The 56,093-nt window shown below is 72.8% G+C and carries 53 protein-coding genes, 3 tRNA genes and 1 pseudogene (1 of these 57 cut by a window edge); 27 read left to right on the top strand and 30 right to left on the bottom strand.

The window, feature by feature from the left end; translation table 11 throughout:
• Positions 1-120, bottom strand: the start of a protein-coding gene (locus DDW44_RS09365; protein ID WP_017948057.1) for an HAD-IIA family hydrolase. Its footprint begins 660 nt before the window's first position; the window shows 120 of its 780 coding nt (coding positions 1-120); its start codon is at positions 118-120; its stop codon lies beyond the left edge, outside the window.
• A gap of 265 nt (positions 121-385) precedes the next feature.
• Here DDW44_RS09365 and DDW44_RS09360 point away from each other — a divergent pair, with 265 nt between their 5' ends.
• The 3 genes from DDW44_RS09360 (at position 386) to DDW44_RS09350 (ending at position 2,950) form a co-directional block, all read left to right on the top strand.
• On the top strand, positions 386-1,132 hold the full coding sequence (locus DDW44_RS09360; RefSeq protein ID WP_108906137.1) for a hypothetical protein: 747 nt from the start codon (positions 386-388) through the stop codon (positions 1,130-1,132).
• Positions 1,133-1,137: 5 nt separating this feature from the next.
• The gene (locus DDW44_RS09355; RefSeq protein ID WP_108906136.1) at positions 1,138-1,809 is read left to right on the top strand and encodes a class F sortase; all 672 of its coding nucleotides are present in this window, start codon (positions 1,138-1,140) and stop codon (positions 1,807-1,809) included.
• Between the two features lie 139 nt (positions 1,810-1,948).
• Positions 1,949-2,950: a glycoside hydrolase family 6 protein gene (locus tag DDW44_RS09350; protein WP_167455484.1), complete on the top strand. Its 1,002-nt coding sequence runs from the start codon at positions 1,949-1,951 to the stop codon at positions 2,948-2,950.
• Positions 2,951-3,237: 287 nt separating this feature from the next.
• Here DDW44_RS09350 and glxA read toward each other — a convergent pair whose 3' ends face one another.
• Together glxA and DDW44_RS09340 are read right to left on the bottom strand one after the other, a co-directional pair.
• A complete protein-coding gene (gene glxA, locus DDW44_RS09345; RefSeq protein WP_108906134.1) occupies positions 3,238-5,190 on the bottom strand; it encodes a radical copper oxidase GlxA in 1,953 nt (650 codons plus the stop codon).
• Positions 5,187-7,130: a glycosyltransferase family 2 protein gene (locus DDW44_RS09340; protein ID WP_108906133.1), complete on the bottom strand. Its 1,944-nt coding sequence runs from the start codon at positions 7,128-7,130 to the stop codon at positions 5,187-5,189. The genes glxA and DDW44_RS09340 overlap by 4 nt, the downstream gene beginning before the upstream one ends.
• Before the next feature lie 693 nt (positions 7,131-7,823).
• On the opposite strand from DDW44_RS09340, the gene DDW44_RS09330 reads away from it, so the two are divergent.
• Together DDW44_RS09330 and DDW44_RS09325 are read left to right on the top strand one after the other, a co-directional pair.
• Positions 7,824-8,375: a helix-turn-helix domain-containing protein gene (locus tag DDW44_RS09330; RefSeq protein ID WP_108906131.1), complete on the top strand. Its 552-nt coding sequence runs from the start codon at positions 7,824-7,826 to the stop codon at positions 8,373-8,375.
• Positions 8,376-8,624: 249 nt separating this feature from the next.
• Positions 8,625-8,897, top strand: coding sequence for a hypothetical protein (locus tag DDW44_RS09325; protein WP_108908781.1), 273 nt, complete (start codon positions 8,625-8,627; stop codon positions 8,895-8,897).
• Between the two features lie 87 nt (positions 8,898-8,984).
• On the opposite strand, the gene DDW44_RS09320 is transcribed toward DDW44_RS09325, so the two are convergent.
• Positions 8,985-9,305, bottom strand: a complete 321-nt coding sequence (locus DDW44_RS09320) for a hypothetical protein (RefSeq protein ID WP_027731411.1) — start codon at positions 9,303-9,305, stop codon at positions 8,985-8,987.
• A 495-nt stretch (positions 9,306-9,800) separates the two neighbouring features.
• Positions 9,801-10,061 (bottom strand): hypothetical protein, encoded by a 261-nt coding sequence (locus tag DDW44_RS09315; protein ID WP_108908780.1) that lies wholly within the window; start codon positions 10,059-10,061, stop codon positions 9,801-9,803.
• Positions 10,062-10,413: 352 nt separating this feature from the next.
• Here DDW44_RS09315 and DDW44_RS09310 point away from each other — a divergent pair, with 352 nt between their 5' ends.
• The 8 genes from DDW44_RS09310 (at position 10,414) to DDW44_RS09275 (ending at position 14,824) form a co-directional block, all read left to right on the top strand.
• Positions 10,414-10,623: a hypothetical protein gene (locus DDW44_RS09310; RefSeq protein WP_027731409.1), complete on the top strand. Its 210-nt coding sequence runs from the start codon at positions 10,414-10,416 to the stop codon at positions 10,621-10,623.
• Between the two features lie 29 nt (positions 10,624-10,652).
• Positions 10,653-10,868: a hypothetical protein gene (locus tag DDW44_RS09305; protein ID WP_017949831.1), complete on the top strand. Its 216-nt coding sequence runs from the start codon at positions 10,653-10,655 to the stop codon at positions 10,866-10,868.
• A gap of 30 nt (positions 10,869-10,898) precedes the next feature.
• Positions 10,899-11,114 carry a hypothetical protein gene (locus tag DDW44_RS09300; protein WP_017949830.1) on the top strand — a complete coding sequence of 72 codons (216 nt, stop codon included), beginning with the start codon at positions 10,899-10,901 and terminating at the stop codon, positions 11,112-11,114.
• Positions 11,115-11,181: 67 nt separating this feature from the next.
• A complete protein-coding gene (locus DDW44_RS09295) occupies positions 11,182-13,032 on the top strand; it encodes a M50 family metallopeptidase (protein WP_108906130.1) in 1,851 nt (616 codons plus the stop codon).
• 50 nt (positions 13,033-13,082) lie between these two features.
• Entirely contained in the window at positions 13,083-13,769 is a 687-nt protein-coding gene (locus DDW44_RS09290) for a hypothetical protein (RefSeq protein WP_017949828.1), read from the top strand.
• A 172-nt stretch (positions 13,770-13,941) separates the two neighbouring features.
• Positions 13,942-14,235, top strand: coding sequence for a helix-turn-helix domain-containing protein (locus DDW44_RS09285; RefSeq protein ID WP_037735373.1), 294 nt, complete (start codon positions 13,942-13,944; stop codon positions 14,233-14,235).
• The gene (locus DDW44_RS09280; RefSeq protein WP_108906129.1) at positions 14,235-14,579 is read left to right on the top strand and encodes an IS3 family transposase; all 345 of its coding nucleotides are present in this window, start codon (positions 14,235-14,237) and stop codon (positions 14,577-14,579) included. Before DDW44_RS09285 ends, DDW44_RS09280 begins: the two co-directional genes overlap by 1 nt.
• Entirely contained in the window at positions 14,576-14,824 is a 249-nt protein-coding gene (locus DDW44_RS09275) for a hypothetical protein (RefSeq protein WP_108906128.1), read from the top strand. The genes DDW44_RS09280 and DDW44_RS09275 overlap by 4 nt, the downstream gene beginning before the upstream one ends.
• Before the next feature lie 380 nt (positions 14,825-15,204).
• On the opposite strand, the gene DDW44_RS09265 is transcribed toward DDW44_RS09275, so the two are convergent.
• Positions 15,205-15,281 (bottom strand) — tRNA-Lys (locus DDW44_RS09265).
• Between the two features lie 587 nt (positions 15,282-15,868).
• On the opposite strand from DDW44_RS09265, the gene DDW44_RS09255 reads away from it, so the two are divergent.
• The 3 genes from DDW44_RS09255 to DDW44_RS09245 all read left to right on the top strand — a co-directional run bounded on the left by DDW44_RS09255 (position 15,869) and on the right by DDW44_RS09245 (position 20,113).
• Complete coding sequence (locus tag DDW44_RS09255; RefSeq protein ID WP_108906127.1) at positions 15,869-17,227, top strand: peptidoglycan-binding protein; 1,359 nt, start codon at positions 15,869-15,871, stop codon at positions 17,225-17,227.
• A complete protein-coding gene (locus tag DDW44_RS09250) occupies positions 17,224-19,401 on the top strand; it encodes an SPFH domain-containing protein (protein WP_208647949.1) in 2,178 nt (725 codons plus the stop codon). The genes DDW44_RS09255 and DDW44_RS09250 overlap by 4 nt, the downstream gene beginning before the upstream one ends.
• A 121-nt stretch (positions 19,402-19,522) precedes the next feature.
• On the top strand, positions 19,523-20,113 hold the full coding sequence (locus DDW44_RS09245; RefSeq protein WP_026165571.1) for a lytic polysaccharide monooxygenase auxiliary activity family 9 protein: 591 nt from the start codon (positions 19,523-19,525) through the stop codon (positions 20,111-20,113).
• A gap of 293 nt (positions 20,114-20,406) precedes the next feature.
• On the opposite strand, the gene DDW44_RS09240 is transcribed toward DDW44_RS09245, so the two are convergent.
• From DDW44_RS09240 to ehuB, 6 genes are all read right to left on the bottom strand, one after another.
• Positions 20,407-20,483, bottom strand: a tRNA-Lys gene (locus DDW44_RS09240).
• Positions 20,484-20,627: 144 nt separating this feature from the next.
• A complete protein-coding gene (locus DDW44_RS09235; RefSeq protein WP_018890154.1) occupies positions 20,628-21,386 on the bottom strand; it encodes an IclR family transcriptional regulator in 759 nt (252 codons plus the stop codon).
• Between the two features lie 166 nt (positions 21,387-21,552).
• Complete coding sequence (locus tag DDW44_RS09230; RefSeq protein ID WP_017949820.1) at positions 21,553-22,320, bottom strand: amino acid ABC transporter ATP-binding protein; 768 nt, start codon at positions 22,318-22,320, stop codon at positions 21,553-21,555.
• Complete coding sequence (gene ehuD / locus DDW44_RS09225) at positions 22,310-22,960, bottom strand: ectoine/hydroxyectoine ABC transporter permease subunit EhuD (protein ID WP_017949819.1); 651 nt, start codon at positions 22,958-22,960, stop codon at positions 22,310-22,312. Before ehuD ends, DDW44_RS09230 begins: the two co-directional genes overlap by 11 nt.
• Complete coding sequence (gene ehuC / locus DDW44_RS09220) at positions 22,957-23,616, bottom strand: ectoine/hydroxyectoine ABC transporter permease subunit EhuC (protein ID WP_108906126.1); 660 nt, start codon at positions 23,614-23,616, stop codon at positions 22,957-22,959. The genes ehuD and ehuC overlap by 4 nt, the downstream gene beginning before the upstream one ends.
• The gene (gene ehuB, locus DDW44_RS09215) at positions 23,613-24,506 is read right to left on the bottom strand and encodes an ectoine/hydroxyectoine ABC transporter substrate-binding protein EhuB (RefSeq protein ID WP_167455483.1); all 894 of its coding nucleotides are present in this window, start codon (positions 24,504-24,506) and stop codon (positions 23,613-23,615) included. The genes ehuC and ehuB overlap by 4 nt, the downstream gene beginning before the upstream one ends.
• A gap of 42 nt (positions 24,507-24,548) precedes the next feature.
• On the opposite strand from ehuB, the gene DDW44_RS09210 reads away from it, so the two are divergent.
• Positions 24,549-25,040 carry a DUF3830 family protein gene (locus DDW44_RS09210; RefSeq protein WP_108906125.1) on the top strand — a complete coding sequence of 164 codons (492 nt, stop codon included), beginning with the start codon at positions 24,549-24,551 and terminating at the stop codon, positions 25,038-25,040.
• A gap of 137 nt (positions 25,041-25,177) precedes the next feature.
• Here DDW44_RS09210 and DDW44_RS09205 read toward each other — a convergent pair whose 3' ends face one another.
• On the bottom strand, positions 25,178-26,593 hold the full coding sequence (locus tag DDW44_RS09205) for an amidase (RefSeq protein ID WP_017949815.1): 1,416 nt from the start codon (positions 26,591-26,593) through the stop codon (positions 25,178-25,180).
• Positions 26,583-27,536, bottom strand: a complete 954-nt coding sequence (locus tag DDW44_RS09200) for a D-2-hydroxyacid dehydrogenase (protein WP_108906124.1) — start codon at positions 27,534-27,536, stop codon at positions 26,583-26,585. Before DDW44_RS09200 ends, DDW44_RS09205 begins: the two co-directional genes overlap by 11 nt.
• 99 nt (positions 27,537-27,635) lie before the next feature.
• Between DDW44_RS09200 and DDW44_RS09195 the strand changes: the two genes are divergently transcribed.
• Genes DDW44_RS09195 through DDW44_RS09185 form a run of 3 tightly spaced genes read left to right on the top strand, consistent with a single transcriptional unit; the run spans position 27,636 to position 30,415 of the window.
• The gene (locus DDW44_RS09195; protein ID WP_108906123.1) at positions 27,636-28,484 is read left to right on the top strand and encodes a maleate cis-trans isomerase family protein; all 849 of its coding nucleotides are present in this window, start codon (positions 27,636-27,638) and stop codon (positions 28,482-28,484) included.
• Positions 28,481-29,248, top strand: coding sequence for a maleate cis-trans isomerase family protein (locus DDW44_RS09190; RefSeq protein ID WP_167455572.1), 768 nt, complete (start codon positions 28,481-28,483; stop codon positions 29,246-29,248). Before DDW44_RS09195 ends, DDW44_RS09190 begins: the two co-directional genes overlap by 4 nt.
• A 60-nt stretch (positions 29,249-29,308) precedes the next feature.
• Positions 29,309-30,415, top strand: a complete 1,107-nt coding sequence (locus DDW44_RS09185; protein WP_108906121.1) for an LLM class flavin-dependent oxidoreductase — start codon at positions 29,309-29,311, stop codon at positions 30,413-30,415.
• 25 nt (positions 30,416-30,440) lie between these two features.
• On the opposite strand, the gene DDW44_RS09180 is transcribed toward DDW44_RS09185, so the two are convergent.
• Entirely contained in the window at positions 30,441-32,306 is a 1,866-nt protein-coding gene (locus DDW44_RS09180) for a putative bifunctional diguanylate cyclase/phosphodiesterase (RefSeq protein WP_108906120.1), read from the bottom strand.
• Between the two features lie 315 nt (positions 32,307-32,621).
• On the opposite strand from DDW44_RS09180, the gene DDW44_RS09175 reads away from it, so the two are divergent.
• On the top strand, positions 32,622-33,878 hold the full coding sequence (locus tag DDW44_RS09175; protein WP_026281708.1) for a M6 family metalloprotease domain-containing protein: 1,257 nt from the start codon (positions 32,622-32,624) through the stop codon (positions 33,876-33,878).
• 165 nt (positions 33,879-34,043) lie between these two features.
• Here the strand turns inward: DDW44_RS09175 and DDW44_RS09170 are convergent.
• The 6 genes from DDW44_RS09170 to DDW44_RS09145 form a co-directional block, all read right to left on the bottom strand.
• A tRNA-Lys gene (locus DDW44_RS09170) sits at positions 34,044-34,117 on the bottom strand.
• On the bottom strand, positions 34,108-34,776 hold the full coding sequence (locus DDW44_RS09165; RefSeq protein WP_108906119.1) for a bifunctional DNA primase/polymerase: 669 nt from the start codon (positions 34,774-34,776) through the stop codon (positions 34,108-34,110). Before DDW44_RS09165 ends, DDW44_RS09170 begins: the two co-directional genes overlap by 10 nt.
• Before the next feature lie 452 nt (positions 34,777-35,228).
• Complete coding sequence (locus tag DDW44_RS09160; RefSeq protein WP_017949808.1) at positions 35,229-35,588, bottom strand: hypothetical protein; 360 nt, start codon at positions 35,586-35,588, stop codon at positions 35,229-35,231.
• A gap of 176 nt (positions 35,589-35,764) precedes the next feature.
• A complete protein-coding gene (locus tag DDW44_RS09155) occupies positions 35,765-37,111 on the bottom strand; it encodes an AAA domain-containing protein (protein WP_017949807.1) in 1,347 nt (448 codons plus the stop codon).
• Positions 37,108-38,697, bottom strand: coding sequence for a hypothetical protein (locus DDW44_RS09150; protein ID WP_017949806.1), 1,590 nt, complete (start codon positions 38,695-38,697; stop codon positions 37,108-37,110). The genes DDW44_RS09155 and DDW44_RS09150 overlap by 4 nt, the downstream gene beginning before the upstream one ends.
• Entirely contained in the window at positions 38,688-39,839 is a 1,152-nt protein-coding gene (locus DDW44_RS09145; RefSeq protein WP_108906118.1) for a hypothetical protein, read from the bottom strand. The genes DDW44_RS09150 and DDW44_RS09145 overlap by 10 nt, the downstream gene beginning before the upstream one ends.
• 403 nt (positions 39,840-40,242) lie before the next feature.
• On the opposite strand from DDW44_RS09145, the gene DDW44_RS09140 reads away from it, so the two are divergent.
• Positions 40,243-40,863 carry a histidine phosphatase family protein gene (locus tag DDW44_RS09140; protein ID WP_108906117.1) on the top strand — a complete coding sequence of 207 codons (621 nt, stop codon included), beginning with the start codon at positions 40,243-40,245 and terminating at the stop codon, positions 40,861-40,863.
• A gap of 7 nt (positions 40,864-40,870) precedes the next feature.
• Here DDW44_RS09140 and DDW44_RS09135 read toward each other — a convergent pair whose 3' ends face one another.
• Positions 40,871-42,313: an NsdA family TPR-like regulatory protein gene (locus DDW44_RS09135; protein WP_108906116.1), complete on the bottom strand. Its 1,443-nt coding sequence runs from the start codon at positions 42,311-42,313 to the stop codon at positions 40,871-40,873.
• Between the two features lie 273 nt (positions 42,314-42,586).
• On the opposite strand from DDW44_RS09135, the gene DDW44_RS09130 reads away from it, so the two are divergent.
• Both DDW44_RS09130 and DDW44_RS09125 read left to right on the top strand, forming a co-directional pair.
• Positions 42,587-43,087 (top strand): hypothetical protein, encoded by a 501-nt coding sequence (locus DDW44_RS09130; RefSeq protein WP_018890139.1) that lies wholly within the window; start codon positions 42,587-42,589, stop codon positions 43,085-43,087.
• Positions 43,088-43,210: 123 nt separating this feature from the next.
• Positions 43,211-44,077 (top strand): spermidine synthase, encoded by an 867-nt coding sequence (locus tag DDW44_RS09125; RefSeq protein ID WP_017949801.1) that lies wholly within the window; start codon positions 43,211-43,213, stop codon positions 44,075-44,077.
• Between the two features lie 111 nt (positions 44,078-44,188).
• On the opposite strand, the gene DDW44_RS09120 is transcribed toward DDW44_RS09125, so the two are convergent.
• Complete coding sequence (locus tag DDW44_RS09120) at positions 44,189-44,755, bottom strand: hypothetical protein (protein ID WP_018890137.1); 567 nt, start codon at positions 44,753-44,755, stop codon at positions 44,189-44,191.
• Between the two features lie 67 nt (positions 44,756-44,822).
• On the opposite strand from DDW44_RS09120, the gene DDW44_RS09115 reads away from it, so the two are divergent.
• Positions 44,823-45,512 carry a response regulator transcription factor gene (locus DDW44_RS09115; protein WP_108906115.1) on the top strand — a complete coding sequence of 230 codons (690 nt, stop codon included), beginning with the start codon at positions 44,823-44,825 and terminating at the stop codon, positions 45,510-45,512.
• Positions 45,509-46,918 carry a sensor histidine kinase gene (locus DDW44_RS09110; RefSeq protein ID WP_108906114.1) on the top strand — a complete coding sequence of 470 codons (1,410 nt, stop codon included), beginning with the start codon at positions 45,509-45,511 and terminating at the stop codon, positions 46,916-46,918. Before DDW44_RS09115 ends, DDW44_RS09110 begins: the two co-directional genes overlap by 4 nt.
• A gap of 516 nt (positions 46,919-47,434) precedes the next feature.
• On the opposite strand, the gene DDW44_RS09105 is transcribed toward DDW44_RS09110, so the two are convergent.
• Genes DDW44_RS09105 through DDW44_RS09090 form a run of 4 tightly spaced genes read right to left on the bottom strand, consistent with a single transcriptional unit; the run spans position 47,435 to position 52,166 of the window.
• On the bottom strand, positions 47,435-48,841 hold the full coding sequence (locus tag DDW44_RS09105; protein WP_108906113.1) for a GH1 family beta-glucosidase: 1,407 nt from the start codon (positions 48,839-48,841) through the stop codon (positions 47,435-47,437).
• 47 nt (positions 48,842-48,888) lie between these two features.
• Positions 48,889-49,785: a carbohydrate ABC transporter permease gene (locus DDW44_RS09100; protein WP_108906112.1), complete on the bottom strand. Its 897-nt coding sequence runs from the start codon at positions 49,783-49,785 to the stop codon at positions 48,889-48,891.
• 9 nt (positions 49,786-49,794) lie between these two features.
• Positions 49,795-50,844 (bottom strand): carbohydrate ABC transporter permease, encoded by a 1,050-nt coding sequence (locus DDW44_RS09095; RefSeq protein WP_167455482.1) that lies wholly within the window; start codon positions 50,842-50,844, stop codon positions 49,795-49,797.
• Positions 50,845-50,852: 8 nt separating this feature from the next.
• Complete coding sequence (locus tag DDW44_RS09090) at positions 50,853-52,166, bottom strand: ABC transporter substrate-binding protein (protein WP_017949794.1); 1,314 nt, start codon at positions 52,164-52,166, stop codon at positions 50,853-50,855.
• Positions 52,167-52,515: 349 nt separating this feature from the next.
• Here DDW44_RS09090 and DDW44_RS09085 point away from each other — a divergent pair.
• Positions 52,516-53,486: pseudogene (locus tag DDW44_RS09085) on the top strand (LacI family DNA-binding transcriptional regulator).
• Positions 53,487-53,685: 199 nt separating this feature from the next.
• On the opposite strand, the gene DDW44_RS09080 reads toward DDW44_RS09085, so the two are convergent.
• The 3 genes from DDW44_RS09080 to DDW44_RS32010 form a co-directional block, all read right to left on the bottom strand.
• The gene (locus DDW44_RS09080) at positions 53,686-55,020 is read right to left on the bottom strand and encodes a DUF4241 domain-containing protein (protein WP_108906110.1); all 1,335 of its coding nucleotides are present in this window, start codon (positions 55,018-55,020) and stop codon (positions 53,686-53,688) included.
• 104 nt (positions 55,021-55,124) lie between these two features.
• Positions 55,125-55,517, bottom strand: coding sequence for a hypothetical protein (locus DDW44_RS09075; RefSeq protein WP_108906109.1), 393 nt, complete (start codon positions 55,515-55,517; stop codon positions 55,125-55,127).
• A 66-nt stretch (positions 55,518-55,583) separates the two neighbouring features.
• On the bottom strand, positions 55,584-56,018 hold the full coding sequence (locus DDW44_RS32010) for a glycine-rich domain-containing protein (RefSeq protein WP_166802721.1): 435 nt from the start codon (positions 56,016-56,018) through the stop codon (positions 55,584-55,586).
• Positions 56,019-56,093: the final 75 nt, after the last annotated feature.

Genomic DNA, 56,093 nt, shown 5'->3' with positions numbered 1-56,093 from the left:
CTTACCGGACTCCTTGAGCCGCTTGAGGAACTCCTCGGCGCCGGGGATCGGGATGCCCTCGTGGATCAGCACTCCGTCCATGTCGGTGAGCCATGATTCGATCGGCTTGCGCTCTCCCATGGGGTGTTTCTCCTGCCGGACGCAGTTGTACGAGGCGGCTTGCGCTCGACGTAGACACTACCTTCGGCGCCTGTTCGATTCCGGTGCGGGGGAATGTCTCCGATGCGCGGTGGAGCCCGTCCGTGTGCGAGTGAGGGTGAGGGGACGTGTGGGCCGCGGGACCCTTCGGAGGCCGCGACCCGCTCGGCGCGCTGACCCGTACGGGTCTGCTGGGGATGCGGAACTGGGCGGAACGCGTGAATCTCGTTACACCAGGAGGTTCACAATGCGTTCAGTCACGATTGCTCTCCGTGTCGTAGGGGCGGCCACCGGCTTCCTGATCCTGGCCCCCGTCCCGGCGACCGCGTTCGCGGAGGAAAACGCCCAGCTCACGGACACCGTCCAGGCTCTCGGAGCCGAATCCGGGAGCGAGGTGCGCGACGGCGGCCAGAGCGGCGTCGTGGACCGGCTCCAGATCGTCACGCTCACGCCGCCCTCCCGCTCCGACGCCGATGACAAGCAGGGCGAGGAGGAGAACGCCGAGCGGGGGCGTGAGGGGCGGGACGGGAAGAAGGACGAAGGGTCCCAGGACGGGAAGAAGGACCGCGAAGGGCAGGACGGGAAGAAGGACCGCGAGGGGCAGGACGGGAAGAAGGACCGTGACGGCCAAGGCCGCGACGGCCGCGAGGACGGCTCCGACGAGGATCACGGCCACGATGGCGACCACGACGACGGCTCCGACGACGGCTCCGACGACGACCACGACGACCACGACGGCGAGGACGGCGAGGACGGCTCCGACGAGGACGATGCCGGGGCCCCCGACCCGGCGGAGAGCCCCGTGGCCCCCGTCCGTGCCGGTGGCGGCGGCGCTGCCGACCGGCTGGCCTCGCAGGAGGCCAAGTCCGCCGACACCCAGGGGCCCGGCACCCCGCACACCGTGATCGGGCTGCTCCTGGCCGGAGCGGCGGCCGTCGCCGTCGCCTGCCGCAGTGCCCGCCGCCGTCGCCTCGGCTCCCCGGACCGGGACTGACCGCCGTGTCCTCCGGCGAGGAGACGCCCCCCGGCAGCGGCAGACTGCTCACGGGAGTGGCCTGGGCGATCCTGCTGATGGGCCTGTGGCTCTGGGGCCGTGAGGCGAGCGACGGTGGCGGGGGCACCTCGGCCCCCACGACCGGGGACGTGGCCGCGGTGGGCCGTCCACTCGGGGTACCGCTGCCGCCGGCCCGCGAGCCGCTGGCGCCGGCGGGACCCACCAGGGTGGACATCCCCTCGATCGGTGTCTCGGCCCCGGTCGTCGCCCGCGGTCTGGACACGACGGGAGCGGTCGAACCTCCGCCGTTCGCGACGCCGGACGCAGTCGGCTGGTTCGGCACGGGCACCCGGCCCGGTGCCGCGGGCGCGGCGCTGTTCGTCGGCCACGTCGACACCAAAACCGAGCCGGCGGTCTTCTACGGCCTGAGCGCGGCCCGGCCCGGCCAGACGGTCAGGGTGACCCGTACCGACGGCTCGGTCGCCGTGTTCACCATCGACGACGTCCAGGTCGTGAGCCGGGACCGGTTCGACGCCCGGAAGGTGTACGGGGCACACCTCCCGGGCCGGGCCGAGCTCCGGCTCATCACCTGCGGTGGCACCTACGACAGGAAGACCGCTTCCTACACGGCCAACGTCGTGGTGTCCGCCTACCTCACGGACGCGCGCGGCGTCTGAGGGCCCGGACGGCCGAAGCCTCGTCGCCTCGTGGCCCGCGGACGCCGTGTGTCAGGATGGGTCCGGCCGGACCCGGTCCGGCAGCGGGGGCGCCTGGGGGGTGGCCCGGCGCGTACCACGGTGCACCAAGGGGGAGCGGATGTACGGCAGTCGAGTCGGGCGCGCCCGATGGACGGCGGCCGCGGTGGGGGTCGTCCTGCTCGTCGCGGGGTGTTCCTCCGCGGACGGCGAAGGCGACAGGCCCGCGGCCCAGCAGCCCAAGGCGACGGACCCCTACTGGGTCAACCCCGAGGGCAACGCCGCGAAGCAGGTGGCGTCGTACCTCGACGACGGCGACACCACAAGGGCCGAACTGATCAAGAAGATCGCGGCCCAGCCGGTGGGGGAGTGGATCGGGCCCGAGGACCCCGAGGGCGAGGCGAAGCGCTACACGGAGGCCGCCGAGAAGGCCGACCGCGACGCCCTGCTGGTCCTCTACAACATCCCGCACCGGGACTGCGGGCAGTTCTCCAAGGGCGGCGCGTCCGACGGCGACGCCTATCGCGCCTGGGTCGACAAGGTGGCCGAGGGCATCGGCGACCGCCGGGCCACGGTCGTGCTGGAACCCGACGCCGTGCTGCACCTGGTCGACGGCTGCACCCCGCAGCAGTACCACCAGGAGCGGTACGACCTGCTGAAGGGGGCCATCGAGCGGCTGAAGCGACTTCCCGCCACCAAGGTCTACCTGGACGCGGGCAACGCGGGCTGGGCGAACCCGGACTCCCTGCCCGGCCCGCTGCGGAGGGCCGGTATCGACGGGGCGGACGGCTTCGCGGTCAACGTCTCCAACTTCCAGACGACCGAGGCCAGCAAGGACTTCGGCCACGCGCTCTCCGCCAAGGTCGGCGGGAAGCACTATGTGATCGACACCAGCCGCAACGGCAACGGGCCCTACACCGGCGGCGATCCCAAGGAGAACTGGTGCAACCCGCCCGGTCGCGCCCTCGGCGAGGAACCCACGACCAAGACCGGCGACCCCCTCGTCGACGCCTATCTGTGGGTGAAGCGGCCGGGGGAGTCCGACGGTGACTGCAAGGGCGGCCCCAAGGCCGGCGACTGGTACCCGGAGTACGCGCTCGAACTGGCCCGCAACACCGAGTAGCGCTCCAGCCGGCGCGCGTCAGCGCGAGGCGCTCGATCCGGCCCGCGGCACCGCGCGGCGTTCGAGCCGGTCCGCAGCACCGCGGCGCTTGATCCGGTCCGCGGCACCGCGCGGCGTGCCGCCTCGCCCGCGACCCCGAGCAGCCGAGCTCGCGAAGAAGGACGAGCGACGAGCGACGAGGGACGAAGGACGAAGGGGGCTCCCGCCGCGGGAGCCCCCTTCATCTGCAGTCCGGCTGTCCGATGTCCGGCTGGCCGGCCGCTGTCCGGTCGGCCGCCCCGGACGGTCTACGGGACCTCGACCCAGACCGCCTCGGACGGGGTGCCCTTGTCGTCCGTCACGAACAGCATGTACCAGCCGGACGGGACCAGGGACCGGTTCTCGGGCACGGTGACCGTGAAACCGTCCGCCGTCTTCCTCATCTCCAGCGCGATGGAGCGCTGGTCGACATCGGTCACATGCGTCACGGCGCTGGGCCGCATCAGCTTCGCCGAGGCCAGCTTCGCCGCGTCCGGGCTCTTGAACGTCGCCGAACCGCCGCGCTCGATCTTCTTGGGTCCGGCGCCGATCTCCGGTCGCGAGTCCCGGTAGAGGTAGGGCGGGGTGTAGATCTCGATGCGCTGCTCGAAGACACCGGGCTTGGTGTTGGCGTCGTCACCGAAGAGCGAGTCCGAGCCGAAGATCATCACACGGCCGTCGGGCAGCAGCACGGACCCCGAGTGGTAGTTGCGGCCGACCCGGGGGTCGGCGACCCGCGTGTACTTCCCCGTCTTCGGGTCGTAGGTGCGCGCCTCCAGGACGTTGGACCCGCTGCGGCCCCGGTAGTCCTCGGAGCCGCCGGTGACCAGCACGCTGTCGTCCGGCAGGAGCGAGGCGCTCGGATAGCGGGTGCCCTTGTCGAGCGAGGCGCCGTCCTTGAAGCGCGGCTTCGGGTCCTTCAGGTCGACCAGCCGGGACTTCTCGCTGGACTTCTCGGACTCGCCGACCCCGCCGCCGCCGATGACCATGAACCGCTGGTCCTGGGCGGGCGGCAGCATCACCGTCGCCGAGGTCTCCATCAGGTCCGGGTCGCTCAGCCCGGGGACCTTGGTGAACGTGTTGGTGTCCAGGTCCCAGACCCCGGGGTCGCGGCCCACGTCCGCGGGGCCGTACCCGGCGTTGGAGCCGGAGTAGAAGAGCTTCCCGTTGTCCATCAGGAAGATCGCGGGGTAGGTCGGGAAGCGCCGCTCGAAGCCGGTGTACTCCCACTTCTTCGTCTTCGGGTCGTAGATCTCGTCCTTGCCGGGGACGATCTGGCCGATCTCGTCCAGTCCGGACAGGGACAGGACCTTGCCGTCCTCGAGCGTGGTGAGCGTGGGGTACCAGCGGGCCTCGTTCATGGGGTCGACGGTGATGTACTTCTCCGCGACCGGGTCGAACTCGTAGGCCTCCTTGATGCCCTGGAAGTCCTTCTTGTCGAGGGCGAGCTTCTGCGCGATGCCGTAGACGTTCTGGTTGTCCGTGCCCTGCAGGCCGTGCACCCGGTAGTTGTCCTCGGTGCCGGTCTCGTACCGCTTGCCGGACTTCTCGGCCTCGACGTAGATCCGGCCGAGGCCCGCCTCGGTCCGCAGGAAGCGGCCCGTCTTCTTGTCGAAGACCTTCTTCGCCTTCTCGACGAGGACCGGGTCCTTGGAGACGAAGGTCTTGCCGTTCTCCTTGCCGGTGAACCTGGTGCCCGCGGGCAGGGTGATCGGCTTGTCGGGGTCCTCGTTGTGGACGATCATCAGGCCGCCGGCCTTGGTGACGTCGCCCTCGAGCTTCTCGTAGCGCTTGGTGCCGCCCGCGACCAGCAGCTTGCCGTCGGGCAGCTGGGTGTGCCCGGCGCAGAACATGTCCTTGGGCGTGGGTATGTGCGTGAACTCGTTCGTCTCCGGGTCCCACAGCACCGACTCGAACTTCTTGGCGTCGAAGTTCTTCTGGTTGTTGCCGGAGCCCGCGATCAGCAGCACCTTGCCGGTGTGCAGCAGGGCCGCGTGGATCGTGTTGATCTTGTACTCGGCGGGGACGTCGAGGAGGTCCCAGCGGCCGTTCGCCGCCTTGTACTCGGGCCGGTCGATCTTGTACTCGTGGTACTGCTCCGAGCCGTACCGGTACATCGCGGGTCCGTTGAACCCGGCGATCGCCGCCACGACCGCCGCGCCGATCAGGATCCGTCGGGCCCGGTTCTTGCGGTGGTTCGGCCGGACGGGAAGTGCGCTCATTTCTTACGTCCCCCAAGGGCGATCTGCATGGTCTGGTCCGCGGGGGCCCACTGCTGCGGCTGCTGCTCATGGGCGGCCGGCGGCACGGCCTCGGAGGCCCCGCCGCCCGTCCCCGGCTTCGCACGGCGCCGCCCCCGCCGCTTCTTCTTCTCCTCGCGGATGCCGTGTCGCCAGGCGAAGATGGGCGCCGCGGTGATCAGCAGGGCCAGACCGGCCCAGGTGATCATCGCCGGATGGTCGTGCCCGAACCAGAACGAGGAGGCGAGCGAGCCGCCGAAGATCAGGATGAAGAAGAGGTGGATGCGGAACGTGCCGAAGAGCGTGTCCGGGCTGGAGGAGTCGCCCTTGGGCGTCACCACGAACTTGCTCTTGCGGCGCAGTACGGCGTCCATCAGGGAGCGTGCGTAGATCGGTGCGGAGAGCGCGGACATCACCATGCCGGCCAGGCCGCCGGAGCCCTCGGGCTCGTGGGGCGACACGTTGTGGCGGCGGTTCCAGATGTAGAGGCCGATCTGAAGGGCTGAGGCGTTGCCGTACAGCATCATCCAGACGGCCGGGTCGATCTGCACACCCGAGGCGCCCATGCCCAGGAACAGCGCGCAACTGAGCGCCGCCAGGATCCAGTTGAGGGCCGACATCGGGTAGAAGATGATCATCATGGTGTAGTTGAAGAGCTTGCCGGCCGGCAGGGTGCCGAAGCCCTTCCAGTACTGCTTGAGGATCGTCTCGTAGGTGCCGCGGGACCAGCGCAGCTGCTGGGTGAAGAAGTCGGTCCAGGCGGACGGGCCCTCACCGACGGCCAGCACGTCCGGGGTGTAGACGGACCGCCACTTGTTGCCGGTGGCCGGGTTCTTGGCCCGGTGCATCTCGAAGCCGGTCGCCATGTCCTCGGTGATCGAGTCGTACAGGCCGCCGATCTGCTTGATGGCGCTGATGCGCACGGCGTTGGAGGTGCCGACGAACATGGGGGCGCCGTAGCGGTTGCCGGCGCGCTGGATCAGGGCGTGGAAGAGGAACTGCTGGGACTCGGCGGCCTTGGTGACGAAGGTGTCGTAGTTGCCGTAGACCTGCGGGCCGATCACGAAGCCGACGTCCGGGTCGCGGAAGTACCCGAGCATCCGCTCCAGGTAGTTCGGCAGCGGTACGTGGTCGGTGTCGACGGACGCGAAGAAGTCGTAGTCGCCGCCGTGCGCCTCGAGCCAGGCGTTGTAGTTGCCGTGCTTGGTCTTGGCCCGGTGGGCGCCCTTCTCCTGGTTCCACTTGGCTATGCCCTTGCGGGAGAAGTGGTGGACGCCGAGCCGTGCGCAGACCTCCTTGACGGCCGGGTCGTCGCCCTCGTCGAGCAGCCACACGTGCATCAGTCCGCGGTGGCGGATCTTCACGGCCGCCTCGAGCGTCTTCGTCACCATCTCCAGGGGCTCCTTGCCCGGCACGAAGGAGGTGAGGAAGGCGACGCGGGTGCCGGACTCCGGCACCACGGGTATCGGGTCGCGCGCGACGAGGGTCGCGTGCGCGTTCGACAGGACGTTCATCGTGCGGAAGAGCTCGATCAGGCCGATCGACACCAGCATGACGACGTCGAGCCAGAGCAGCAGCTCGTTGTCGAGGTTGGGGTCGCGCTCGGTCCAGTGCTGCGGCTGCATCAGCCAGGCGAACAGGCCCAGCGAGACCAGCGGCGCGGCGCCGAGGAGCAGCGCGGCCCGGACGCGGTGCGGCTCCTGCGACAGCAGCGAGCGGTACTGCACCCGGTACGGTCTCGACGGGTCCGGCTGGGTCAGGGGACCGGCCAGCCGGCTGTAGTGCTCGTAGTCGTACCTCGGCAGCGCCTTCTTGGGGCGCAACCGGTGGCCTCCGGTCCTGAGCTGCGGGGGAACCCGAAGCTGCGTGGTCCGGGAAGGGTCGTCGTCCTGCGGCCGGGCGCCGGTCGGCGTCGACGTCATACGTTTCATTCCCCCCGCACGCCTGCTGGCTGCGTGATCGTTCGGTCGTGTCCGGACCGCGGCTCCCCTTGGCCAGCCGGTACCGGACGCATCAATGGCAGACCACCGTATCCGTAGACATAAGACGATGGTCTTCCGGTTGCATGATGCCCGTCTCCGCGTTCGTTCATGAACGGGACCCCCATCACGGGCCAGCCGCGGCCGGAGAATCTGCTCGAATCACCCCAAGTCGCAACTGTTTGAGCCCGCTGCCCCTTTGGGGCCGCGGACTCACAGCACAGGGTCCCGGAGCGGGGGGCGTGATCGCAAGGGCATCCGCGGTCGCCCCCGTGGTGCCGGGCGGGGGTGGCGGGCGTTCGGGCCGGGCGTTGCGGCCGGGCCGGGAGGGGGTGCCGGGCCGGGAGGGGGTGCCGGCCGCCGGCTCCGTGCCGGGCGTGACCCGACGGGGTGCGCGGCGTTGAACCGGTGTGCCGTGCCCGAAGTGCCGGGCGCCCGGGCGGATGGCCAAGGCTGTTCGAGGGGCGTTCGGGAGGGCTCGGGCGAGTGTCGTACGGAGGGGCCCGGCAAGCGGCCTGTCCAATGACTGTGGGCGAATCGTCCGACGTGATTGGACGCCAAGCGTTTCCGGTGCCTCTCCGCAACTTCGTTCACCGGGTTTGGTCATCCGGCGTCTCGGCAGGGAGAATCCCTCGCGTGGCCAACGCACTGCGGGAATTGGTGAAGAGCCGGCTGGAGCAGCGGGGCTGGTCCTACGGCGAGGTTGCCCGGCGCGGCGGTGTCCCGCGCTCCACCGTGCACCATCTGGCCACCGCCGAACGGGTCACCCGGATGCCGCAGCAGACCACCCTGGAGGGCCTCGCCCGCGGACTGGAACTCCCCCTGGAGACCGTACGCAGGGCGGCGGCCGAGGCCTGCGGCATCCACCTCTACTTCGAGGAGCCCCCCGGCGCCACCGCCGACCCCGAGGTCGCCACCCTCATCGCCAGCGTCCGGCGACTCTCCCCCGCCGACCGCCGGCACGTCACCGCACTCGTCGAATCCCTCCTGCGCAACACCCACGGACCCGGCACCGGCACCGGCACGGACATCGACGCCACCGACACCGGCACCGGCACGGACATCGACGCCGGTGCCACCGACACCGACACCGACCCCGGCACCCGCGCGGACACCACCCCCCGCCCCGTCTCCGGATCCGACCCCGGCACCGCCGCCGGAACGAACCCCCGCACCGGCACCGGCTGAACCGGGACCCTGCGGGTACCTCCGGCCGCAGGCTGCCGGGCGGGGCCCGGACGCGGTCGGACGAACGCGCGGTCGGACCGGCGCGCGGTCGGACCGGCGCGTGGTCGGACAGATTGGACGAGGCCGGACGAGGGCATCCGGTGTGCGGCCGGCGAAGTACCGGATCGCGCGGAAACGGGGTCGACCGGGGGTCTATTCTCGCCCCGTCGGGTGGGTGAACCGCCCGAAACCTCCGCGAGAGGGGTGCCCGTGCTTGTCGTCCCAGGAGCGCTCGCGACCGCCGTGGTCCGTGACAGGACCGGGGAGCCGGTGGTGCTGCTGTCCGGCGAACTCCCCTCCGCCCTCACCCCTTCCGGCGTCGACGAACTGCTCAACCTGGCCGCCGCCGTACTCGAGGCGGAGGAGCTGGAACTCTTCCGGCGCTGCCTCGCGGCACTGCGCTGCGGCGAGAAACTCCGGGAAACCCGTATCGAGGTGAGCGGAGCCGTACTGACCATCTACCGTGACGGGCAGTCCGGTTGACCGTCGAACGGCAGCGGGCCCCCGGGACGTGTCTCCGGGGACCCACGCCGACCGCCCGTTCCGATCGGGCGGCGCACTCGGGCCGGCTCAGTAGCGGTGTCCGCAGTCCCCGGCGTATCCGGCGTGGCTGCGGTACCTCCCGTAGGCGTCGTACCAGTGCGACCGGTGCACCAGACGGCGCTCCCAGCGGTGGCGGCAGTCGCGGTCCCACCGGGCGCGGTGGCGGTCCCAGGTGTGGAGTGCGACGTACCGCCGGCCGAGGTCGGCGCACCGGTCCACGCCGTGGAACTGGTATGCGCCGACGGCCGAATGGGCCGGTGCGGCGGCCATGGCGGTGCCCGTCATGGGAATGACGCCGGCGGTCACGGCCAGCGCGGCCGTGGCAAAGACGCGTGCGAGTTTTCTCACCGTTCTTCTCCTGGCTAGAGGGTTTTCTGGTGGCCCTCCGGACCATACGTGGATTCCGTACCGGATTCATTCGCGCATATGCGGTCCGGGGTCTTGTCGGCGCACAGCGATCCTCCGTTGCGAAACCTCGTCAAACCGATGCTGAGCTCTGCTTGGCGGGCATTTCGGGAAAGGGTGCGGTGCGTCCGGAGAACACTCGGGAGGGTGATTCAACTACGGCGTTTCGCGGCCTGGTTGGGTGTGTGGCGGAATATGCGGAAAACGCGGCCGGAGTGCACCGGATTCCGAGTTGCGGAAAGTCCCGATTGCAGAAGACTCTGCAGCCGCGCGAATCCGTCATCGTGGACTGCCGGGAAATCCTGCCCTGCTGCGGACGGTGTTCCACCCCGTGTTCCGCCCCTGTTCCGCCCCTGTTCCGCCCCGCGGTCGGCTCTGTGTTCCGCCCCGTGATCCTGGCGGTGTTCCGCACCGTGTTCCGTGCAGTCGGATCGTGATTCAGCTCCGGTAGATGGTCAGTACGGCTCCGCTCACCTCGATACGGGTTTCCCGGAGTTTCTCGCCGCAGCGCAGTGCCGCGAGGCAGCGCCGGAAGAGTTCCAGCTCCTCCGCCTCGAGTACGGCGGCGGCCAGGTTGAGCAGTTCGTCGACGCCGGAAGGGGTGAGGGCGGAGGGGAGTTCGCCGGACAGCAGCACCACCGGCTCCCCGGTCCTGTCGCGGACCACGGCGGTCGCGAGCGCTCCTGGGACGACAAGCACGGGCACCCCTCTCGCGGAGGTTTCGGGCGGTTCACCCGCCTTGAGGCACGAGAGGATAGCCATCGGGAGACCTGCCGTTGCCGGCCGGACGGCCCCGAGTTGGGCCGATCGGGTGAGGTTCCACGGGGGTCCGCGTCGGTTGCGGTCTCCGTCGCCGCTTCTCCCACCTGCGGTTTCCGTGGGTGCTGGGCGTCTTCGCGGCGGCGCGTCGGATGTTCCGGTCCCTTGTCGGTGGCTACCCGGAGTCCTACTGTCCAATCTCGTCAGACAGATCGTCCGGCATGGATGGACGCGCTCGGCATGGGCGCGGTCCGCCCATGCCCTTCGTGCAAAGGACCCACCCATGCTTGGCATGCGAGAACTGGACGCCGAGGCCGCCGCGGAGCTGCTGCCCGGGCGGGAGGCCCTGGGCCGGCTCCGGTTCAACTTCGTCAGGACCACCAGCGTGAGCGAGCGCATCGCCTACGTCGACGCCCACAACGAGTCGCTCGCGGCCAACGTCTGCTCGCCGGACGCCATCGCGGCCTCCGAGGCCAACCAGTCCATCAGCGTCCGCCAGTAGCCGGCGCTTCCTTCCGAGAGGGATCCCCCATGAACGTCGAAGAACTCGAGACCGAGGCCGCCGCGGAGCTGCTGCCCGGGCGGGAGGCCCTGGGCCGGCTCCGGTTCGGCCTCGTCAGGACCTCGAACGTGAGCGAGCGCATCGCCTACGTCAGCGCCCACAACGAGTCGCTCGCGACCAACATCCACTCCCCGTACGCCGTGGCGGCCTCGTCCGCCGCCCAGTCCATCAGCGTCAGCCAGTAGCCGGCGCTGCCAACCGAGAGGGGTTCCACCATGAACAACGACCAGCTCAACGCCGAGGCCGCCGCGGAGCTGCTGCCCGGGCGGGAGGCCCTGGGCCGGCTCCGGTTCAACTTCGTCAGGACCTCGAACGTGAGCGAGCGCATCGCCTACGTCGACGCCCACAACGAGTCGCTCGCGGCCAACGTCGACTCCCCGGACGCCATCGCGGTCTCCGAGGCCAACCAGACCATCACGATCAGCCAGTAACAACGCCCGGACCTGTGCGGGCCGCGTCCTCGGGGGCGCGGCCCGCTCCGGGAGGAAGTGCAGGACGGTGACCAAGAGCCAGAAGGTCCACCCCGGTCCCGTGGGGGCGGCGGCCTGCGACACGGGCGACACGCCATACCCGTACGAACACACGGAGACGCTGTTCCCCGTCCCGCGCCTCGGCGCGGGACTCCAGTTCCTCGGCGAGTACCAGGGATCCGGCTTCACGGAGCGCAAGTACCTGGTCCGCCGCGGGGACGGACAGGTGGTGCAACTCTCCCGGCTGCTCTACCTGGTGGCCGAGGCCATCGACGGCGCACGGAACACCGAGACCGTCTCGCACCGGGTGAGCGGACGCTACGGCCGCGAGGTCAGTGCCGACAACGTCGAGTACCTCATCGAGCAGAAGCTCGAACCGCTCGGCATCACCGTCCCCTTCGGGCAGGAGGACGACCGGGTCGCCGGCCCCACCACCGACCTCCTGCTGGTCCTCAAGGGCCATCGGGTGATCTTCCATGAGCGGCAGGTGGCCCGTATCGCGAAGGCGCTCGCCTGGCTGCACCGGCCTCCGGTCGTGGTCCTGGTGCTCATCGCCGCGCTCGGCGTGGACATCTGGCTCTTCGCCGTGCACGGAGCGATCGGCCCGGTGCTCCAGGTGCTGGAGCAACCGGTGCTGATGCTCGCCGTCTTCGTGCTCATCGTGGCCTCGCTGGTCTTCCACGAGTTCGGGCACGCGTCGGCGTGCCGGTACGGCGGCGCGCGACCGGGAAGCATCGGATGCGGCCTCTTCCTGATCTGGCCTTCGATGTACACCGAGGTCACCGACGTCTACCGCATCGGGCGGGCCGGCCGGATCCGGACCGACCTGGGCGGCATCTACTTCAACATCGTCTTCGTGCTGGGTCTCGCCCTGGGGTACGTCCTCACGGGCCAGCCGCTCTTCCTCGCCGCGATCTACCTCGTGCACTTCGAGATCCTCGAACAACTGCTGCCGGTGGTACGGCTGGACGGCTACTACATCCTCGGAGACCTCGCGGGGATCCCCGACCTCTTCGGGAAGATCAAGCCCATCCTGCGATCCATGCTGCCGGGCCGTCCGCTGCCGCCGGAGGTGGCCGGGCTCAGGCGCCCCGCGCGGATCATGGTCACCGGCTGGGTCGTGACCATGGTGCCGCTGATCGCCGCCGAGCTCGGCTACGTCCTGTGGAACCTGCCCCGCCTGCTCGGCACCAGCCTGCGCTCACTGGCGGAGCAGGTGGCGGGTACCTGGTCGGCCTTCGCCGAGGGCGAGATCACCGCCGGCCTGGTCGGGGTCGTCGGGAGCTTCATGCTCGTCTGCCCCCTGGCCGGCGCCGCGTACCTCGCCGTACGCGTGGTGGGGCGGCTGATGAAGGCCACCGCCCGTGCCACCGAGGGCAACACCCGGCTGCGGGTGGCCGTATGCGGCGGGGTGCTGGCCGCAGCGGGCGCGCTGTGTGCGGCCTGGCTCACCGGCATGACCCCGCAACCGCTGCCGCGGCAGCCGCCCATCGCCCCGATCCTCCAGCCCGGCGTTCCCACGGTCCGCCCCACGGCGGCGGCCCCGGCGGAGGAGCCCCCCACCCGCGCCACGCCGGACCCGGTCGCCCTGGACAGCCCGCCGCCGAAGACCACCGCACCCACGGCGGTTCCCGGCGCCGGAGCTCTCGCCACGCCCACCGCCGGTGCCCCGCCCTCCGCGACCCCCGCGGGGAACGTGCCGACGACCGGCGCACCGAGCCCGGCACCGAGCCCGACACCGAGCCCGAGCAGGACCTCGGGGTCACCGTCGGCCGGTCCCGGCCCCAGCGCATCACCGACGCCGACCCCGACACCGTCCGGATCCCCCTCGCCCTCGCAGACGCCCTCGGAGTCGCAGAGCGCGACGGAGGACCCGTAGGCCCCGCCCGCCCCGACCCCCGATTCCCGTACTCAGCAAAGGAGCACACAGTGACGCACCGCAAACCACGCCAGGGCCACAGCGGCCGCAGAGTCGCACGGCTCGGCATGCTCGTCGCCGCCTGTACGGCCGGCTTCGCCACGGCGAGCCCTGCGGGAGCGGCATCGTCCGCGTCCACCGGCAACCGCTACGTCGGCATCGTGGTGGACGAGGCGCGCGCGACCGCCGGCCCACGCCATCGCGTCGACCACGACGCCGAGTTCGCGGTCCGTGAACTCGGGGCACGCCTCGGCGTCGGTGCGCGCAACAGGGCGTTCGCCCGGTCCGCGGGCTGCTCGCTCGACAGGCCGTGCCGCTCGGTCGCCCTCTCCTTCCAGGTCGTCACCGTCACCGGCACGGTCGCCCGCCTCAACGCCGCGAACTCCAGCCGCGCGGTCAACGACCACTGCGAGGGCTGCCAGACCTTCGCCGGCGCCTACCAGTTCATCGTCTCCACCCCGTACTCGTTCACGCTGAGCCGCCCCGTCAGGGACGAACTCGCGCGACTCGAAAGGCGGCTGGGCGAACTGGAGCGCAGCCGGGAGCCGATCAGCACCGTCAGGGCCCGCACCGACTCCCTCGCCGCCGAGGTGGTGACCCTGCTGAGGGAAGCGGTCGCCACCGCGCCGCGCGGCGAGTCCGTCGACCCGCTGCGGGACTTCCGGCCCACCGTCACCCTGCGGCGCCACATCGACTAGCTCGTGTGGGGCGCGGTTCGCCCGTCGGGGAGCGGCGTCCGGTGCGGGCGCCGCGACCGGGCCGTGGCCGACGCCGCACCGCACCGCACCCGAACCACCGCCTGCCGGCCCGGGCAGCCGCCCCGGGGCCGGCGGGCGGGCCCGTCCCCAGTCCTCCGGAGGACCACCACCGATGAGTCACCCACCCGAGGTGCGCCGTCAGGCGCTCGACCTGCTGGCCGAGGGCGAGCCCGTGAAGAAGGTCGCGGTCGACCTCGGCCTCAGTGAGCGGACGCTCTACCAGTGGCGGCGCAGGTACCTGCCGCCGGCGCGGCACCAGCGGTACCTGCCCGACGCCGGGACCGAACTCGGTTCCGCACGCAGACGCATCGCGGAACTGGAGGCCGAAGTCGCCGTCCTCCGGCGCGCGAGCGAGTTGCTCCGGGACGGCCTGTCCCCAAAAGACGGTTCGCGGCAGTACGCGTGATGGCCCAGGAGGGCCTGCCCGTGCGGATCGCCGCGAGCGTCCTGGGGGTGACCGAGTCCGGGTACTTCGCCTGGCGCTCCCGGCCGCCCTCCGCGCGGTCCGTCCGCCACTCCTGGCTCACCGACGTCATCACCGCCGTCCATGCCGCGTCGAACGGCACCTATGGATACCGCCGCATCCACGAGGAACTGACCTCGCGCCACGGCATCGCGGTCAGCCGCGGGACGGTGCAGCTGCTGATGCGGCGGGCGGGCATCCGGGGGTCTCTCCGCGGGCAGGCGGCGCCGCACCCGGTCCCCACCACCGGGGCTCCGGACCCGAACGAGAGGGCCATCCGACCATGAGCGTGGATCATCCGCTGTTCCCGACACCGCCGCTGCCCATCTCCGCCTGTCTGAGCCCCGGCCTGCGGGTGGAGGAGGACCTGCCGGCGACACAGGCGCACCAGGTGATGCTGCACTGTGCGCTGGACGCGGCTTGCCTCCCCGTGCGGCTGACCGACATCCGTGCCGTGGCCCGGATCGCCGAGCTCGACTACCAGACGGTGAACGCCGTCATCGGGTGGCTGCGGACCCTGAGCGAGCGGTGACCGCGGGTTCCGCCGTTCGGCCGGTGCCGGTACGCGGGTTCGCTCCGGTGCCGGTGCCGGTACGCGGGTCCGCTCCGGTGCCGGTGCCGGTACGCGGGTTCGCTCCGGTGCCGGTGCCGGTGCCGGTGCCGGTGCCACTGGCGGTGCTCCGGTGCTGGTACCAGCGGCTGTGGCGGTGAGCTCGCCGGGTGCGTCCGCGCCTGCCCTGCCCTGCCTGTGCCGGGGGTCCATGCCGCGGCCGGACGTGCCCCTCCCGTCCGCACGCCGTGGGCCGTCCCCGCCCCTCGGGCGCTCGCGGGCCGGTGCTTCCCGAGGGTTCCGCGCGCATGCGAAAGGGCGTCCTCGGAAACCGAGGACGCCCAGGTCAGCGGACTGATCGCTGGTGCGCCGCCAGGGACTCGAACCCCGGACCCGCTGATTAAGAGTCAGCTGCTCTAACCAACTGAGCTAGCGGCGCCTGCTGACCCGGAGAACTCTACCGGACCCCGGGGAATGCTCCCGACCATTTCCTTGCGCGTTCCGGCCTGTCGGATGGTCGTTTTTTCTCTTTGTTCCGTCAAAATGCGATTTGTCATGACGGAAGAGAGCGGCGGATCTGGAGGGGTACGGGATGACCGTTCCGGTCTTCGAGGAGTACGAGCCGGCCGGTGACTGCGTCTGCCCCGGCTGTGCCCGGCAGCGGCGGGAACGGGCCCGGGCCCTGCCGGTACGCGCCGGGGGCCACCCGGCCGCGCGGGGTGCCCGCCGCGCGCTCGTGCTGGTCACCGCCGCGGGAGCGGTACTGAGCGGCGGGGGCTCGGGGGCCCTTGCCGCTCCCGGAGCAGGGCACTCCCCGCCACCCGACCCGGAGGCGGCGGCACCCCGGGCCGCGCCGCCGCGCGCCCGGCCGTCCGGCACGGCGGGCGGGGCGCACGCCCGTGCGCAGGACCGGCCGCCGTCGGCCCGGGCGGGCGCCCGGCCGGGAAGCAGGACCGGCCCGAGCAGGCCCGGGCATCCACCGCGGCGCGGGCGCGGACGGTACCTGCCCGTACGGACCGCGCACGAGTGCGCCCCGCCGGGGCGGACCGCCCTGCTGCGGTCCGTCTCCGGACCGGCGGTCCGGCCGTCTCCCGGCGTACGCCGGGACCCGATCCGGAGACCCCGCAGGGCGGCCAGGGACCGCTGCACGGCGGGCCCGTCGCCGGGCCCGCCGGAACCGCCGGTCTGCGCACGATGGCCCGTGCCGACATCATGAACCGGGCGAAGCGCTGGGTGAACGCCAAGGTCCCGTACTCCATGAGCAGGTACTGGGCGGACGGCTACCGGCAGGACTGCTCGGGCTACGTCTCCATGGCCTGGCACCTCCCGGGCAACGAATGGACCGGCAGCCTGGCCGAGTTCGGGACGCGCATCGAGCGCAAGGACCTGAAACCCGGCGACATCCTGCTCTTCCACAACCCGGACGACCCGTCCCAGGGCTCCCATGTGACGATCTTCGGAGGCTGGGCGGACGGCACGCACACCAAGTACGTCGCGTACGAGCAGGCCAAACCGCACACCCGCAGGCAGACCACGCCCATGGCCTACTGGAACAACTCCAGCCAGTACCAGGCCTACCGCTACAAGGCGCTGAAGGGCGTGGACACCGCGGGCGGGCAGCTCGGCGGAGACGAGGGGAACGGGTTCCCGGGCGCCGGGGTCTTCGGGCCCGGTGAGGACAACGCGTACGTCGCCCTGCTCGGCAGACTGCTGGCGGGCTACGGATTCGACATCGGCGGCACCGCCGGTCCGGGGTCGCGCTGGGGGGAGGCGCACCGGCAGGCGACCCAGGCGTTCCAGCGCGCCCAGGGCTGGGCGGGCGCCGAGGCGGACGGTGTGCCCGGCCCGGACACCTGGAGCCTCCTGGTGAACGGCACGGGCAGGAAGGCGGTCCCGGCCCCTCCGGCCGGGACCGCTCATGGTGCCGCACCTCCGGCAGGAACCGGTCCCGCGGCGCAACCGGTTCCGACCGGGCCCCGGAAGGCGGCGCCGCCGGCGGGCGTTCCCGCCCGGCCCGGTACCGCACCCCCGGCAACGGCCGCTGCGCGGAAGGCGGCACCCCCGGCAACGGCCGCTGCGCGGAAGGCGGCACCCCCGGCAACAACCGCTCCGCGGAAGGCGGCACCCCCGGCCGTTGCCGCCACCGCACCGGCCTTCCCGGGCCACGGCCACTTCCGTCCCGGCAGCTCCGGCGGTCATGTGGACACGCTCCGCCGTCAGCTGGTGAAGCGGGGCTTCGGCCGGCACTACTCCCCCCGCCCCGGTCCGCGCTGGGGCGACGCGGACCGCCGCAGCGTCGAGGCGTTCCAGCGCGCCCAGGGCTGGCGCGGCGCGGGCGCCGACGGCTACCCCGGCCCCGAGACCTGGCGGCGGCTCTTCTCATGATCCACCAGTCCGATGTGCACCGACCCCGCGAGGAGGCGACCGCGGTGACCCCGACAACCCCCTACTCCGAGGACCCACCGGGTTCTCCCCTCCCGCTCGGCCGGCTGACCTCCGCTCCGGCCGCGGTCCACAGCGCGGGCCTCCCGGTCGCGGGCAGTACGGCCGCCGGTACGCCCGGGCCCGAGGTGCCCCCGGACCCGCAGGTGTCCGCCACGTCCGGCGCCGCCCTCGACCCGCCGGCCACCCGCGATACGCACGGCGCTCGTGATCCGCACGGCGTCCTCAGCGCGTTCGGCGCTCCCGACCGGCCCGGCACCGGCGACGCGCCCGGCGTTCCCGACCGGCCCGGCACCGGCGACGCGCCCGGCACCTCCGGCCCGCACACCGCCCGTGACGCGCACGCCCGCTCCGGCCCGTACGGCGGCACCGGGCGCGGCGCGACCGCGGAAGGCGGACTGCCCGCCCCTTCCCAGGAGGCCCCTGCCGACAGCGGGTCCGGGACGGATTCCGGGACTGGCGACTCGTCCGGGCCCCTCCACTCGTCCGGGTCCCTCCACTCGTCTGGGTCCCGCCACTCGGCCGTGCCCGTCGTCACAGCCGGGGCTGCCGACTCAGCCGGGCCCGCTCCCACCGCGAGCGTTCCCGACGGGGCCGTTCCCACCGCGGCAGCTCCCGCTTCGCCCGGCCTCACCGCCGCCGGCGCCCAGCCCGGCGCCCCGTCCGCTGCCGGCGGGGCGAAGGGGGGCGGCGTACCCGGCAGCGCACCCGCGCCGGAGCCCGCACCCGCGCCGGAGCCCGCACCCGCACCCGCACCCGCACCCGAGGCCGAGGCCGAGCGTTTCGAGCGGCAGTTCAGCGGCGCGGGCGGTCGCCGTACGGTCGTCATCGGCACCGAGACCACCGGAGCCATTCCCGTCCATCTGCTCTACCGGGACGCCGTCGCGTCCTCCGGTGCGGGCACCGGGGGCCCGGGGGAGAAGTCCGACGCGGGCAGGCGGAAGGACGCGGCCGAGGGCACGGGCGCCGCCCGCCCGTCGCACGGGACGTCCGCTCCCGAGGGCCCCGAGGGTGCCGCGTGGCCCAAGGACGGCCGGAGCGGCTCGGGCGTGGCCCGGCTGACCAAGGACGCCGACCGTGACGGAGGCCCGGACACCATCGCCATGCCCCCGCTGGCACTCCCCGCCGGACGCCGCTCCACGCCGAACGCCGGCCCGTCCGGCCGAAGGGCCGCGCCCCCGCCCGACCCCAAGCTGACGGAGCGGCCCGGCCCGGTTCTGCCCGGCTGGGCGGCCCTGCTCGCCGGGGCTCTCTCCCTTGTCGGCTGCGCGGCCGTGCTGCACTGGGCGGGGGCCTTCCCGCCCGAGGTGACGGCGTTCTTCGGCCTGGGCGAACGGCCCTACGCGGGACTCGGGTTCGTGCACTGGGCCCTGCTGGCGGTGTCCCTCACCGTCGCGCTGTTCACGCTCGGCGGGCTCGCCCGCGGCCGGGTGGGCCACGCCTGGGTGCTGACGCTGTACGGCGAGTACCGCGGCACCGTCCGCCGCAGCGGTCTGCTGTGGGTGAGTCCGCTGCTGCTGCGCCGACGGGTGGACGTGCGGCTTCGGCACTGGCGCAGCGACCCCATGCCGTCGGTCGACGCCGACGGGACCGCGCTCGAGGCGGTGGTCCTCGTGGTGTGGCGGGTCAGGGACACCGCCCGGGCCGTGCTCGGCCTCGCGAACCACGAGTCGTATCTGAGGGAGCAGGTGGAGGCGGCCCTGGCCCGTGTGCTGTCCCGGCTTCCGGCCGACGCCTCGGCTCCGCCCGCGGGCGGCGGCCCCGCGCTCGAACTGCGTCCGACGCTCCGCAATGCCGAGGCCGTCGGCGACGCCCTGACCAAGACGCTCGCGGCGGAGTGCGCACCGCTCGGGATCGACGTCTTCTCGGCACAGCCGACGCGGATCGAGTATGCACCCGAGGTGGCCGCGGCGATGCGGCGCCGCCGGGTCGCGGCCCTGGAGGCCGAGCGCCGCGACACCGTGCTCGGCTCGGTGGTCGACGCCGTGGACGACACGGTGCAACGGCTCACGATGCGCGGGCTGGTGGAGTTCGACGACTACGAGCGCAAGGCCCTCGTCCGGGATCTGACCGTGGCGTTCTGCACGGCGAGGACGGGCGGTGCGGAGACCCCCTGATTGGTCTGGACATGTTCATGTTGCGTCCATACTCTGTGACTTGGTCTAGACCGGAATCCGCACTACCGCACAAGCGCAGCACGGCTCACAGAACTCCCCCACGTTCTCCAGGAGCGACAGCATGCGACATCGAATAGGCGCGGCCCTGACCGGGCTCGCGGTGGCGGGGACCGCCCTGCTCGCCACCGCGGGTACCGCCGGGAGCCACGGGTACACCGACTCCCCGATCAGCCGTCAGAGACTCTGTGCCGACGGCACCGTGGCCGACTGCGGTGAGATCCGGTGGGAGCCCCAGAGCGTCGAGGGGCCCAAGGGCTTCCCCGCCGCTGGTCCCGCGGACGGGAGGATCTGCGCAGGCGGCAACAGCCGCTTCGCGCAGCTCGACGACCCGCGCGGCGGGGCCTGGCCCACCACCAGGCTCTCCTCGGGACAGAACCACACCTTCCGGTGGCGGTTCACCGCCCCTCACGCCACCACCGACTTCACGTACTACATCACCAGGGACGGCTGGAACCCCGGCCGGCCGCTCACCCGGGCCGCGCTCGATGCGCAGCCCTTCCTGACCGTGCCCTACCACGGCCAGCGGCCCCCGGGGACGCTCAGCCACTCGGGAACCCTGCCGTCGAAGACGGGCCGCCATCTGATCCTGGCGGTGTGGACGATCGCCGACACCCCGAACGCCTTCTACGCCTGCTCGGACGTCCACTTCTGACGCCCGGCGAATGTGATGAAGGTCACGGCGGCAAGGCTCTTCCTGCTCCCGGCACCCCGGGGGAGCCGTCACCGGGCCGCAGATCGGGGTGGGGATCGGGGCGCAGACGGGTAGCGGGCGGCCGCCTCGCATCCGCCCGGCGTGCCCCGGCCGGGCGTACGTCGTGACCGCTCCATGCCGACTCCGTGCCGGCCGCCGAAGCCGAGGTGCGCAGCGCGTGCCAGGCCGGGAAACGGCCGGAACGGGCCGGAACGAGCCGAGGGGCCCTCGCAGTTGCGAGGGCCCCTCGGGGGTGGTGCGCCGCCAGGGACTCGAACCCCGGACCCGCTGATTAAGAGTCAGCTGCTCTAACCAACTGAGCTAGCGGCGCGGGCTGCCGTTCCCGCCGCTCTCGGCGGCTGACGACGGAGTTAATACTACCTGGTCCCAGGGGGTGCTCCCGACAGTGCTCCCGACCGCCCGGCGCCGGTGGTCGCCGGCTCTCCCCGGCCCGCGGGGCCGCCGACTCGGCCGGTCACAGGGCCAGCGACAGCACCACCGGGGCCGCCCGGCGGTTCAGGGTGTCCGCCGCGGCGCGCAGCCGGTGGGCATGCTCGATGGGCAGCGAGAGCGCCAGGCATCCCACGGCGGAGCCGGCCGTCAGCGGTACGGCCGCGCAGACCGTGCCCACCGCGTACTCCTGGAGGTCCAGCACCGGGACCGTGGGCGGCTGGGCGTCCAGTTTCGAGAAGAGGATCTTCTCGTTGGTGATCGTCCGGGAGGTGAGCCGGGCGATCTTGTGCCGGGCGAGGTGGTCGCGGCGGCCGTTCTGGTCGAGCTGGGTCAGCAGGCACTTGCCGACCGCGCTGGCGTGCGCCGCCGAGCGGAAGTCGACCCACTCGTTGACCTTGGGGGTGCGGGGGCCGTCCGCGAACTGGGTGATCTTGACCTCGCCGTCGATGTAGCGGCTGATGTAGACGGCCGCGCCGACCGAGTCGCGCAGCTCGCCGAGGGTGTCCTGGAGCTTGCGCTCCAGGGCCTCGCGCCGGGTGGCGCCGGAACCCAGCAGGACCAGGGAGTCGCCGGTCACATACGCCCCGTCGGCCACCTGCTCCACATAGCCCTCGCGACGCAGCATCAGCAGCAGGGACGCCAGATGGGCGGTCGGCAGCCCGGTCTCGCGGGCGATCTGGACGTCGGTCACCCCTCTGCCGTGCCGGGAGACCGTCTCCAGGACACGCAGGGCGTACTGCACCGAGTGGAACGGCGCGGTCGGCTCGGGCTTCAGCGCCACGGTTTCCCCCTACCAGGTTGTGACCGCAAGCTTCCGTACCACGATAGCCGCCAAGAACCGTTCAGTGGGCGGCCGTTGGCGAGAAATGTGTGCGCCCCAGGCTCATATCCTGGGGCGCACGACATCGGCATATGCCGTTGTCATAGGTGGGGCCTGGAACGAGAGGTCAGAGCACCGCCCCGAGGAACTCGCGAGTACGGTCGTGCTCGGGCTCGGAGAACATCTTCTCCGGCGGCCCGGACTCGATGACCTTCCCGGAGTCGAACATCAGGACCTCGTCGGAGATGTCCCGGGCGAAGTTCATCTCGTGCGTCACACAGAGCATCGTGATGTCGGTGGTGCGGGCGATGTCCCGGAGGACGTCGAGCACTCCCGCGACCAGCTCCGGGTCGAGCGCCGAGGTCACCTCGTCCAGCAGCAGCACCTGCGGCCGCATGGCGAGCGCCCGTGCGATGGCCACCCGCTGCTGCTGGCCGCCCGACAGCTGGGAGGGCCGCGCGCCGGCGCGGTCGGCGAGGCCGACCAGGTCCAGCAGCCCGCGGGCGCGCTCCTCCGCCTCGTCCTTGGACAGCCCGAGCACCCGCACCGGAGCCTCGGTGATGTTCCGCAGCACGGTCATGTTGGGGAAGAGGTTGAACTGCTGGAAGACCATGCCGATCTTCTTGCGGACCTCTCTGCGCTGTCTCTCGTCGGCCGGGAACAGCCGGGCGCCGTCGACGTCGATCGTGCCCGAGTCGGGCCGCGTCAGCGTCATCAGCAGCCGCAGGATGGTCGTCTTCCCGGACCCGGAGGGCCCGATCAGCGTGACGTGCTTGCCCGGGCTGACCGAGAAGCACAGGTCGTCCAGGACGGTGTTGTCCCCGAAGCGCTTGGTGACGTTCGTGAAGCGGATGAGCTCGTCGTTCTGCGGGGCGGGGTCGGTTTCAGCGGGCAAGGCGGCGCTCCAGGGTCCGTACGAGCAGGGAAGCCGGGTAGGCGATGAGGATGAAGGCGATGCCGACGACCGTCAGCGGCTCCGTGTACTGGAAGGTCGCCGCGCTCTCCAGCCGGGACTGCTGGAGCATCTCCAGCACGCCGATACCGGCCAGCAGCGGGGTGTCCTTGAGCATCGCGATGACGTAGTTGCCGAGGGCGGGGGCGATCCGGCGGACCGCCTGCGGCAGGATCACGGCGGTCCAGGTCCGGTGGGCGGGCAGGCTCAGAGCCGTCGCCGCCTCCCACTGCCCGGCGGGCACGGCGTCGATGCCGGCCCGGTAGACCTGCGCGGTGTAGGTCGAGTAGTGCAGCCCGATGGCGATGGTGCCGGTGGTGAGGGCGGAGAACTGCACCCCCCACTCCGGCAGCACGAAGAACAGGAAGAACAGCTGCACCAGCAGCGGGGTGTTGCGGATGAACTCGGTGACGAGTCCCACGGGCCAGCGCACGTAGCGCAGGCCGGAGCGCAGCCCCAGCGCCCAGACCAGGCCGAGCGTGAAGGACAGCAGCGAGCCCAGCACCAGGATCTGCAGCGTGACGAGCACGCCGTCCCAGAAGCGCGGCATGAAGTCCGCGACCGCGGACCAGTCCCAGGTCACTTGACCACCACCCCCAGGTTCGCCTTGGTCTTCCGTTCCAGGGCCTTCATCGAGCGGGTGATGAGGAACGCGAGCACGAAGTAGATCACCAGCGTGACGGTGTAGATCTGGGCGCTCTCCTGGGTCGCCAGCCGCACCAGGTACGCCGCGAACGACACGTCGCCCACACCGAGCAGCGACACCAGCGCGGTGCCCTTCAGCAGCTCGACCGCCAGGTTGCAGAAGGACGGGATCGTCTCGGGCACGGCCTGCGGCAGCAGGATCAGCCGCATCCGCTGCCAGGGCGTGAAGCTGAGCGCGACACCGGCCTCCCGCTGGGCCGGCGCGACGGCGTTCAGCGCGCCGCGCACGATCTCCGCGCCGTACGCGCCGTAGGACAGGCCGAGCGCGAGTACCGCCGCCCACATGGGCACCAGCTGCCAGCCCAGCAGCGGCGGCAGGACGAAGAACAGCCAGAACATCAGCACCAGCGCCGACGTCCCGCGGAACACCTCGGTGTAGAAGGCCGCGAGGAAGCGGACGGCCTTCGAGCGATGCGTTCTGGCCATGCCGACGCCGAACGCCACGGCGGTGGCCAGCGCGGCGCTGTACAGGGTGAGCTGGACGGTGATCCAGATGCCCGGGAGCACCCAGTTCTGCCAGAGTCCGGACGTCATCGGCACAGCTCCTTCGCCGTGAGCTCGGTCATCTCGGACTCGGTGAAGCCGAACCGGCTCAGGATGCGGAAGAGCTCGCCGCTCCTCTTCATCTTGTGGATCTCGGCGTTGAAGGCGTCCCGCAGCTCGGCGTCGGTCCGCCGGAAGGCGAACCCTCCGCCGGCGATCTCCTCCTCGCCGTCGACGATCGCCGCGAACGGCTTCGTCGCCTCGGCCTTCCTGCTCTTGCGGACCACTTCCCGGGTGGTCAGGGCGGTCCCGGCGAAGACGTCGACCCGCCCGGACTCGACCGCGTTCAGCCCCGCCACCTGGTCCTGGAGGATGACGATGTCCTTCTCGGGGTATCCGGCCGCCACGGCGTAGCCGATCTCTGCGTAGCCCGAGCCGGTGGCGAACCTCGCCCTGGCCCTTACGACGTCCTGCAGACTGCGCAGATCCTTCGGGTTGCCCTTGGGCACGATGAAGGAAACCAGCATCTGGTATTCGGGATCGGAGAAGAGGACCTGCGCGCAGCGCTCCTTGTTGATGTACATTCCGGCGGAAACGACGTCGAACTGCTGCGAGTTGAGGCCGGGTATGAGGGAGGCGAAGTCCGTCGCCACGGGCTGCACGTTCGCTATCCCGAGCCGCTTGAAGACCACCTTGGCCAGCTCCGGGGCCTCCCCGGTGAACTCGCCCTGCTCGTCGATGTAGCCGTACGGCACCTCGCCCGCGATGCCGAGGCGCACCGTGCCCTGGGATCTCAGCCGGGCCAGGCTGTCGCCGGAGGGGACCCGTGCGCAGCCCGCCGCGCCCGCGACGCCGGCCGCACCGAGTGCGCCGGCCGTCCCCAGCAGCAGGCTTCGTCTGCGTACCGCGTGTCTGGTGTGTGGTGCCGTGTGTGGAGCCATGGCGGCGCGGCTACCCGGGCCCAGGCGGGGTATGCGTGGGCAATGGCCGATCGATACATCGAAGTCTCGCTCACCAAGCGCGGCGTGCGCTGCACCGCACGGCTCCTGGACGACCGGGCGCCCCTGACCTGCCAGTCCGTCTGGGACGCGCTGCCGCTCGGCGGCGACGTGTACCACGCGAAGTACGCCCGCAACGAGATCTACGCCCTGTTCCCCGCGTTCGCCGACCGGGAGCCGCCGCTGGAGAACCCGACGGTGACCCCGATCCCGGGCGACCTCTGCTACTTCACCTTCAGCGGCACCGAGCTGGGCACCGCCGCCTACGGCTACGACCGGGACCTGTCCCGGCCGGTGACGGTGGACCTCGCGCTCTTCTACGAGCGCAACAACCTGCTGCTCAACGGCGACACGGGCTGGGTGCCGGGCATCGTGTGGGGGCAGGTGGTCGACGGTCTCGACCGGATGGCCGACGCCTGCCAGGACCTGTGGCGCGCGGGAGCGCTCGGCGAGACGCTGTCGTTCCGCCGCGCCTGAGCGGGCCGCGCCCGGCCCGCTCCGGCCGCCCGCCCCTGCCGCCCGTACCGGGCCCGGCGCCGGCCGTCACCCGGGTCGCCCCTCGTCCCCGGGCCGGGGCGCCGGGCGTCACCCGGCGGCCCGTACCCGGCCGTTCGTCACCCGGCGGCCGGGGGCGGCACCGCCGCCGCGCCCGACGCGTAGAGCGCGTGCGCCGCGCGCAGCACCAGGGCGTCCGCGTGGCGGGGGCCGACCAGCTGGACCCCCACCGGCAGCCCGTCCTCGTCCACCCCGCAGGGCACCGTCGCCGCCGGCTGCTGGGTGAGGTTGAACGGGTAGGTGAACGGGGTCCAGCCCGTCCAGCGGCGGTGGCCGGAGCCCTTCGGCACCTCCGCGCCCGCCTCGAAGGCGGTGACCGGCAGCGTCGGCGTGACCAGCAGGTCGTACGCGGTGTGGAACCGTCCCAGCCGGCGTCCGAGGTCCATCCGGGCGTCCACGGCGGCGAGGTAGTCGAGCGCCGAGGCCCGCTCGCCCTCCGCGCAGACCTCCCGCAGCCCCGGGTCCAGCAGCTCCCGCTGCTCCCTGCCGAAGTGCTGCACCAGGCGCGCCGCCCCGGTGAACCACAGGGTGTGGAACGCGTCCACCGGGTCGGTGATGTCCGGATCGGCCTCCTCGATGTACGCGCCCAGCTCGGCCAGCCGGCCCACGGCGCCGCGTACCGCCGACGCCACCGCCGGGCGGACCGCCACCTGGCCGCCGAAGGACGCGGAGAACGCGATCCGCAGCCCCTTGACACCGTCCGCCAGGCCGTCGCCCGCGGCCGGTGCGGGCGCCGCCTGCGACCAGTCCCGCCAGTCCGGCCCGCTGATCGCGTCCAGCAGCAGGGCCGCGTCGGCGGCGTCCCGGGTCATCGGCCCCGCGTGGGCCAGCGTGCCGAACGGGCTCGACGGGTAGAGCGGGATCCGGCCGTACGTCGGCTTCAGCCCGAAGATCCCGCAGAACGACGCCGGGATGCGCACCGACCCTCCGCCGTCGGTCCCGATGGACAGCGGGGCCGCGCCCAGTGCCACCGCCGCCGCGCTCCCGCCGCTGGACCCGCCCGCCGTGCGGGAGACGTCGTACGGATTGCGGGTCACCCCGGTCAGCGGGGAGTCCGTGACGCCCTTCCAGCCGAACTCCGGCGTCGTCGTCTTCCCGACGAGGACCGCGCCCTGCTCCCGCAGCCGCGCCACGACCGGGGCGTCCTCGTCCCAGGCGGAGGCGTCCGCACGCACCGTCCTGGAGCCCCGCAGCGTGGGCCCTCCCGCCTGCAGGAAGATGTCCTTGACCGTGACCGGTACGCCGTCGAGCGGCCCGAGCGGCTCCCTTCTGCGGCGGCGCTCGGTGGCCGCCTCCGCCTGCTCGATCGCCTGCTCGGCGTCGATCCGGACGAACGCGTTGGTGAGGCGCTGCGCCGCCTCGGCCCGGTCGAGGACCGCGCGGACCGCCTCCAGCGGGGAGAAGTCGCCGCGCTGGTAGCCGGCGATGAGCTGACGTGCGGTCAGGGCACTCGGGTCGTTCGGCTCAGGAGTCATGGGAGGGGACGTACCCACGATTCTTGTCGACCACGTTCGGCAGCGGCTTCCCGGCCGACCAGAGGTCGAACAGCTCGACGAACTGCTCGCCCAGCCGATCGCGCCAGCCGACGGTGTCCCCGCTCATGTGCGGCGAGACGATCAGGCCGGGAACGTCCCACAGCGGGCTGCCCGGCCCCAGCGGCTCCTCCTCGAAGACGTCCAGGGCGGCGCCCGCGATCCGCCGTCCGGTGAGCGCCGAGACCAGCTCCTCCTCGACCACCAGCGCGCCCCGCCCGACGTTGACGAAGCGGGCCGACGGGCGCATCAGGGAGAACCTCCGGCCGTCGAACATGCCCCGGGTGGCCTCCGTCAGCGGGGCCGCGCACACGATCCAGTCGGCGCGGGCGAGCAGCCCGTCCAGCTCGTCGGAGCCGTGCACCCCGGGGCGGGCGGTGCGCCCGGTGACGGCGACCTCCAGGCCCAGTGCCCGCAGCGTGCGGGCGATCGCCAGCCCGATCGGCCCGGCGCCGGCCACGACCGCCCGGCCGCCCGCCACCGGCAGGGACTCGCGGTGCCGCCAGCGCCGCTGCCGCTGGAGTTCCAGGGTGCCCGGCAGGTCCTTGGCCATCGTGAGGACCAGGGCGGCAACGTACTCGGCGATGGGCTGCTCGAAGATCCCCCGGGCGTTGGTCAGGACAGTGTCGGAGGCCGCGAACTCCGGGCAGAGCAGCCGGTCGACGCCCGCGCTCGGGGTGTGCACCCAGCGGGGCCGGGGGCCGCCCCCCGGCCAGGCCAGCCGCACCGCGTCGGAGGTGAAGTCCCACACCAGCAGGGCGTCCGCCCCGGGAAGTTCCGAGGCGAGCGAGCCGGCGTCGGCGTAGCGGACGTCGGCGCGTCCGGTGAGGCTGCCGAGCCGCGGCGGAGGGTCTGCTTCCAGTACAAGGAGAACCGGTAGGGACATCGTGCGGAAACCGTTTCTGAACGTCTGACATGTACGGATTGACCCACGCTCGCACCCGAACCTACCGTCGTCAACAAGACGTAAATGAGGGGGCCTGTGATGGACGTGTCCCTCGAAGTTTCGCTTCTGGGCGGCCCCGACCCGCAGCGCGGGATCGGGGTGGTCGCCCCGTTCGACTTCGCACTCGACCGGGAGCTGTGGCGCTGGGTGCCCGACGGCGTCTCACTGCGTCTGACCCGGACCCCGTTCGTGCCCGTCGAGGTCTCGCTCGACCTGGCCCGGCTCGTCAGCGAGCACGAGACCCTCGGTGAGGCGGTCCGCGCGCTGGCCGCCTCCGAGCCGGAGGTCGTCGCCTACGCCTGCACCAGCGGCAGCTTCGTCGGCGGTGTGGCGGGCGAGCGGGCGATGTGCGAGGCGATGACCACGGCGGGGGAGGTCGCCTCGGTGACCACCTCGGGCGCTCTGCTGGAAGCCCTGGAGGAGCTGGGCGCCCGCAGGATCGCGATCGTCACGCCGTACACGGAGTCGGTCACCAGGTCGCTGGAGGAGTATCTGGCCGAGGCCGGGGTATCGGTCACGGGCCGCGCCTTCCTCGGACTGACCCGGCACATCTGGAAGGTGCCGTACCGGTCGGTGGTGGACATGGCCCGCCAGGCCGTGGTGGGCGCGGCGGACGCCCTCTTCATCAGCTGCACCAACCTGCCGACGTACGACGCGATACCCCAGCTGGAGGCGGAACTGCGCATGCCGGTGCTCTCCGCGAACCAGGTCACGATGTGGGCGGCACTGCGCAGAATGGGCGTGTACGCGGTCGGTCCCTACCAGGCCCTGCTGATCCGGACCGCCGGTCCGCACGAGGAGCCGCCGCCCCCGCCCCCGCCGGCCCCGCCCGTGCCGCCGGCCGTGCCGCCCGTCGCGCAGCCGGAGGAACAGGAAGGATGGACATGACGACCGTCGGACTCCTCTACCCGGGGCACTCGGCCGAGGACGACTACCCCAGGATCGAGGTCCTGCTCGACAGCGACATCAGGCTTCCCGTCTTCCACACCGACATCGGCGAGGACGCGCACCGGGAGGACGCGCTGATCGAGATGGGCGCCGCGGACCGGCTGGCGGCGGGCGTGGAGGAACTGCGGCTGGCCGGGGCCGAGTCCGTCGTGTGGGCCTGTACCAGCGGCAGCTTCGTCCGGGGCCGGGACGGGGCCCGGAGCCAGGTCCGCGAGCTGGCGCGGGCCGCCGGGCTGCCGGCGTCGAGCACCTCCTTCGCCTTCGTCCACGCCGCCGAGGCGCTGGGCGTGAGCCGGGTGGCGGTCGCGGCCACCTACCCCGGTGAGGTGACCGTCCTCTTCGAGAAGTTCCTGGAGGCGTCGGGCATCGAGGTAGTGGCGGCCCGGGCGAGCGGGATCGTCACGGCAGCCGAGGTCGGCACCTGGGAGCGCGAGGAGGTGCTGGAGCTCGCCGCGGCGGGGGACGACCCGCGGGCGGAGGCGGTACTCATGCCGGACACCGCCCTGCACACGGCCGCCCATCTCCCCGAGCTGGAGGCGGACCTCGGCAAGCCCGTCCTCACGGCGAACCAGGTGACCGTGTGGGAGGGCCTCCGGCTGGCCGGGCGGCGGGCGTGGGCGGACGGCCTGGGAACCCTGTTCGCCCGCCCCGGCCGGGCCCCGGAAGGCGGGCGGACACCTCCTCCCGGCCTCCTCGCGGAATAACCGGAGACTGCCTCCTGTTGCTGCCCTGGGACACGCACCACAACGCAGGAGGCACCCTTCGTGGACACACCGGACGCAGCACGCCCCGCCGACGGGATCCGGGGAACGGCGCCGGGCGGCGCGCCCGTACCGCTGTCGGTACTGGACCTGGTCACCGTCGGCAGCGGCAGTACCGCCGGCCGGGCGCTGCGCACCAGCGTGGAGCTCGCCCGACTCGCCGAGCGGCGCGGCTACCACCGGCACTGGGTCGCCGAGCACCACTCGATGCCCGGTGTCGCCTCGTCGTCCCCGGCCGTGATCCTCGCCCACCTCGCCGCCCACACCGAGCGCATCCGCCTCGGCTCCGGCGGCGTCATGCTGCCCAACCACGCCCCGCTGGTGATCGCCGAGCAGTTCGGCACCCTGGAGGCCCTGGCGCCGGGGCGGGTCGACCTCGGCCTCGGCCGCGCCCCCGGGACCGACGGCGCCACCGCGGCCGCACTGCGCCGCACCGACCGGCTGACCGACGGCGCCGACGACTTCCCCGAGCAGCTCGCCGAACTGACCCGCTTCCTCGACGACGACTTCCCGGACGGCCACCCCTACGCGCGGATCCACGCCGTCCCCGGCCCGGTGCAGGCCACCGCCCCCGGCGGGGTCCGGTCCTCCGCCCGGCCGCCCGTCTGGCTGCTCGGCTCCTCCGGCTTCAGCGCCCGGCTCGCCGGGACGCTCGGTCTGCCGTTCGCCTTCGCCCACCACTTCTCGGCACGCAACACCGTTCCCGCGCTCGACCTCTACCGGGACTCCTTCCGCCCCTCGCCGGTCCTGGACGCGCCCTACGCCCTGATCGGCGTCGCCGCGCTCGCCTCGGACGACCCCCGCGAGGCACGCCGCCAGGCGATGACCGGCGCGCTGGCGATGCTGCGGCTGACCACGGGGCGGCCGGGGCTGATCCCCACGCCGGAGGAGGCCGAGGCGTACGACTTCCGGCCGATGGAACGGGAGTTCGTGGACGGCCGGCTGGCCGACATCGTCCACGGCACGCCCGGCGAGGTGCGCGCAGGCCTCGACGAGCTCCAGAAGCGCACGGGGGCCGACGAGTTGATGATCACGGCCAGCACCCACGGCGGCGAGTTCCGGCTGCGCTCCTACGAGCTGATCGCGGACGCGTACGGGCTGCCCGGGTAGCAGCGCGGAGCCCGCCGGTGTGGCGTCAGACCGCGAGCGGACTGGCCCCGATCATCCCGGCGATCCGGTCCGGTGCCACCGCGCGCGAGTACAGCCAGCCCTGCCCCGTGTCGCAGCCGATGCGGCGCAGCCGCTCGGCCTGGCCCGAGGTCTCGACGCACTCGGCGGTGACCGTCAGGCCGAGCCGGTGGGCGAGCTCGACCATGGCCTCGACGATCGTCTCGTCGGCGGGGTTCGGGTGTGTGCCGTCGTCGTAGCGGAAGCCACGGACGAACGATCCGTCGAGCTTCAGCACGGACACCGGAAGGCGGCTGAGATAGGCCAGGTTGGAGTAGCCCGTCCCGAAGTCGTCGATCGCGATGCGGACACCCATCTCGCTCAGCGCCCGGAGCACCTGCAGCGGGCGCCCAGCCGAGCCCATCACCGCGGACTCGGTGAGTTCCAGCTGCAGCAGGTGCGGCGCGAGGCCGGTCTCGTCGAGGATCCCGGCCACGTCGGCGACCAGGTCGGAGTCCCACAGCTGGCGCACGGCGACGTTGACGCTGACGAACAGGGGCGGAGCCGCCGGGTGCCCGAGCTCCCACGTGCGGGCCTGCCGGCAGGCGGTGCGCAGGATCCAGCGGCCGAGCTGGACGATCGACCCGTCCTCCTCGGCGATGCCGATGAACCGATTCGGCGCGAGCGTGCCGAACTGGGGGTGCTGCCAGCGCACCAGCGCCTCCACGCCCCGGACCGCGCCGTCCGCCATGCACACCAGCGGCTGGTACTCGAGCGTGAACTCCCCGCGCTCCACCGCCGGTCTGAGCGTGGACGAGAGCGCCTGACGGGTCATCCGGTGGGCGTTGCGCTCCGGGTCGAAGAACGTCCAGCGGGCCTTGCCGTCCGCCTTCGCCCAGTACAGCGTCGTGTCCGCGTCCTGCATCAGGCCGGTCGCGGTGGTGCCCTCCGCCGCGCGCTCCACCACCCCGATGGACGCGGAGACCGACAGCCGCTGCCCCGACAGGTCGAACGGCTGCTGGAGCGCGGCCAGTACGGACCTGGCCAGATCGGCGAGCTGCTCCGTACCGGTGGAGTCCTCGACCAGGACGGCGAACTCGTCGCCGCCGAGCCGGGCCACGAGATGGGTGCCGCCGCGGGCCTGGCCGTCCCGGTCCGCGCACTCGGTCAGCCGGGACGCCACCGCGGTGAGCAGCCGGTCGCCCATACGGTGGCCGAGGGTGTCGTTGACCGCCTTGAAGCCGTCGAGGTCGAGGTAGCACAACCCGATCCGGCCGGTGCCGCCGTGCTCGTACGAGGAGGGGTCGAGGGCGCTGCTGAGCCGCTCGAAAAACAGGGCGCGGTTGGGCAGCCGGGTCACCGGGTCGTGCATCTGGAGATGGCGCAGCCGCGACTGGAGTTCGCGGCGGTCGCTGATGTCGGCGACCGAGAGCAGCAGCCGCCGGCTGCCGGGGACGGGAACGACGGTCACCTCGGCCCAGACGGGGTGCCCGTCCGCGTGCTTGAGGCGGCGGGTGCAGCGGAGCCGTGGGCTCCGCCCGTTCAGCACCTCACCGTAGGCCAGCAGGGAGCGTCCGTCCGGGGCCAGATCGACGAGGTCGGCGGCGGGCCGGGAGCGCAGGGCGTCCGGTTCGGTGCCGAGGAGCGCGGCGAGCGCGTCGTTCGCGGATACGACGAGGCCCTCGTGGTCGACGAGGGCCATGGCGAGCTCTGAGGCGTTGAACGCGGCGCGATAGTCGCCGAGTTGCTTACCGGCCGACCGGCCGTGGCGGGACCGGGCGGACCCCGCGGTGCCGGAGGGAGCCGCCGGTTGTTGACTCTCCGTGACCAGTGGATGGGCGCCCCCGGGTGCCGCGACGGTCGCGGGGCCCCGTCCTTCCGTGTGTGCGCTCACCGCTCGCTCCCGCAGTGCAGTCGTGTCGTTCAGGCCGGGCCGGGCCCGGAAACTCGGGAAAGTGTGCCGATCATAGAGGCTGGCCGGGTGGGCGTTCCAGCTTCCGGGTGCCGATCAGGGGCACCGGAAGGCCCAGGGCGATCGTTTCTGCGCGGGTGGAGACCGGGCCGGGACTCTCATGACCGGTTGTGACTTTCTGTCGATCGCCGGGGTGTCGGGGACTGCTCACCCGACCGGTGCAGCGGAACAGTGCGAATCATCATAAAAGCCCACAAGCTGGGTTGGATGTCCCGCATTCCGTAGCCGGAGGTCCACGTGGAGGGTCAGCAGACGCTGGAGGATTCACCCAAAGGAGTGGAGCGGCCGACCCTGCGCGCCGGCGCGGCGGTCTTCACCTCCCTGGTGGCCCTGGCTGCGACCACCCTCGCCGCGGGCCCCGCCTCGGCCGACACCTCCCCGCGCCGCTGCGCCCTGCCCCGGACCGCCGCACACCACTCGCTGGGACTGGACAGCTGGAACTCCGCGTACCCGCGGCCCGACCGCACCGTCGACGCCGTCATGGTCTTCCTGTCCTTCCCGGACTCCGCCCCCCTGACGACGCCGGACGACCTGGTCGCCGACCACTTCCCCGCGACCAGCGACTTCTTCCGCAACGCCTCGTACGGGAGGTTCCTGCTGCGCCCGCACCCCGTGCGCCGGTGGATCCGGATGCCCAGGGCGTCGACGGAGTACCGCATGAAGCGGGACTGGGACGCCGAGCGCCGGGCCGCGTACCTGCGGGACGCGGTCTCCGTCGCGGACCCGCACGTGGACTTCTCCCGCTACGACGTCGTCTATCTGGTCGCCGACCCGGACGCCCCCGGGGTGGACTCCGACGCGACCAAGGTGGTCAATTTCGAGCGGGCGACGAAGGCCGACGGTACCGAGCTGAAGCGGGCCGTCACGGTGTTCGAGCGCCATCCGCCCGACCGCCATGTCCTGGCGCACGAGACCGGGCACGTCTTCGACCTGCCGGACCTCTACCACCGGCCCACGGACGGCAAGGGCGACTGGGACACCCATGTGGGGGACTGGGACGTGATGGGCAGCCAGTTCGGGCTGGCCCCGGAGTTCCTCGGCTGGCACAAGTGGAAGCTGGGATGGCTGGACGAGAGCCAGGTCCGGTGCGTCACCGGTCCCGCCGACCGGGTGCTCGCGCTGGAGCCGCTGGCGGCCGCACCCGTGCCGGGGCGCCCCGGCGGAACCAGGCTCGCGGTGGTCAGGACCGGGCAGAACACCGCGCTGGCCATCGAGGCGCGCGGGGCGACGGGCAATGACCGGGACACCTGCAAGGAGGGTGTGCTGCTCTACCGGGTGCGGAACGAGGAGGCGTCCGGCGCCGGCCCCGTCGAGGTGATCGACACCCATCCGAGGAGCGGGGCGTGCTGGGACCGCTCGGTCTACCCGCAGCTGGCGGACGCGCCGCTCGGTGTGGGGGAGTCCTTCACCGTCCCGGGCGAGCGGGTGCGGGTGGAGGTGGCGGACCGCACCCGTACCGGAGCATGGACAGTCAAGATCACGACTGTGCGCTGAGCGGAGGTGTCCGCACCCGGGAAGCAGCCCGGGCCCGTGGCAGAGCCCGGACCGTGGCGGTGGGGAGGACCCGTGGCGGTGGGGAGGACCCGTGGCGGTGGGGAGGACCCGTGGCACGGGGCGACGAAAAAGCCCCCCGCTTCCGCGAGGGGCTTTCTCCGTCTGTGCGCCGCCAGGGACTCGAACCCCGGACCCGCTGATTAAGAGTCAGCTGCTCTAACCAACTGAGCTAGCGGCGCCTGCTGACGTCGTAGACCTTAGCACCCTGATCGGCGGGAGGAAAAATCGATATACGCACCGTCGCCGCGGAGGTGGTGCGCGCCGCCCGTACACACGCCCAGAGCAGGACCTCCGGCCCGGGGAGCCACGGGTGCCGGGTGTCGGGGGCCACCACCCAGCGCGGGCCGGCTCCACCCGCGGGCACCGGGGCGAGCGGCGGAACGGTGATCGCGTCGCCGGTGCCGTGGCAGAGCAGGGGCGGCACGGCACCGCCCCACTCCTCCCACTCCAGCAGGCTCGGCAGTCGCTGGGCCGTGCCCGGGGCGGCGAACAGCAGCGTCCGGCCCCGGTGGTACGCGACCGGCCCCGACCCCGGGCCCTCCGACCACAGCCGGTCCAGCATCCGCCGCCCGAACATCGCGGGTACGTTCACCACGTCGAAGACGCCCCCGCCGCACGGCACGACGAACGGCGCGGACGGCCGCGACTCCCACAGGGCCAGCGTGGACCGCGGATGCGTACTGGCGGACGCGAGCCAGTCGGCCCCGGGTGCGGTGATCTGGGCGGTGTGGTGCCGTCCGTCCTCCCTCAGGAAGGCGAAGACGTCCCGCCGCCGCTCGTCGTGGAGGTCGGGACTGCAGGGTGCGGCGCTGATGTCGTCTCGCGGCCGATTACTCATGACGACTACGTGTACGCGGAGTCACGGCTCGGTTTCCGCGAGTTGTCGAAATCGGGGACAGAGGGCGGCGGGAGGAGTATCTTGCCCCTCGGCATCCCTCCGGTCATATGCGGCAGGCATGACGGAGGAGAGTCCCGGCCCCGCCTCTCCCGGGCTGACCCCTGGCGCTCCTGGCCGTCGCGGGGCGGGGGCGGGGAAGCGCTTTTCGGCACCCTCCGGGACGGCTCCGCACCCCGCGCCCAGCGATCCCGTACCCCACACCCAGCGCTGCCCGCACGCACCCCACACCCAGCGGCCCGCACGTACCCTGCATCCAGCGGCCCGCACGTACCCTGCATCCAGCGCATCCAGCGCATCCAGCGCATCCAGCGCATCCAGCGCATCCAGCGCATCCAGCGCATCCAGTGCACCCAGCGCACCCCGCACCTCGCGGGGCCGGCCGGCGCCGGGTGCTACGGCCGGGGCGCCGGCCTCGGGTCCGGCCCGCGCAGCAGATCCCGGCCGAAATCGATCATGCGCTTGGTGTAGTCCTCGCTCCACTCCGCCCTGCGCGCGATCTCCGCCGGGGTCAGCCGGTCGAAGCGGCGCGGGTCGGCGAGCTGCGCCGCGGCGATCGCCTGGTACTCCAGGGCGCGGTCCGTCGCCGCCTGGAACGCCTGGGTGAGTTCCGTCGCGCGGGAGAGCAGCTCCCGGGGGTCCTCGATCGACTCCAGATCGAAGAAGTGCTCCGGGTCGGAGGCGACCTCCGCGGGCTCGAAGAGCAGCGGCGAAGGCCGTACCCGCCGCTCGCCCCGCCCCGACGACTCCGCCATGCGTGTCTCCTTCTCGCGCTCTTGGACCACCCCCATTGTCCCGCCCCGCACAAGAGGGCAAGCACCGGCGGCACGGTCACGCCGTCCCGCGCCGATGACCGGCCCCGGGCCCCCGCTCGTGCCGCATCAGGCAACGCTCGCCCCGTCGCGACGGGCAAACCCCGCCTGACACGGCACTAGGGAGCCCAGCTCACCCGGTGTTCCCCCAGGTGTGAGAGCACCGCGTGGTTCGCCTCCCATCCGTCCGGGAACTTCACCGTGACACCGAGCTGCACCGGCTCCGTGGACGGGTGCTCGTCCAGCAGCTCGGTGACACCCGCCCGGCACACGACGACGCAGGCGTGGCGATGGCGGGAGGCCAGCACGCAGAGGCGGCCGGTCTCGAGGTGGAAGGCCGTCGCGTCCGGGCGTCCCGACAGGGGATGGAGCACGACCGTGACATCGAACTCCCTGCCCTGGAGCCGGTTGGCGGTGTCCACGGTCACACCCGCGACGCCCAGCTCCGCGAGCGCCGACCGCACCGAGGCGGCCTGGTCGCGGTGGGCCGTGCCGACGGCGATCCGGTCCGCGGTCAGCGGCACCGGGTCCGGGGAGCGCTCCGAGACCGACGCGCCTCCGCGGTCGAGCAGCCGCCGGACCACCAGGGCCACGGCCCGCACCGCCTCCGGGTCCGTGCGCGGGGTGTGCCGGGCGGGGAGCTCCAGCAGACCCCAGCCGGACTCGGCCGCCTCGTCCAGCACCCGGTCGGGCCCCGAGCCGTCCGAAGCGACCCCGAACGTCAGCCGCCGGTCGCCCGCGCCCGTACCGCTGCGGAAGGGCGTGTACGGGTAGAACGCGGCGGACACCAGGGGCGCGGCCGACGCCGGCAGCCGCCAGGACACGGGGAGCCGGTGCTGCGGCAGCTCCGGGTTGTGGGCGAGCAGCGTGGACACCGCGCTCGCCGACGGGTCGTACGACAGCCCCGCCCACTGCTCGGCCCCGACCACGGAGAACGGGTCGAGCTGCCCCGGATCCCCCACGAACAGCGCCCTCTCGAACAGCCCGGCCACGGCGAGCAGCGCGTCCGAACGCATCTGGTACGCCTCGTCCACGATGGCGTGCCGCCAGGGTTCGACGCCCTTGACGTGCGCCCACTTCGCGGCGGTCGAGATCACCACGTCCAGCCCCGCGAGATCGCCGGCCTTCGCCGACTTCCGTACCGCGGGCAGTTCGTCGAGCGCCCTGTCGTACGGGTCCGGGTCGCTGCTGTGCAGCCGGCCCACGGGCAGCCCGGGCTCCTTCTCCGCCAGCCGCACCACCAGATCGTCCACCTGCGCGTTGGTCTGCGCGACGACCATCAACGGGCGCCCGGCCGCGGCGAGTTCCAGCGCCGCCCGCACCACGAGTGTCGACTTCCCCGCGCCCGGGGGCGAGTCCACGACGACACCGCGCGCATCCCCGCCGAGGGTGTCCTCCAGAATGGCGGCGGTGGCACGGGCGGCCTCCGCCCCGGGGTCGAACAGCGGGATCACGGTCCCGGTCACAGCAGGTCCTCCGGGGTCACGGCGTCGGGGCTCTCGGCGGCGTCGGTACGCGGTGGACCGCCGTGCGTCCACGGTGTGTCCTCCGGCTCGGGAAGCTTCGGCCCGCCGCGCTGGTCGTGCTCGAACAGGGTCCAGGCGACGGGCTCGCCCACCTCCGGCACCGATCCCTCCGCCGGGTCCCGGGACCGTCCCATCCGGTCCAGCAGCCGCAGGACCACCGTGCCGTCCTCCTCGTAGCGCACGAACTCGGCGGACTGCGGTCTGCCGTCCAGCGAGCGGTAGGCCTTCACCCCGGCGCCCAGATGCGGAGAGTCGTCCGTGCGTACCGTCAGCAGCGGCCGGGGCGAGGGGCGTTTCGACTCGGACCAGGCCATCGTCACCTCGGTGACCACCCCGGCGAACGCCTCGCCCGCGAGGCGCCGCCCCGCCAGCACCAGCGGATCGTCCAGGGCCTCCTGCGCCTCGAGCTGCGCCTGCGCGGTCTCGCGCGCGGCCAGCTTCTGCGCGGCGGTCACCGCGTCGTCCCGGCGCGGCTGCGGGGGCTCACCGGCCCGCACCCGGTCGCGGTGACCGGTGAACGACCAGCGGTCGCGGGTCCACCGGTCGGCGACGTGCGGGCCCTCGGGCAGCTCCCGGAGCAGGCCGATCCCGTCCCACACCGCGTCCCACGTGGGGCGCAGCACCCCCTCGAGCAGCGAGCGGATCTCCCGCTCGGCCGAGGTGAGCCGGGCCAGCTGCTCGTCGGCCACGGCTCCGTCCGGAGCGGCGGCGAGCGCCTGCCGGGCCCGGTCGTACCGCTCCATCACCGGCGCGAGGAGCTTGTTGTCGAAGGCCGGGTCCGTGGCGGGCCCGGCCGGTGGGCACACCAACTGGCCCCCGCCGTCGCGCTCCACCTCCGCCCGGTACGCCGCCTCGGCGCCGGACCTGCCCTCCGGCGGGGCGATCCAGGCCAGCAGCGCGCCCAGGTGCTGGTCCTCCAGCCGGGACTGCCCGGTCGCCCAGTGCCGCCCCAGCAGATCCGTCATCGCGAGCAGCAGCGAGGAGCCGGGCACCCGTGCCCGCTCGCCGTAGTGCGTCAGCCAGCGGCCGAGCAGCGGCACGCGCGGGGGCGCCGGGTAGGGGGTGTCGGGGTCCTGCTCGGCGGTCCGCCGGAACCGCATCGACCGGCCGAGCAGGCGTACGAAGTCGACGCCGGGCCGGCTGGGCACGATGAGCTGCGGGGCGTCCGCGCAGAGCTCCACCTCGACCTTGACCCGCTTGCCGGTCTCCGGATCCGTCTCGGCGCGCTCGGCGGGCTCCACGTCGTCGGCGTATCCGTCGAGGTACGGCAGCAGCGCCTCCGCCAGTTCGGCGAGGAAGGCGAACCGCAGCTCGCGGTCCCGGGGCTGGGCGACGGCGAGCAGGCGCGGCGCGTCCCGGTCGGTGCCCACGAGCGCCCCGAGCGGGGCGCCGGCCTCACCGGCGGTGGTGAGAGGGACGAACACCATCGGGCGCGGCGAGAGATGCCGGTGCCGCACGGTGGCGAGCGGCTGTGCCCGCCCGCTCTCGACCGCTTCCAGCCGGGCGAGCGTACCGATCAGCGACATCCCGGCCCCCTCACGGCGGCGTCCGGCGCCTCCGCGCCCAGCGCCTCCGCGCGGAGGCGCGCCGCACGGCGCAACGCGGCCACCGCGGGGTCGGCCGGATCGCCCGATCCGCCGCGGGCCGCCGAGAGGACCTCGGCGACCGCGCTCAGACCGCCCAGCTCGCCCCGCACCGCCCGGCCCAAAGCCTCGACCGCGCCGGCCGAACGGGCTCGCTCGCGGCAGTGGAAGGCGAGCTCACAGGCGGACAGGCACTCCGGGGCGTAGGTGGAGGGCACCGACTCGACGGCCGAGGCCAGTTCGCCGGACGAGCGGGACTCCATGTCGAAGCTGACCCCGTCCGGCAGCGCCGAGGCGATGTCCTCGACCCGGGTCAGCCGGGCCAGCTGCCGCCGGGTGACGGAGAGCTGCTTGCGCACGTCGACGGCCGACGCGGTCGGCAGGTTGGAGAAGTCCTTCGGGCAGACCAGCAGGACGGAGTGGTCCACGGACGCGCCCTTCGTCACCGCCGCGACCCGCTCCAGGGCGAGTACGTACACCGCGGCCTGGCGGGCCGCCGCACCGACCTTCGACGGGTCGGCCGAGCCGTCGACCATCGGGAACGACTTGATCTCGACGACCGTCCACCGGCCGTCGGGGTGCACGACGACCGCGTCCGGCTCCAGGTACGCCGGTGAGCCCGCGACCTCCAGCGCCAGCATCGGATGGTCCAGCAGCGTCCAGGCCCCGGCTCCGGTGGCCTCGCGCAGGGCCAGCGCGGTGCGCGCGGCGCGCCCCTCCGGGCCGGCCGCCGCCAGATCGGGGACGAGCGCCGCCTGCGGTTCGGCCACCCCGAGCAGTCCCAGCAGCGCGGCACCGCCCTCGGCCTTGACTCTCGCCTCGAAGGCGTTGCCCCGCATGAAGGCGAACTGGGACTGGCCGAAGACGGCGGGCGAACCCAGCGCCCGGGCGAGCGCCGCCTTGTCCACTCCCGCGCCGTCCAGCAGCGCACGCCGCCTGCACCCGGGGTTCGCGGCGAGGGCCGCCAGCGCCCGGGCGTCGAGCGGATGCGGCGCGGTGGACGGCCCGCGCAGCTCGGCCAGACGCTGCCGGAGTGCGGTCGCCGGCGCCTGCGGGAGAGGTCCGCTGTCGAGGGATGTGCTCACCCGCGGAAGTCTCGCATCCGCCACCGACATCGGGAGTGCGGTCGCCGACATCGGGTCGCCGACATCGGGTCGCCGGCCTGGGGGTTGCGGCGCCGGGCTCGGGGAGGGGTGCGGGCGCCGGTACCGGGCTCGGGTGCGGTCGCCGGGCTCGGGGGAGGGGGCGCGGTGCCCGGCCGGCGCGTGTCTGTTCCCGTGAGCGGGGGCGTACCCCGGCGCACACGGCGCCCGGCGGCGCACATGCTCCCGCGACCGCGCGGCTGTCCCTCCGGCGCCCGGGCCCGTATGCGCCCCCCGGGTCGTCCGCGCGGGACGGCGTACCGGGTACGGCGCGCGGAAACGGGCTCCTCGGGCCGTCCCGGATCACCGCCGGGCGCACACCGCGGCCGCCGGTGATGATGGACTCATGGCACCGCGCATATTCCTGGGCCGGCACGGCCAGACCGAATGGTCCCTGCTCGGCCGGCACACCGGCCGTACGGACATCCCGCTCCTCGACGAGGGCCGCCGCTCGGCGAAGCTCCTCGGGGAGCGGCTGCACAGGCATCCCTGGGACGGCCTCCCGGACGCCGAAGTGCTGACCAGCCCGCTCTCCCGCGCACGCGAGACCTGCGACCTCGCCGGATTCGGCGACCGCGCGCGGGACTGGGACGCGCTGATGGAGTGGGACTACGGCGCGTACGAGGGCAGGACGCAGGCGGAGATCCAGGAGACGGACCCCGACTGGTTCATCTGGCGGGACGGCGTGCCCGTCGGGGTGCCGGGCGCACCCTCACGCGGGGAGACCCTGGCGGAGCTCTCCGAGCGCGCCGACGGGATCGTCGAGTACGTGCGCTCGGCCGACCGCGACGTGCTGGCCTTCGCGCACGGCCACATCCTGCGCGTCCTGTGCGCCCGCTGGATCGGCGAGGACGTCTCGTTCGCCGCCCGCATCAAGCTGAGCCCGGCCAGCCTCTCGGTACTCGGCTGGGCCTACGGCGCCCCGGCGGTCGAGCGCTGGAACGACACGGGCCACCTCGGCACCTGACCGGCCCTCAGACCCGGACCGGGGCCGCGGCCGCGGTGTGGCGGTCCAGGAACGCCGCCACACCGGCCGTGCTCCGGCGCGGCCCGAGCAGCCGCGCCGTTTCGGCGAGCATCGCCCGGATGCGGGTGGACTCGACGTCGTCCGCCAGGGCGTCGAGCACCTGCTCGCCGATCGCGGCGGCCTCGGCCGGGGCGTCGGCGCGGGCGAGATCCGCCGCGAGCTGAGCGCGGTAGAGGGCGAGGTTGCGGGCGAAGTGCGGGTCCTGGAGGGCCGCCGCCCGCTGTGCGTGGCGGGCGGCGCGAGCCCAGTCGCCGAGCGCGGACCAGCACTGGGCCTCCAGGGCCTGGAGTTCCGGCTCGCCGAAGAACGACATCCACTCCGGGTCCGTGTCCGAGGGGCCGCGGCCGAAGAGCGTATGGGCGCGGCCCAGAGCACGTTCGCACCCGGCGCGGTCGCCGAGACCCGCCCAGCCACCCGCCTCGCGCAGGGAGAGCAGGGTCAGCAGCCGGTCCGAACCGAGCCGTCCCGCCGCGCGCTGCCCCGCCTGGGCGGCGCGCACCGCCTCCCGGTGCCGGCCGGCGTCCCGGGCGAGGAAGGAGGTGTTGCAGAACGCGTGCGCCTCCAGCGCCGTGTCGCCGGCGAGGCGTGCGGTCGCCAGTGCCTCCGCGTAGTGGGAGCGCGCGTCCTCCAGCCGGCCCGAGTCATGGGCGAGCCAGCCGACGGAGATGGCGAGTTCGCCCGCGCCGGCGGCCAGCCGGTCCGTGGTCGAGCCGCGGGTGGTGGCGCCGGCGTCCAGCAGCGCGTAGGCGGCGCGGAGCGGCTGCGCCGCCCGCCGGTACAGCCCGTCCGCGCCGTGCCGGTCGTCGAGCAGCCGGATCTGCCGCACCGCGGCCTCGACGGCACTCGCCTCGGACGCGCCGACCCGCTGCCGGGGCAGGTCGGAACGCAGGGCCTCGGTGCCGGGCAGGGGTCCGAACCCCAGGGAGGCGGCCGCCACGGTGACGGTGCCGCCGGTCATGAACGCGCGACGCAGCACGTCGCTCTCCTCGTCGCTGTAGGTGCTGTTGGTGCTGTTGGTGCTCTTGGTGTTGTCGGTGTCGATGGTGCCGATGGTGCTTCCAGTGCTCCCAGTGCTGTCAGTGCTGTTGTACGGCTCCGGGGCCCGTGGCGTTCGCCCACGGCCCGCGCGGCCCCGTACCGCCTCGCGGGCCGAGAACCCCAGATCCGCCAGCGTCAGGCTCGGGAACATATGGCGGAAGACCCGTTCGTAGGCGTAGTTGGGGCAGCGGATCTCACCCGCCTCGACCCGGCCGACGTACCGGGCGTCACAGGCGACCTGCTCGCCGATCTCCCGCGCCGAGCGCCGGACGAGCGCGGCGAACTCGCCGGGCGAGCGCTGTCCCCGCAACTGCCGGAACTTGAGGTTGGGAACTGCCCGTGACGACGCCATGGCCGAGCCCTCTCCTGAGCCTCTGCCGGAGCCCTCCCGGTCATGTCGGATGCGGGATGCCTGGCTCCGGCGGAGGAAGAACGTACCTGCTGTGACGGGTCCGCCACGCAGCGTTTGGCTACAAACGGGATATCTCACCCACGATCTGCCATGAACTGCCACCCTTTGCGGCGGCGTGCCGCCGTAGCCCTTGACGCCGACGTGCGTTGAACCATCCGGGGACGCGGTATGCGCCCCTGCTCGGCGAGGAGGGTTCCCTTGTTGGAGGTTGGCGTGGAGACCAGCGGCGGCTCACGGACGAGTGCCCAGCACCTGCCCACCCAGGAGTACAGCGTGGCGCCCGGCCCGGCCGCACCGCGACCGGGGGGACCCGGGGGAGCCGGGGGAGCCGAGGGGCCCTGCGACCTGGTGACGGTGCCCGCCCGGCAGGGCCTGGAGGCGGTCGACATCCTGCGCCGCGGCGGCGCCCCCGTCGTGGGCCCCGTGCTCCACGACGGCAGCTGCGACACTCTCGGCTTTCTGGTGCCACCCGGTACGGCCGCGGGCTGGGACATGCCGGGCAGCGCGTGCACGGAGACGTCTGGCCGCGGCATCCGGATCCCCGGCGCCTCCGCGGGATCACCGGTGGGGCCCGCCTCGGAGCCCTCGATGGCGGGCTCGGACTGGCTGCTGCCGCCCGGTGACACGGGTCAGGCCCCGCTCACCGACCCGGTGATGCTCCGCGAGGCCCTCGGCGAGGCGGCCCGCATGATCGAGGCCGCGGACAGCATCTAGGGCCGCATCAGGCACCAGCGGTATTGATCACGAGCCGGCGGCTCTCCCCCGCCCGCCCGGCCCCGCGTGTGGCCGCCTCACCACGCGTACGCGTCCGCCCCGACTCCCGCCGATAATGAGGGGGTGGCGAGAAACAGACAGCGCGGCCGGTCCGGGGCGGCCGAAGGGGTCGTCGAGGCCGTGGACGGAGGGCTCGCCGAGCTGATACCCGACCGCGACCGGCCCCGCGGCTGGACCCTGCTGATCGACGGCGCCCCGCAGTCCCACGTCGACCTGGACGACCCGGCCCTGCTGACCTTCGAGTACCAGCGCCGCCTCGGTCATGTCGTCGACGTCGCCGCCCCCGCCGGCCGGCCGCTGCGCGCGGTCCACCTCGGCGGTGGCGCATTCACCCTCGCGCGGTACCTCGCGGCGACCCGTCCGCGCTCCACCCAGCAGATCGTCGAGCTGGACGGACGCCTCGTCCAACTCGTCCGCGACCGGCTGCCACTCGACCCGGGTGCCCGGATACGGGTCCGCTCCGCCGATGCCCGGGCCGGGCTCGGCAAGGTTCCCGACGCCTGGGCCGACCTCGTCATCGCCGACGTGTTCAGCGGGGCGCGCACCCCCGCACATCTCACCAGCACCGAGTTCCTGGCCGAGGTGCGCCGGGTGCTGAAGCCCGGCGGGACCTACGCCGCCAACCTCGCGGACGGCCCGCCGCTCGCCCATCTGCGCGGGCAGATCGCCACGGCGGCGACCGTATTCCCCGAACTCGCCCTCGCCGCGGACCCGTCCGTGCTGCGCGGCCGGCGCTTCGGGAACGCCGTGCTGGTGGGCTCGGACAAGCCGCTGCCCGTGGCCGAACTGACCCGCCGGGTGGCGGGCGACCCGCACGCCGGACGGGTCGAACACGGCAAGGCCCTCAACGACTTCACCGGCGGCGCGGCCGCCGTGACCGACGCGGCGGCCAAGCCCTCGCCGGTACCGCCGCCCGCCGTCTTCCGCTGAGGCCGGCCGCCCGCGCCGGTCACCGCCCCGCGGCGTCCGTCGCGCGGAGCCTCAGCGTGCGTCAGCGTTCCTCAGCGTGCGTCAGCGTTCCTCAGCGTGCGTCAGCGTTCCTCAGCGTTCCTCGATCTCGACGCGCGGCGCCGTGTCGTGCCAGGTGCAGAAGACGTCGATCTCCCGGCCGTTCTGCGAGAACGTCACCCTGATGTAGGTCGGCTGCTTCCAGATCTGCATCGTCCAGCTGCCCGACGGGGTCGCCGACACCAGCTCGGCGGAGCCGGGCCCGATGTCGAACGCGACCCGTCCGCCCTCGACCGTGTAGCTCTTCACATTGCCTGAAGGCGGCGGGGACCACGGGCGCTTGCTCCCGCCGGGTGTCGCCGCCGGCTTCCCGGCCGGTGGGGTCCCCACCGGGGAACCGCCGCCGTCCCCCGGCTCGCCACCCGACGACGGCTCCGGCTCCGGCTCCGGCTCCGGGACACCGGGATCCCGCGTGGCCGGCGACTGAGGAGCGGAGGCCTGCGGAGTGCGGGCGTCGGCCGCGATGGGCAGCGCGCGCGGTCGGTCGTACGCCGTGCCCACCATCACCGTGTGCACACCCCACCAGGAGAGCGCGACCGCCGCGCCCGTGGCGAGCGACCACGCCGCGGCGTGTACCAGTGCTCTTAGCATCCGGGCCATAGTGCACCACGCCCCCGGTCCCTGTCCCGGCGGACCGGGTCACCCCGGATGGCGTACGGTGCCGCCCATGGCAAGTGTGCTCGTGGTCGAGGACGACCAGTTCGTGCGCTCCGCCCTCATCAGGCACTTGACCGAGGCCTCCCACACCGTCAGGAGCGTCGGGACAGCCCTGGAGGCGCTGCGCGAAGTCGCCCATTTCCGGTTCGACGTGGTCATTCTCGACCTCGGACTGCCCGATCTCGATGGTGCCGAGGCGCTGAAGATGCTCCGCGGCATCACCGACGTACCGGTGATCATCGCGACCGCGCGGGACGAGGAGACGGAGATCGTGCGGCTGCTCAACGACGGCGCGGACGACTACCTCACCAAGCCGTTCTCGGTGGAACACCTGTCGGCGCGGATGTCGGCCGTGCTGCGCCGGTCACGCGCCGCCGCCGGCGAGGCCCCGCCCGGCAGGGTCATCCGGGTCGGCGGTCTGTCCGTCGACCCTCTGCGCCGTCAGGCGGAACTGGACGGCAACCGGCTCGACCTGACCCGGCGCGAGTTCGACCTGCTCGCCTTCCTCGCCGGGCGTCCGGGCGTCGTCGTGCCCCGCAGGGAACTGCTCGCCGAGGTGTGGCAGCAGTCCTACGGGGACGACCAGACCATCGACGTGCATCTGTCCTGGCTGCGACGGAAACTGGGGGAGACCGCGGCGCGCCCCCGCTATCTGCACACCCTTCGCGGCGTCGGGGTGAAACTGGAGCCGCCGGCATGAGATGGGCCCTGGTCAAAGTCTCCCTGGCGGTCACCACGATGGTCGTGCTGGCCTTCGCCGTACCGCTCGGACTCGTCATCCAGGAGATGGCCAGGGACCGGGCCTTCGCCAACGCCGAGCGGCAGGCCGCCGCGATCGGCCCGACGCTGTCCATCACCACGGACCGGGACCAACTGGAGCGGGCCGTGGCCTCCACGCAGGCCGGGGCGGCCGGACGGATGGCCGTGCACGTACCGGCCTCGGACGAGACCGGCGGCCGGAAGCTGGAGATCGGCACCCGGCGGGCCGCCGTCGGGGACCTCGCCACCACCCAGCGGATCGGCCGCGCCTCCGTCACGGACGTCACCGGCGGTTCCGCGCTGCTCCAGCCCACCGCGCTCGGCTCGGGGAGGATCGCGGTCGTCGAGGTGTACGTCCCGGAGGGTGAGGTCGGCAACGGGGTGACCACCGCCTGGCTGGTGCTCGCGGGCGTCGGTGCGGCACTGGTCGTCGGCTCCCTGGCCGTCGCCGACCGGCTCGGGGTACGGATGGTGCGGCCCGCGCAGCGGCTCGCGGGCGCCGCGCACGACCTCGGCGAAGGGCGGCTGGGCGCCAGGGTGCCCGAGGAGGGACCCACCGAACTGCGTTCCGCCGCGGTCGCGTTCAACTCCATGGCCGACCAGGTGGTCCAGCTGCTCGCCAACGAGCGGGAGCTGGCAGCCGACCTGTCGCACCGGCTGCGTACCCCGCTCACCGTGCTCCGGCTCAACGCCGCCTCACTGGGCACCGGGCCGGCGGCCGACCAGACCAGGGCCGCCGTCGAGCAGCTGGAGCGCGAGGTCGACACGATCATCCGTACGGCCCGCGAGGCCAAGCCCCAGACCCAGGCCGCCGGCCCCGGCGCGGGCTGCGACGTCTCCGAAGTCGTACGGGAGCGCATGGGGTTCTGGTCGGCGCTCGCCGAGGACGAGGGGCGCAAGGTGCGCCTCGCCGGTGTGGACCGCCCGGTGCGCATCCCCGTGGCCAGGCCCGAACTCGCCGCCGCCCTGGACGCTCTGCTCGGCAACGTCTTCCGCCACACACCGGAGGGCACCGCCTTCTCGGTGGATGTGCACAACGGCGAGGACGCGGTGATCGTGCTCGTCTCCGACGCCGGTCCCGGCATAGCGGACCCGGAGGCGGCCCTGACCCGCGGCAACAGCGGTGCCAGGGCCGGGTCGACGGGGCTCGGCCTGGACATCGTGCGGCGGGTCGCCGAATCGACCGGCGGCGATGTGCGTATCGGGCACTCGGTGCTCGGCGGTACGGAGGTCCGGGTCTGGATCGGGCTCGGCGGCGCCCCGCAGGGCCCGCCGGGGCGGCTCGGGAACCGCACCAGGCGCCGCAGGATCGGCGGCTCCGGGAGCCGGAGGGGCGCGGCGGTCTGAAGCGGTAGGGGGCTTCGCTGCGGAGGCGTACCGGGGTTCGGTCTGCGGCGGTGCGGGCCGTACGGCGCGGCGGTCCGGGGCCGTGCCTCGGGTGTGCCGCCGTACGGCGCGGTGGCGCAACGCCGTACGGTGCGGCGGACGCGCATCCTTAACCGCCCCCGAGGGCGCCCTTAAGCGCACCCTAAGGAACGCGGCCGAGGCCCGGATCGCGCCTTTTGCCCGGTCCGGGGTCGCTAGCGTGCTGCCGCACCCCACTTCCGTCACGCAGAGGCAGGTACGCGATGGCCCCCCGCACGCACCGGCGCAGGGCGAGTGGCGGAGCGAGGGCGAGCGGGGCCGTCGCGGCGCCGCCGCTCACGCAGGCGCGCAAACCGAAGTCCAGCGCCCACGGGTAGCCGAGCCCGTGGCCGCGGCGACGGCGGGCCCCCCACCCCCGCCCATCCGCGGCCACGCCCCCCGCAGCGCGCCCCGGCCGGTGACCCCTCCCGGCCGGGGCGCGCGCCTCGACGCGAGCCGTCAGCAGTCGGGCAGCACGCCCGTCCGTGCCAGCTCGGCGTACCAGTGGGCGCTGGACTTCGGGATGCGCGCCTGGGTGTCGTAGTCGACGTACACCGCGCCGAAGCGCTTCCCGTAGCCGTACGCCCACTCGAAGTTGTCCAGCAGGGACCACAGGAAGTAGCCCCGGACGTCGGCGCCGTCGGCCATGGCGCGGTGCACGGCGGAGAGATGGCCGTGGAGGTAGCGGATCCGCTCCGGGTCGTGGACCGTGCCGTCGTCGCCGGGCTTGTCGGGGTACGCGGCGCCGTTCTCGGTGATCACGAGCGGCAGCCTCGGGGCTTCCCGGGTGTAGCGCATCAGCAGGTCGTAGAGGCCCGTCGGGTCGATCGGCCAGCCCATGTCGGTGACGTCGCCCGGAGCCTGGTGGAAGGCGACCCGTTCGGCGCCCGGCCAGGGCGACCCCGTGCCGCCGCCGTGGCCGTCGTTCCGCTCGGGCGGGACGTCACTGTCAGTGGCGGCGGATACAACTGACGGTGAGTAGTAGTTGATGCCCAGCGAGTCGAGGGGGTGCCGGATGACGGCCAGGTCGTCGCCGTGGACGAAGGACCAGTCCGTGAGGTGTTCCGTGTCCGACAGGAGGTCGGCGGGGTACGCGCCGTGCAGCATCGGGTCGGTGAAGACGCGGTTGGCCAGCGCGTCGATCCTCCGCCGGGCGTCCAGATCCGCCTCCGTGTCCGTCCTGGCCCTGACCGCGCTGGGGTTGATGCTCACGGAGACCTGGCCTCGGGCGGGCAGAGCGGTGCGCAGCGCCTGGGCGGCCAGCCCGTGGCCCAGGTTGAGGTGGTGCGCGGCGCGGAGCGCGGCCACCGGATCGGTGCGGCCCGGGGCGTGCACCCCGGAGGCGTATCCCAGGAAGGCGCTGCACCACGGCTCGTTGAGCGTGGTCCAGCGTTCCACCCGGTCGCCCAGCGCCTCGGCGACCATACGGGCGTAGTCGGCGAAGCGGTGCGCGGTGTCCCGCTCGGGCCAGCCGCCGGCCGACTCCAGTTCCTGCGGCAGGTCCCAGTGGTACAGGGTCAGCACGGGCGTGATCCCGTGGTCCAGCAGATCGTCGACGAGCGCCCGGTAGAAGTCGAGTCCCCGCTGCACGGCCGGGCCCCGGCCGGTGGGCTGGACCCGCGGCCAGGAGACCGAGAAGCGGTAGGCGTTGACGCCGAGCCCGGACATCAGCCGGACGTCGTCCGCGCGGCGGTGGAAGTGCTCCACGGCCACATCACCGGTGTCCCCGTTCTCCACCTTGCCGAGGGTGTGGCTGAAGGTGTCCCAGATCGACGGGGTGCGGCCGCCCTCCCGCACCGCTCCCTCGATCTGGTAGGCGGCGGTGGCGGTGCCCCACAGGAAGCCGGGCGGAAAGCTGACGGACATGAAGAAGCTCCCGATATATGCGAAGGAGAAGGGAAATGGAGGCGGTGTCAGCCCTTGACCGCGCCCTGCATGATGCCGCCGACGATCTGCCTGCCGAAGACCACGAAGGCGACCAGCAGCGGCAGCGTGCCCAGCAGCGCACCGGCCATGATCACGGACTGGTCGGGGATGTAGCCGCGGCCCAGCCCGGTGAGCGCCACCTGGACCGTGGGGCTGCCGTTCTGGGTGAGCGCGATGATCGGCCAGAAGAAGTCGTTCCACGCCATCACGAAGGTGAGCATGCCGAGGACCGCCATCGCGGGCCGGGCGGCGGGGAAGACCACGTGCCACACGACGCGCCAGCTGCTCGCCCCGTCCACCCGGGCCGCCTCGATCACCTCGCTCGGCAGTGCCTCGCTGAGGTACTGCCGCATGAAGAACACGCCGAAGGCGCTGACGAGCGTGGGCAGGATGACGGACTGCAGCCGGTCGGTCCAGGACAGCTCCGCGATCAGCATGTACAGCGGGACGACGCTGAGCTGCGGCGGGACCATCATGGTGCCGATCACCAGCACCATCAGCAGGTTCTTGAACCGGAAGCGGAGCTTGGCGAAGGCGAACCCGGCGAGGGTCGAGAACACCACGGTGCCCGCGGCGATGGTTCCCGCCACGACCGTGGTGTTGAGCAGCGCCGTGCCCATGTTGGCGTCGGTCCAGGCGATCTGCAGGTTCTTGAACAGGTTGCCGCCGAACCAGAAGGGCGGGGGAGTCTGGGCGAGCCGGCTGTTGCTGCGGGACGCCGCGATCGCGGTCCACACCAGCGGGAAGAGCGAGCCCAGGGTGAACACGGTCAGCACGGCATAGGTGACACGTCCGCCGTGCAGATGCCTGCCGGCGCGGATCCGGGGGCGCCGGGCGGTGGCCGCAGGCCCGGTGGCGGTCGGTTCTTCGGTGGTGGTCAGCATGTCAGCCCCCTAGGCGCTCTTGCGGAGCCGGCGGACGAGCAGCCAGTTCACCGCGCCGATCAGCAGCAGGATCAGGAACATCGTCCAGGCGATCGCCGAGGCCCGGCCGAGATGGAGGTTCACCCAGCCCTGCTCGTACAGGTACAGCCCGAGCGTCTGGAACTGGTGGTCGGCCCCGCCGGTGGCGCCGCCGCCGCCGTTGAACAGCAGCGGCTCGCCGAACAGCTGGGTCGCGCCGATCGTCGACACGACACAGGTGAACAGGATCGTCGGCCGCAGCGACGGGATGGTCACATGCACGAACTGCTGCCAGCGGGAGGCCCCGTCGAGCGCCGCGGACTCGTACAGGTCGTTCGGGACCGCCTGCATCGCCGCCAGATAGATCAGCGCGTTGTAGCCGGTCCAGCGCCAGACGACGATCGTCGAGACCGCGATCTGCGAGGTCCACGCGCCGTTCTGCCAGTCGACCGGCCCGATCCCGGCCAGCCCCAGCGCCCAGTTGATCATCCCGTAGTCCCGCCCGAACATCAGGACGAAGACGAGCGTGGCCGCCGCGACGGACGTCGCGTACGGGGTGAGCGCGGCGACCCGGAAGAACATCGAGCCGCGCAGCTTGTAGTTCAGCAGATGGGCGATGCCCAGGGCGATCAGCAGCTGCGGGACCGTCGAGATGACCCCGATGGTGAAGGTGTTCTTCAGCGCGTTCCAGAAGAACTCGTCCTCGAGCAGCCGCGCGAAGTTCCGCAGGCCCACCCACTCCATGTCCGTCGGGGCCGTCAGCTCCACCCGGTGCAGCGACGCCCAGCCGGTGTAGAGCAGCGGGAAGAGCCCGAAGGCCGCGAAGAACAGGAAGAAGGGGGCGACGAAGGCGTACGGGCTCCACCGCACGTCCCGCCGGTACCAGCGGCTGCGCCGCTGGTACCGGCGGCTGCGCCGCTCCCGCCGGCGCTCCGCCGCGGCGAGGTCCCTGGCCCCGGACCGCCGCGCCGGGGCCGCGCCCCCCTCCCCGGAGGGCGCGGTGGCAGCGGTGTCATGTGCCGTGCCGGTCACTGGTGCCATCCGTCCGGTCACTGGTCCAGCGCGTTGTCGATGGCCTTCACGGCGGCCTTCCAGCCCTCCTCGGACGACCGGCCCTTCTGGTCGACCTGGAGCATGCCGATGTCGGCGAGGTTCTGGGCGATCACCAGGTCCTTCGGCCCGACGATGGTGACCGGAATGCCCTCGGCGGCCCGGGAGAAGATCTCGCCGATCGGAGCACCGCCGAAGTAGTCGTGCGTGGCGCCGGACACCGCGGGAAGCGCGTACGCGGCCTTGGCGCTCGGGAAGCTGCCGCGCTTCTCGAAGAGCTTCGCCTGCTGCTCGGGCGCGGTCAGCCAGGCCGCGAGCTTCGCCGCCTCGGTCGTGTTCCTGCCCGCCTTGGGCACGATCAGGAACGAACCGCCCCAGTTGCTGGGCTTCGGCGCGGGGGCGACGTCCCACTTGCCCTTCCCGGCCGCCCCGCTCTTGTCCTGGATGTAGCCGAGCATCCACGCCGGGCAGGAGACCGTGGCGAAGGTGCCGTTGGCGTAGCCCTGGTCCCAGGCGGGAGTGAACTGCTGCAGCCTTCCGGTCAGCCCCTCGGTCGCGAACGCGGCGGCGACGTCCCAGGCCTCCTTCACGGCCGGGTTGGTCTTGTACACGACCTCGCCGTTCTCGTCGTAGAACCGCTTGGCGCTGCTGCCGGTGACCGCGGCCATGATCCCGGAAGCCGAGTCCACGAAGGCGGTGCCCTTGGGCGCCTTGGCCTTGAACTGCCGGCCTGCGGCCAGGTACTTGTCCCAGTCGCCGGCCCAGAGCCGGCCGACGGCCTCGCGGTCGGTCGGCAGTCCGGCCTTGGCGAAGAGGTCCTTGCGGTAGCAGATGCCCTGCGGGCCGATGTCCGTGCCGAGCCCGACGGTCTTCCCGTCCCTCGACGTGGCCTGCGCCCACTTCCACGGCAGGAAGGCGTCCTTGCTGACGCCTTCGGTCCCGCCGAGATCGACGAGCTTGTCCGCCTGGGTGGCGGTGATCTCGGCGATGTTGTTGACCTCGACCGCCTGGATGTCGGCCAGACCGCTGCCGGTGCCCAGGTGGGTGAGCAGCTGCGGGTAGTAGTTCTCGTTGCGCTCGATCGAGGTCTGCTTGATCTCGATGTGCTTGTTGAGCTTCATGTACTCGTCGTAGAGCCCGGCCTCCTTGAGGCCGAAGGCCCCGAAGACTCCCACCGTGATGGTGGTTCTGCCCTTGCCGCCGCCCCCGTCGCCCGCGGAGCCTCCGGCGGTCTCCTCGCCGTCCTCGGCGCAGCCGGCGAGCAGCCCGGCGCCCAGTGCCGCGACGACCGCCAGGATTACGGTCCTGCGCATTGCGTCCTCCTAGTGCCCTGACGTGCCGACCCCGCCAACCCTTCCGGTCCGCCCATGGGTTGAAGCTGCGACTCGGGCCGGGAACGTACGGGTTGTGAAGGGGTCCGATAGAGTGGGAGCGCTCCCACCTGTGATGGGTTGAAGGGTTGCGGCTTCACGCGGGACTGTCAAGACTTCCTGCGCGTAGTGTTCTTGGGACAGGGAGGACGGGAGGCGGATCATGGTGGATCGCCGGGATTCCGGTATCCCCGCGAGGGGCGGGACGCGTACGGCCTCCCCCGGCGGGACCAGGGGCTCGGGACGCGGCGGGGGCAGGCCGACCCTCGAGGAGGTCGCCGCCCGGGCCGGCGTGGGCCGGGGCACGGTCTCCCGGGTGATCAACGGTTCGCCCCGGGTGAGCGCGACACGACCCGCGCCGCCGTCGAGGCGGCCGTCGCCGAGCTGGGCTACGTACCCAACCGTGCCGCCCGCGCACTCGCGGCCAACCGCACCGACGCCATCGCGCTCGTGGTCCCCGAGTCCGAGGCGCGGTTCTTCGCCGAGCCGTACTTCTCCCACATCGTGCGCGGAGTCGGCGCGACCCTCGCCGACACCGACATGCAACTGCTCCTCACCTTCGCGGGTTCGGACCGGGAGCGGCGCAGACTGGCCGACTACCTCGCGGCGGGCCGGGTGGACGGCGTGCTGCTGGTGTCGGTGCACGCCGACGACCCGCTGCCCGACCTGCTGGACCAGCTGGGGATCCCCGCCGTCATCAGCGGCCGCCGCTCCGCCGAGGACCCCCTCGCCGCTGTCGACTCCGACAACACCGGGGGCGGCCGCGCCGCCGTCGTCCATCTCCTCGCCCGGGGTCGCCGGGCCATCGCGACGATCACCGGTCGGCTCGACGTCTACGCGGCCCAGTGCCGCCTGGACGGCTACCGGGACGCCCTCGCGGAGGCCGGTGTGGCGGCCGACGAGCGGCTGGTGGAGCGCGCAGACTTCACCGAGGAGGGCGGCCGCCGTGCGATGCGCGCCCTGCTCGACCGCCGACCCGCGCTGGACGCGGTCTTCGCCGCCTCCGACGTCATGGCCGCGGGTGCCCGCCAGGTGCTGCGCGAGGCGGGCCGGCGCATCCCGGACGACGTGGCCCTGGTCGGCTTCGACGACTCCGCCGTGGCCCGCCACATGGACCCGGCGCTCACCAGCGTCCGTCAGCCCATCGAGGAGATGGGCCGCACGATGGCCGGTCTGCTGCTGAAGGAGATCGCCGACCGCGGCGGGCCGGAACGGCCGAGGATCGTCCTGCCGACCGAGCTGGTGGTCAGGGACTCCTCGTAGCGGTCCGGGATGCCCCGCGACGTGCGGTCTCCCGCGGCCTGGGATCTCTTGTGGCCTGGGATCTCCCGTGGTCCGGGTCAGCGGCCCGAAGCCGGCGGCCCGGGCCCGCGGTTTGGGTCAGCGGCCGAGTGTCCCGGCGCGGGCCGCGCGAAGGCGCGACCGGGCCCGGTCAGGAAGCCGATCCGCCGGGACACCGGTCTCACACCGGTGCCGTCTCCGCATCGTCGGCACCGGCGTCCTGCAGCACCGCCGGCATCCCGTCCACCAGCACCACCACCTCGGCCAGGTCTCCGTCCGCGGAGCGCCCCACCCATACGGGGTGGACGCCGTCGCCGGACGTCGCGAAGGCGACCAGCTCGCCGCCCGAGGCCTCGTCCTGAGTGCGCAGGAAGTATATGGAGTCGGGTATGTCCTGGCCGGCATCCGGCTCCCCGTGGACAAGGTGTCGCTCGAAGAGCCGGTGGAGCGACTCCCAGGCGCCTGCGTCGGCGAAGCAGCCAGTCGCACCGTCGGTACCGAAGCCGAAGATCTCGTGCTCCCCGAGCAGACGGGGGTCGTCATCCGGACCGAGTGCCATCTCCCACGACACGGCGGGGGACTCGCTGATGCGCAGCCGGACCGCCGTGGTGTCCGTATGGGTGACCCAGCCCTGGCTCCACTCGCAGTCGTAGCCCACACGAACCCGGGCTTCTTCGAGTACGTACTCCCCGGGCGGGACGCAGACCGTGATGGCGGGCCCGTCGTCGGAGAGGCCGTCCGGTCCGGAGACGGCCAGCAGGCCACTCGGCACACGCAGAGTCCCTGACCGGCGCGGCTCCACGACGGTCATCTCGGGGTGGTATCCGTCGGTCATGCGCGTCCCGGGCCGGAAGAGGGCGTCGATCGGCCCGGGACGCCCGGGCTGCGGTGGCCGCCAGCAGGATGCAGGGGGGACGGAAGCGTCGTCGCAGGCGTCCTCGGTGCCCGCACCCGGGTCGAGCGGCGCGGGCCGGAGCGTCACCGGCCCCGGCACCCTCTGCCAGAGGGCGGAGACGACCGGCCAGTCCCCGAACCCGGGGCGGCCCTGCCAACGCCGCACGTCAGCGCCCGGTACCGTGACGAACCTCCGTCCCCGCGCACCCTGCGGTTCCTGCGAAACGGAGCCCTTGCCGTCCGGAAACAGCTCCATGCTGGAGCGGGGGCACCGCTCGTCGAACTCCGCCATCTCCGGGCCGGTGTACCGCCACGCGCGGATACGCCGGCTGAGCAGCCGGCTCTGGTCGTCCAGCAGCCGCAGGTCCAGCTCGTCGGTGCGGCGGCCCTGGTCGTCGTAGAGCCACAGGCCGACGTAGTGGTCCCGCCAGGAAACGAGCCGGACCTCCAGCGGAACCCGCCGCCCCGGGATCCGGTACACCACGACGTACGGAAGCCCCGCGCGATCCCGTTCCCGCGCCGCCTCGGCCGTCAGCTGCCGCCACGGCGCCCGAGCCTCGAGGTCCCACGCCGGCGCATACGACACCTCGATGACCGTCACCGGGTCCTGATCCCCACCCATGCCTACACCATCCGCTCTGCCTGATCGTGACGGACACGGTAGACACCGCCACTGACATTGCCGTTGCAACGGCCGGCAGAACTCAAGGGCCGGCCGGGGCGGTGTCACAGGATCGTGAGGCGGCCGGTGAGCAGGGTCTCGTGGTTGGCGAAGAGGGCGTCGAGGCGGAAGGGCCGGTCGAGGTCGGCGGTCCACTTCGCGTCGGGGAGGTCCTGGTGGTCGTGGGCGCGGACGATGCGGGCGCGTACGGCTTGGGTGAGGATCCACCGGGCCTGTTGCTGCTCGCTGGGGGTGCTGGCCCACATGGTGCGGGCGAGGAGCCACAGAGCGGCGCCGGCGGCCGCGGGGTTCATGTCCGGGGCGGTGACGGCGACGATGGCGATGTCGCCGAGGCCGCGGGGGTCGCCGGACCGGGTGGTGTACGCGACTGTGAGCCCCTCGAGGGGGAAGAGCGTCACGCGGGAGCGGGCGCTGGTGGGGGAGGGCTGCTTCGGCACCGGTCTTTCCGTTCTGTGTCGAGCGGGCGGACCGCCGTGCTGCGCGGCCCGCTCCCGTCGGATGGGTCAGCAGCAGGGCCCGTCGCCGCAGCACGTCGGCGGGTTGCACTCTCCGGCCCTGCCCCACAGGCGGTCGTCGACGAGGAAGCCGGCCTCCCGGATCCGGCCGACGACGTCCACCATCAGCCCCTGGGTGCGGAGCTTGCTGTTGGGCACGTGGTGCAGGAAGTAGCCGAAGTTCCGCTCGCACCACCGTGCGTACTCGACACTGTGCAGCAGGAAGGTGTGCCAGCCCGGGTCCACGGACGCGGACGGGGCCATGACGTCACCCGACTTGGTGGTGCCCATGACGTACAGGAGGGCGATGGCCTGGTCCTGGACCCGCTCGGCGACGACGCGTTCCAGGCCGTACTCCCTGGCGCAGAAGTCGACGAGCCGGTCGAAGAGCTCGGGCTCGACGAGGTCACGGCCTCGGCGCGGGTCCACGGTCACTGCGGTCATGTGATGCTCCTTCGGTGTGTGCTCGGCGCGGGGCCTGCCCCGTGCCGTCCGGGCGCCGCCGCGGTAACGGACGCG

The organism is Streptomyces tirandamycinicus, assembly GCF_003097515.1.
In the GTDB taxonomy this organism is placed as follows: domain Bacteria; phylum Actinomycetota; class Actinomycetes; order Streptomycetales; family Streptomycetaceae; genus Streptomyces; species Streptomyces tirandamycinicus.
Note: the sequence above shows the minus strand (reverse complement) of the source record. Positions and strands in the feature narration are given on the sequence as shown.

Coding starts and splice junctions, on each gene's coding strand:
- DDW44_RS09360 (WP_108906137.1), top strand. CDS start 386: ATGCGTTCAGTCACGATTGCTCTCCGTGTCGTAGGGGCGGCCACCGGC.
- DDW44_RS09350 (WP_167455484.1), top strand. CDS start 1,949: ATGTACGGCAGTCGAGTCGGGCGCGCCCGATGGACGGCGGCCGCGGTG.
- glxA (WP_108906134.1), bottom strand. CDS start 5,190: ATGAGCGCACTTCCCGTCCGGCCGAACCACCGCAAGAACCGGGCCCGA.
- DDW44_RS09340 (WP_108906133.1), bottom strand. CDS start 7,130: ATGACGTCGACGCCGACCGGCGCCCGGCCGCAGGACGACGACCCTTCC.
- DDW44_RS09310 (WP_027731409.1), top strand. CDS start 10,414: ATGCGAGAACTGGACGCCGAGGCCGCCGCGGAGCTGCTGCCCGGGCGG.
- DDW44_RS09305 (WP_017949831.1), top strand. CDS start 10,653: ATGAACGTCGAAGAACTCGAGACCGAGGCCGCCGCGGAGCTGCTGCCC.
- DDW44_RS09300 (WP_017949830.1), top strand. CDS start 10,899: ATGAACAACGACCAGCTCAACGCCGAGGCCGCCGCGGAGCTGCTGCCC.
- DDW44_RS09285 (WP_037735373.1), top strand. CDS start 13,942: ATGAGTCACCCACCCGAGGTGCGCCGTCAGGCGCTCGACCTGCTGGCC.
- DDW44_RS09280 (WP_108906129.1), top strand. CDS start 14,235: ATGGCCCAGGAGGGCCTGCCCGTGCGGATCGCCGCGAGCGTCCTGGGG.
- DDW44_RS09275 (WP_108906128.1), top strand. CDS start 14,576: ATGAGCGTGGATCATCCGCTGTTCCCGACACCGCCGCTGCCCATCTCC.
- DDW44_RS09250 (WP_208647949.1), top strand. CDS start 17,224: ATGATCCACCAGTCCGATGTGCACCGACCCCGCGAGGAGGCGACCGCG.
- DDW44_RS09245 (WP_026165571.1), top strand. CDS start 19,523: ATGCGACATCGAATAGGCGCGGCCCTGACCGGGCTCGCGGTGGCGGGG.
- ehuC (WP_108906126.1), bottom strand. CDS start 23,616: ATGACGTCCGGACTCTGGCAGAACTGGGTGCTCCCGGGCATCTGGATC.
- ehuB (WP_167455483.1), bottom strand. CDS start 24,506: ATGGCTCCACACACGGCACCACACACCAGACACGCGGTACGCAGACGA.
- DDW44_RS09210 (WP_108906125.1), top strand. CDS start 24,549: ATGGCCGATCGATACATCGAAGTCTCGCTCACCAAGCGCGGCGTGCGC.
- DDW44_RS09205 (WP_017949815.1), bottom strand. CDS start 26,593: ATGACTCCTGAGCCGAACGACCCGAGTGCCCTGACCGCACGTCAGCTC.
- DDW44_RS09200 (WP_108906124.1), bottom strand. CDS start 27,536: ATGTCCCTACCGGTTCTCCTTGTACTGGAAGCAGACCCTCCGCCGCGG.
- DDW44_RS09195 (WP_108906123.1), top strand. CDS start 27,636: ATGGACGTGTCCCTCGAAGTTTCGCTTCTGGGCGGCCCCGACCCGCAG.
- DDW44_RS09190 (WP_167455572.1), top strand. CDS start 28,481: ATGACGACCGTCGGACTCCTCTACCCGGGGCACTCGGCCGAGGACGAC.
- DDW44_RS09165 (WP_108906119.1), bottom strand. CDS start 34,776: ATGAGTAATCGGCCGCGAGACGACATCAGCGCCGCACCCTGCAGTCCC.
- DDW44_RS09160 (WP_017949808.1), bottom strand. CDS start 35,588: ATGGCGGAGTCGTCGGGGCGGGGCGAGCGGCGGGTACGGCCTTCGCCG.
- DDW44_RS09150 (WP_017949806.1), bottom strand. CDS start 38,697: ATGTCGCTGATCGGTACGCTCGCCCGGCTGGAAGCGGTCGAGAGCGGG.
- DDW44_RS09140 (WP_108906117.1), top strand. CDS start 40,243: ATGGCACCGCGCATATTCCTGGGCCGGCACGGCCAGACCGAATGGTCC.
- DDW44_RS09135 (WP_108906116.1), bottom strand. CDS start 42,313: ATGGCGTCGTCACGGGCAGTTCCCAACCTCAAGTTCCGGCAGTTGCGG.
- DDW44_RS09120 (WP_018890137.1), bottom strand. CDS start 44,755: ATGGCCCGGATGCTAAGAGCACTGGTACACGCCGCGGCGTGGTCGCTC.
- DDW44_RS09115 (WP_108906115.1), top strand. CDS start 44,823: ATGGCAAGTGTGCTCGTGGTCGAGGACGACCAGTTCGTGCGCTCCGCC.
- DDW44_RS09110 (WP_108906114.1), top strand. CDS start 45,509: ATGAGATGGGCCCTGGTCAAAGTCTCCCTGGCGGTCACCACGATGGTC.
- DDW44_RS09105 (WP_108906113.1), bottom strand. CDS start 48,841: ATGTCCGTCAGCTTTCCGCCCGGCTTCCTGTGGGGCACCGCCACCGCC.
- DDW44_RS09100 (WP_108906112.1), bottom strand. CDS start 49,785: ATGCTGACCACCACCGAAGAACCGACCGCCACCGGGCCTGCGGCCACC.
- DDW44_RS09095 (WP_167455482.1), bottom strand. CDS start 50,844: ATGGCACCAGTGACCGGCACGGCACATGACACCGCTGCCACCGCGCCC.
- DDW44_RS09090 (WP_017949794.1), bottom strand. CDS start 52,166: ATGCGCAGGACCGTAATCCTGGCGGTCGTCGCGGCACTGGGCGCCGGG.
- DDW44_RS09080 (WP_108906110.1), bottom strand. CDS start 55,020: ATGGGTGGGGATCAGGACCCGGTGACGGTCATCGAGGTGTCGTATGCG.
- DDW44_RS32010 (WP_166802721.1), bottom strand. CDS start 56,018: ATGACCGCAGTGACCGTGGACCCGCGCCGAGGCCGTGACCTCGTCGAG.